The 55,648-nt window shown below is 49.9% G+C and carries 61 protein-coding genes, 3 tRNA genes and 1 pseudogene (2 of these 65 cut by a window edge); 29 read left to right on the top strand and 36 right to left on the bottom strand.

Annotation, left to right across the window (positions count from 1 at the left end; translation table 11 throughout):
- From QEN31_RS09770 to uvrY, 10 genes are all read right to left on the bottom strand, one after another.
- Positions 1-626: the 5' portion of a YecA/YgfB family protein gene (locus QEN31_RS09770; protein ID WP_000781520.1), read on the bottom strand. 40 nt of this gene lie to the left of the window's left edge; 626 of the gene's 666 nt are visible here — the first part of the coding sequence; the start codon lies at positions 624-626; its stop codon lies beyond the left edge, outside the window.
- Positions 627-863: 237 nt separating this feature from the next.
- Positions 864-1,190, bottom strand: a complete 327-nt coding sequence (locus QEN31_RS09765) for a glucose-6-phosphate dehydrogenase (RefSeq protein ID WP_000240837.1) — start codon at positions 1,188-1,190, stop codon at positions 864-866.
- A 212-nt stretch (positions 1,191-1,402) separates the two neighbouring features.
- Positions 1,403-2,842 carry an SH3 domain-containing C40 family peptidase gene (locus QEN31_RS09760; RefSeq protein ID WP_010989033.1) on the bottom strand — a complete coding sequence of 480 codons (1,440 nt, stop codon included), beginning with the start codon at positions 2,840-2,842 and terminating at the stop codon, positions 1,403-1,405.
- Positions 2,843-3,054: 212 nt separating this feature from the next.
- Positions 3,055-3,387 carry a membrane protein gene (locus QEN31_RS09755; protein ID WP_001682427.1) on the bottom strand — a complete coding sequence of 111 codons (333 nt, stop codon included), beginning with the start codon at positions 3,385-3,387 and terminating at the stop codon, positions 3,055-3,057.
- A 249-nt stretch (positions 3,388-3,636) separates the two neighbouring features.
- Positions 3,637-3,723 (bottom strand) — tRNA-Leu (locus QEN31_RS09750).
- 11 nt (positions 3,724-3,734) lie between these two features.
- Positions 3,735-3,808 (bottom strand) — tRNA-Cys (locus QEN31_RS09745).
- A 52-nt stretch (positions 3,809-3,860) separates the two neighbouring features.
- Positions 3,861-3,936, bottom strand: a tRNA-Gly gene (locus tag QEN31_RS09740).
- Between the two features lie 151 nt (positions 3,937-4,087).
- Positions 4,088-4,636, bottom strand: a complete 549-nt coding sequence (gene pgsA, locus QEN31_RS09735) for a CDP-diacylglycerol--glycerol-3-phosphate 3-phosphatidyltransferase (protein WP_001160192.1) — start codon at positions 4,634-4,636, stop codon at positions 4,088-4,090.
- Between the two features lie 56 nt (positions 4,637-4,692).
- Positions 4,693-6,525, bottom strand: coding sequence for an excinuclease ABC subunit UvrC (gene uvrC / locus QEN31_RS09730; RefSeq protein ID WP_001289464.1), 1,833 nt, complete (start codon positions 6,523-6,525; stop codon positions 4,693-4,695).
- Positions 6,522-7,178: a UvrY/SirA/GacA family response regulator transcription factor gene (gene uvrY, locus QEN31_RS09725; protein WP_000611323.1), complete on the bottom strand. Its 657-nt coding sequence runs from the start codon at positions 7,176-7,178 to the stop codon at positions 6,522-6,524. The genes uvrC and uvrY overlap by 4 nt, the downstream gene beginning before the upstream one ends.
- A gap of 311 nt (positions 7,179-7,489) precedes the next feature.
- On the opposite strand from uvrY, the gene QEN31_RS09720 reads away from it, so the two are divergent.
- Both QEN31_RS09720 and QEN31_RS09715 read left to right on the top strand, forming a co-directional pair.
- A complete protein-coding gene (locus QEN31_RS09720) occupies positions 7,490-7,645 on the top strand; it encodes a hypothetical protein (protein ID WP_000546186.1) in 156 nt (51 codons plus the stop codon).
- Entirely contained in the window at positions 7,642-7,866 is a 225-nt protein-coding gene (locus QEN31_RS09715) for a DUF2594 family protein (RefSeq protein WP_000106483.1), read from the top strand. The genes QEN31_RS09720 and QEN31_RS09715 overlap by 4 nt, the downstream gene beginning before the upstream one ends.
- 66 nt (positions 7,867-7,932) lie before the next feature.
- Here QEN31_RS09715 and sdiA read toward each other — a convergent pair whose 3' ends face one another.
- The 9 genes from sdiA to QEN31_RS09670 form a co-directional block, all read right to left on the bottom strand.
- Complete coding sequence (gene sdiA, locus QEN31_RS09710) at positions 7,933-8,655, bottom strand: transcriptional regulator SdiA (protein ID WP_001157166.1); 723 nt, start codon at positions 8,653-8,655, stop codon at positions 7,933-7,935.
- Positions 8,656-8,886: 231 nt separating this feature from the next.
- Entirely contained in the window at positions 8,887-9,639 is a 753-nt protein-coding gene (gene tcyN / locus QEN31_RS09705; protein ID WP_001273026.1) for an L-cystine ABC transporter ATP-binding protein TcyN, read from the bottom strand.
- Positions 9,636-10,304 (bottom strand): cystine ABC transporter permease, encoded by a 669-nt coding sequence (gene tcyL / locus QEN31_RS09700; protein WP_001158238.1) that lies wholly within the window; start codon positions 10,302-10,304, stop codon positions 9,636-9,638. The genes tcyN and tcyL overlap by 4 nt, the downstream gene beginning before the upstream one ends.
- Before the next feature lie 20 nt (positions 10,305-10,324).
- Complete coding sequence (gene dcyD / locus QEN31_RS09695; protein WP_001128180.1) at positions 10,325-11,311, bottom strand: D-cysteine desulfhydrase; 987 nt, start codon at positions 11,309-11,311, stop codon at positions 10,325-10,327.
- A gap of 153 nt (positions 11,312-11,464) precedes the next feature.
- Positions 11,465-12,265, bottom strand: a complete 801-nt coding sequence (tcyJ, locus tag QEN31_RS09690; protein WP_000761635.1) for a cystine ABC transporter substrate-binding protein — start codon at positions 12,263-12,265, stop codon at positions 11,465-11,467.
- Positions 12,266-12,411: 146 nt separating this feature from the next.
- A complete protein-coding gene (gene fliZ / locus QEN31_RS09685) occupies positions 12,412-12,963 on the bottom strand; it encodes a flagella biosynthesis regulatory protein FliZ (RefSeq protein WP_099949654.1) in 552 nt (183 codons plus the stop codon).
- A gap of 58 nt (positions 12,964-13,021) precedes the next feature.
- A complete protein-coding gene (locus QEN31_RS09680) occupies positions 13,022-13,741 on the bottom strand; it encodes an RNA polymerase sigma factor FliA (RefSeq protein WP_001087453.1) in 720 nt (239 codons plus the stop codon).
- Positions 13,742-13,937: 196 nt separating this feature from the next.
- Positions 13,938-15,143, bottom strand: coding sequence for a flagellin lysine-N-methylase (gene fliB, locus QEN31_RS09675; RefSeq protein WP_000659236.1), 1,206 nt, complete (start codon positions 15,141-15,143; stop codon positions 13,938-13,940).
- A 78-nt stretch (positions 15,144-15,221) separates the two neighbouring features.
- The gene (locus tag QEN31_RS09670) at positions 15,222-16,709 is read right to left on the bottom strand and encodes a FliC/FljB family flagellin (protein WP_000079805.1); all 1,488 of its coding nucleotides are present in this window, start codon (positions 16,707-16,709) and stop codon (positions 15,222-15,224) included.
- Positions 16,710-16,965: 256 nt separating this feature from the next.
- Between QEN31_RS09670 and fliD the strand changes: the two genes are divergently transcribed.
- The 4 genes from fliD (at position 16,966) to amyA (ending at position 20,715) form a co-directional block, all read left to right on the top strand.
- Positions 16,966-18,369, top strand: coding sequence for a flagellar filament capping protein FliD (gene fliD, locus QEN31_RS09665; protein ID WP_000146802.1), 1,404 nt, complete (start codon positions 16,966-16,968; stop codon positions 18,367-18,369).
- Positions 18,370-18,383: 14 nt separating this feature from the next.
- Positions 18,384-18,791 (top strand): flagellar export chaperone FliS, encoded by a 408-nt coding sequence (fliS, locus tag QEN31_RS09660; RefSeq protein ID WP_000287764.1) that lies wholly within the window; start codon positions 18,384-18,386, stop codon positions 18,789-18,791.
- Positions 18,791-19,159 (top strand): flagella biosynthesis regulatory protein FliT, encoded by a 369-nt coding sequence (fliT, locus tag QEN31_RS09655; RefSeq protein WP_000204899.1) that lies wholly within the window; start codon positions 18,791-18,793, stop codon positions 19,157-19,159. The genes fliS and fliT overlap by 1 nt, the downstream gene beginning before the upstream one ends.
- Positions 19,160-19,230: 71 nt before the next feature.
- On the top strand, positions 19,231-20,715 hold the full coding sequence (gene amyA, locus QEN31_RS09650; RefSeq protein ID WP_000795487.1) for an alpha-amylase: 1,485 nt from the start codon (positions 19,231-19,233) through the stop codon (positions 20,713-20,715).
- Between the two features lie 39 nt (positions 20,716-20,754).
- On the opposite strand, the gene yedD is transcribed toward amyA, so the two are convergent.
- The gene (yedD, locus tag QEN31_RS09645; RefSeq protein WP_000754694.1) at positions 20,755-21,168 is read right to left on the bottom strand and encodes a lipoprotein YedD; all 414 of its coding nucleotides are present in this window, start codon (positions 21,166-21,168) and stop codon (positions 20,755-20,757) included.
- A gap of 185 nt (positions 21,169-21,353) precedes the next feature.
- Between yedD and yedE the strand changes: the two genes are divergently transcribed.
- The 3 genes from yedE to QEN31_RS09630 all read left to right on the top strand — a co-directional run bounded on the left by yedE (position 21,354) and on the right by QEN31_RS09630 (position 23,440).
- A complete protein-coding gene (gene yedE, locus QEN31_RS09640) occupies positions 21,354-22,559 on the top strand; it encodes a selenium metabolism membrane protein YedE/FdhT (RefSeq protein ID WP_001535233.1) in 1,206 nt (401 codons plus the stop codon).
- Positions 22,556-22,789, top strand: a complete 234-nt coding sequence (gene yedF / locus QEN31_RS09635) for a sulfurtransferase-like selenium metabolism protein YedF (RefSeq protein WP_000790504.1) — start codon at positions 22,556-22,558, stop codon at positions 22,787-22,789. The genes yedE and yedF overlap by 4 nt, the downstream gene beginning before the upstream one ends.
- 264 nt (positions 22,790-23,053) lie before the next feature.
- Complete coding sequence (locus QEN31_RS09630) at positions 23,054-23,440, top strand: hypothetical protein (protein WP_000639596.1); 387 nt, start codon at positions 23,054-23,056, stop codon at positions 23,438-23,440.
- 119 nt (positions 23,441-23,559) lie between these two features.
- Here QEN31_RS09630 and fliE read toward each other — a convergent pair whose 3' ends face one another.
- Positions 23,560-23,874: a flagellar hook-basal body complex protein FliE gene (gene fliE / locus QEN31_RS09625; RefSeq protein ID WP_000719036.1), complete on the bottom strand. Its 315-nt coding sequence runs from the start codon at positions 23,872-23,874 to the stop codon at positions 23,560-23,562.
- 216 nt (positions 23,875-24,090) lie between these two features.
- Between fliE and fliF the strand changes: the two genes are divergently transcribed.
- From fliF to rcsA, 14 genes are all read left to right on the top strand, one after another.
- Positions 24,091-25,773 (top strand): flagellar basal-body MS-ring/collar protein FliF, encoded by a 1,683-nt coding sequence (fliF, locus tag QEN31_RS09620; protein WP_001276834.1) that lies wholly within the window; start codon positions 24,091-24,093, stop codon positions 25,771-25,773.
- Positions 25,766-26,761, top strand: a complete 996-nt coding sequence (fliG, locus tag QEN31_RS09615) for a flagellar motor switch protein FliG (protein WP_000067735.1) — start codon at positions 25,766-25,768, stop codon at positions 26,759-26,761. Before fliF ends, fliG begins: the two co-directional genes overlap by 8 nt.
- Positions 26,754-27,461: a flagellar assembly protein FliH gene (gene fliH, locus QEN31_RS09610; protein ID WP_000064163.1), complete on the top strand. Its 708-nt coding sequence runs from the start codon at positions 26,754-26,756 to the stop codon at positions 27,459-27,461. The genes fliG and fliH overlap by 8 nt, the downstream gene beginning before the upstream one ends.
- Positions 27,461-28,831, top strand: a complete 1,371-nt coding sequence (fliI, locus tag QEN31_RS09605) for a flagellar protein export ATPase FliI (RefSeq protein WP_000213257.1) — start codon at positions 27,461-27,463, stop codon at positions 28,829-28,831. Before fliH ends, fliI begins: the two co-directional genes overlap by 1 nt.
- A 21-nt stretch (positions 28,832-28,852) precedes the next feature.
- The gene (fliJ, locus tag QEN31_RS09600) at positions 28,853-29,296 is read left to right on the top strand and encodes a flagellar export protein FliJ (protein WP_000046981.1); all 444 of its coding nucleotides are present in this window, start codon (positions 28,853-28,855) and stop codon (positions 29,294-29,296) included.
- Positions 29,293-30,510 (top strand): flagellar hook length control protein FliK, encoded by a 1,218-nt coding sequence (fliK, locus tag QEN31_RS09595; protein WP_000631669.1) that lies wholly within the window; start codon positions 29,293-29,295, stop codon positions 30,508-30,510. The genes fliJ and fliK overlap by 4 nt, the downstream gene beginning before the upstream one ends.
- A gap of 104 nt (positions 30,511-30,614) precedes the next feature.
- Positions 30,615-31,082 (top strand): flagellar basal body-associated protein FliL, encoded by a 468-nt coding sequence (gene fliL / locus QEN31_RS09590; RefSeq protein WP_000132169.1) that lies wholly within the window; start codon positions 30,615-30,617, stop codon positions 31,080-31,082.
- A gap of 4 nt (positions 31,083-31,086) precedes the next feature.
- Entirely contained in the window at positions 31,087-32,091 is a 1,005-nt protein-coding gene (fliM, locus tag QEN31_RS09585) for a flagellar motor switch protein FliM (protein ID WP_000502811.1), read from the top strand.
- The gene (fliN, locus tag QEN31_RS09580) at positions 32,088-32,501 is read left to right on the top strand and encodes a flagellar motor switch protein FliN (protein ID WP_001282115.1); all 414 of its coding nucleotides are present in this window, start codon (positions 32,088-32,090) and stop codon (positions 32,499-32,501) included. Before fliM ends, fliN begins: the two co-directional genes overlap by 4 nt.
- Positions 32,501-32,878, top strand: coding sequence for a flagellar biosynthetic protein FliO (gene fliO, locus QEN31_RS09575; protein ID WP_000978276.1), 378 nt, complete (start codon positions 32,501-32,503; stop codon positions 32,876-32,878). The genes fliN and fliO overlap by 1 nt, the downstream gene beginning before the upstream one ends.
- Entirely contained in the window at positions 32,878-33,615 is a 738-nt protein-coding gene (gene fliP, locus QEN31_RS09570; protein WP_001253410.1) for a flagellar type III secretion system pore protein FliP, read from the top strand. Before fliO ends, fliP begins: the two co-directional genes overlap by 1 nt.
- A gap of 9 nt (positions 33,616-33,624) precedes the next feature.
- Complete coding sequence (fliQ, locus tag QEN31_RS09565) at positions 33,625-33,894, top strand: flagellar biosynthesis protein FliQ (RefSeq protein ID WP_000187355.1); 270 nt, start codon at positions 33,625-33,627, stop codon at positions 33,892-33,894.
- An 8-nt stretch (positions 33,895-33,902) separates the two neighbouring features.
- The gene (fliR, locus tag QEN31_RS09560) at positions 33,903-34,697 is read left to right on the top strand and encodes a flagellar biosynthetic protein FliR (RefSeq protein ID WP_000616953.1); all 795 of its coding nucleotides are present in this window, start codon (positions 33,903-33,905) and stop codon (positions 34,695-34,697) included.
- A gap of 281 nt (positions 34,698-34,978) precedes the next feature.
- A complete protein-coding gene (rcsA, locus tag QEN31_RS09555) occupies positions 34,979-35,602 on the top strand; it encodes a transcriptional regulator RcsA (RefSeq protein ID WP_000103974.1) in 624 nt (207 codons plus the stop codon).
- A gap of 38 nt (positions 35,603-35,640) precedes the next feature.
- On the opposite strand, the gene dsrB is transcribed toward rcsA, so the two are convergent.
- Entirely contained in the window at positions 35,641-35,835 is a 195-nt protein-coding gene (gene dsrB, locus QEN31_RS09550) for a protein DsrB (RefSeq protein ID WP_000867218.1), read from the bottom strand.
- 128 nt (positions 35,836-35,963) lie between these two features.
- Between dsrB and yodD the strand changes: the two genes are divergently transcribed.
- A complete protein-coding gene (gene yodD / locus QEN31_RS09545) occupies positions 35,964-36,191 on the top strand; it encodes a YodD family peroxide/acid resistance protein (RefSeq protein ID WP_000844798.1) in 228 nt (75 codons plus the stop codon).
- Between the two features lie 309 nt (positions 36,192-36,500).
- Entirely contained in the window at positions 36,501-37,316 is an 816-nt protein-coding gene (locus QEN31_RS09540) for a mannosyl-3-phosphoglycerate phosphatase-related protein (RefSeq protein WP_000948794.1), read from the top strand.
- On the opposite strand, the gene dgcQ is transcribed toward QEN31_RS09540, so the two are convergent.
- From dgcQ to QEN31_RS09525, 3 genes are all read right to left on the bottom strand, one after another.
- Positions 37,295-39,007, bottom strand: coding sequence for a cellulose biosynthesis regulator diguanylate cyclase DgcQ (gene dgcQ / locus QEN31_RS09535; RefSeq protein ID WP_001119822.1), 1,713 nt, complete (start codon positions 39,005-39,007; stop codon positions 37,295-37,297). The two genes, QEN31_RS09540 and dgcQ, sit on opposite strands and share 22 nt — an antisense overlap.
- Positions 39,008-39,171: 164 nt before the next feature.
- Positions 39,172-39,357 (bottom strand): YodC family protein, encoded by a 186-nt coding sequence (locus QEN31_RS09530; RefSeq protein WP_000232161.1) that lies wholly within the window; start codon positions 39,355-39,357, stop codon positions 39,172-39,174.
- 76 nt (positions 39,358-39,433) lie between these two features.
- Positions 39,434-40,351 (bottom strand): DUF808 domain-containing protein, encoded by a 918-nt coding sequence (locus tag QEN31_RS09525; protein WP_085983315.1) that lies wholly within the window; start codon positions 40,349-40,351, stop codon positions 39,434-39,436.
- Between the two features lie 169 nt (positions 40,352-40,520).
- Here QEN31_RS09525 and yedA point away from each other — a divergent pair, with 169 nt between their 5' ends.
- The gene (yedA, locus tag QEN31_RS09520) at positions 40,521-41,441 is read left to right on the top strand and encodes a drug/metabolite exporter YedA (protein WP_001212264.1); all 921 of its coding nucleotides are present in this window, start codon (positions 40,521-40,523) and stop codon (positions 41,439-41,441) included.
- Here yedA and QEN31_RS09515 read toward each other — a convergent pair.
- From QEN31_RS09515 to drpB, 4 genes are all read right to left on the bottom strand, one after another.
- Complete coding sequence (locus tag QEN31_RS09515; protein ID WP_099949653.1) at positions 41,430-41,900, bottom strand: very short patch repair endonuclease; 471 nt, start codon at positions 41,898-41,900, stop codon at positions 41,430-41,432. The two genes, yedA and QEN31_RS09515, sit on opposite strands and share 12 nt — an antisense overlap.
- Complete coding sequence (locus QEN31_RS09510) at positions 41,881-43,311, bottom strand: DNA cytosine methyltransferase (protein ID WP_001157322.1); 1,431 nt, start codon at positions 43,309-43,311, stop codon at positions 41,881-41,883. The genes QEN31_RS09515 and QEN31_RS09510 overlap by 20 nt, the downstream gene beginning before the upstream one ends.
- Before the next feature lie 73 nt (positions 43,312-43,384).
- Positions 43,385-44,080 (bottom strand): phosphohydrolase, encoded by a 696-nt coding sequence (locus tag QEN31_RS09505; RefSeq protein WP_000377041.1) that lies wholly within the window; start codon positions 44,078-44,080, stop codon positions 43,385-43,387.
- 91 nt (positions 44,081-44,171) lie between these two features.
- Positions 44,172-44,471, bottom strand: a complete 300-nt coding sequence (gene drpB, locus QEN31_RS09500) for a cell division protein DrpB (protein ID WP_000107430.1) — start codon at positions 44,469-44,471, stop codon at positions 44,172-44,174.
- 649 nt (positions 44,472-45,120) lie between these two features.
- On the opposite strand from drpB, the gene ompS1 reads away from it, so the two are divergent.
- Positions 45,121-46,317, top strand: a complete 1,197-nt coding sequence (ompS1, locus tag QEN31_RS09495; RefSeq protein ID WP_001080680.1) for a porin OmpS1 — start codon at positions 45,121-45,123, stop codon at positions 46,315-46,317.
- A 260-nt stretch (positions 46,318-46,577) separates the two neighbouring features.
- On the opposite strand, the gene ymcF is transcribed toward ompS1, so the two are convergent.
- The 4 genes and pseudogenes from ymcF to QEN31_RS09475 all read right to left on the bottom strand — a co-directional run bounded on the left by ymcF (position 46,578) and on the right by QEN31_RS09475 (position 50,116).
- A complete protein-coding gene (gene ymcF, locus QEN31_RS09490; RefSeq protein WP_024131109.1) occupies positions 46,578-46,766 on the bottom strand; it encodes a cold shock small protein YmcF in 189 nt (62 codons plus the stop codon).
- A gap of 10 nt (positions 46,767-46,776) precedes the next feature.
- Positions 46,777-46,989 (bottom strand): transcription antiterminator/RNA stability regulator CspE, encoded by a 213-nt coding sequence (gene cspE / locus QEN31_RS09485; protein WP_000208509.1) that lies wholly within the window; start codon positions 46,987-46,989, stop codon positions 46,777-46,779.
- 454 nt (positions 46,990-47,443) lie between these two features.
- Positions 47,444-48,628, bottom strand: a pseudogene (locus QEN31_RS09480) (Y-family DNA polymerase); the annotation flags it as partial.
- Between the two features lie 399 nt (positions 48,629-49,027).
- Positions 49,028-50,116: a hypothetical protein gene (locus QEN31_RS09475; protein WP_001459672.1), complete on the bottom strand. Its 1,089-nt coding sequence runs from the start codon at positions 50,114-50,116 to the stop codon at positions 49,028-49,030.
- Between the two features lie 435 nt (positions 50,117-50,551).
- Here QEN31_RS09475 and QEN31_RS09470 point away from each other — a divergent pair, with 435 nt between their 5' ends.
- Both QEN31_RS09470 and QEN31_RS09465 read left to right on the top strand, forming a co-directional pair.
- The gene (locus tag QEN31_RS09470; protein ID WP_031619804.1) at positions 50,552-51,652 is read left to right on the top strand and encodes a PIN domain-containing protein; all 1,101 of its coding nucleotides are present in this window, start codon (positions 50,552-50,554) and stop codon (positions 51,650-51,652) included.
- A 1-nt stretch (position 51,653) separates the two neighbouring features.
- Positions 51,654-52,613, top strand: coding sequence for a bacteriophage abortive infection AbiH family protein (locus tag QEN31_RS09465; RefSeq protein ID WP_011264071.1), 960 nt, complete (start codon positions 51,654-51,656; stop codon positions 52,611-52,613).
- A 255-nt stretch (positions 52,614-52,868) separates the two neighbouring features.
- Here QEN31_RS09465 and QEN31_RS09460 read toward each other — a convergent pair whose 3' ends face one another.
- The 3 genes in view from QEN31_RS09460 to QEN31_RS09450 are tightly spaced (at most 1 nt apart) and all read right to left on the bottom strand, a layout consistent with a single transcriptional unit that may run on beyond the window.
- Positions 52,869-53,309 carry a hypothetical protein gene (locus QEN31_RS09460; RefSeq protein WP_099949652.1) on the bottom strand — a complete coding sequence of 147 codons (441 nt, stop codon included), beginning with the start codon at positions 53,307-53,309 and terminating at the stop codon, positions 52,869-52,871.
- A 1-nt stretch (position 53,310) separates the two neighbouring features.
- Positions 53,311-55,302, bottom strand: coding sequence for a hypothetical protein (locus QEN31_RS09455; RefSeq protein WP_011264069.1), 1,992 nt, complete (start codon positions 55,300-55,302; stop codon positions 53,311-53,313).
- Positions 55,299-55,648: the 3' end of a hypothetical protein gene (locus tag QEN31_RS09450; protein WP_099949651.1), read on the bottom strand. The gene runs 1,501 nt beyond the window's last position; the window shows 350 of its 1,851 coding nt (coding positions 1,502-1,851); its start codon lies beyond the right edge, outside the window — the gene reads right to left on this strand; the stop codon is at positions 55,299-55,301. The genes QEN31_RS09455 and QEN31_RS09450 overlap by 4 nt, the downstream gene beginning before the upstream one ends.

Raw genomic sequence — 55,648 nt, 5'->3', positions numbered from 1 at the left:
CATGGACAAGGATCGTTACGCCCCACTTTCACCTCTGCTTTTATCGGCATCTGTAGCGGCGTCGTGTGCGGATGCGCCATCCACCAGGCATGCAGCTCAAGCGCCGCGATACGGATAGCGTCAACGCTTTTATCGAACGCTTCCGGGCTCATTTTATCCAACAGCGCAAAGTTTTCTTCCGTGCCGTGTAAGGCAATCGCTTCCAGCGCCGGTTTTAGCGTATCCGGCAAGTCAGACCAGTCGGACAGCGACACTCCGCGCATGTAACCAAAGCACCATTCTTCAACAATCGTTAATTCATGGCCATCAACTTCTCGCAGGCCAAACAGCGGCTCGAACTGTTCTGGATAGTCTTCAAGCCGGGCGGCTGTGTCCGCCATGTGCTGGAACACCAGATCCATAAATCGCGTCATTTCTTTTTCAGATGTCCAGCGCGGTACGTACGCGGGTCCCCCCCATATCGCGACCAGCCACTGTTCCGGGTCGATGGGACGCGGAGAACTTAGTACCGCAGTAATCAGACCGTCCAGCTCCGCGACATCCAAAATGGCCTGATCGGTATTGTATTTCGTCAGCACATCATCCAGCCATTCCAGCTCGTTCTCGTTTAATGGTTCCATTTTCATAACGCTTTTCCTCAGTGATGACTTCCGCCTGTAGGCCTCTTACATTGCAGCGGATAAAAATAATTTTTTTGCAGGCAGTTGGATGGCAACCATCAGGGGCCAGATTAACACGAAATGAGGAGGATTCCGGAAGTTAACGCACAAAAGGAGGATCAGGGCGCAGATTTTCCGCCAGGAAGCGCTCGCCCCACACAAAAGCGAGAGATGGGTTTCTCGCTATATTATACTCATGCTAACTTATACCACCGCCGCGGACAGATAAAACCGCCCTCTCAAATAGAGCTTATTTTCAGTAAAAAAGTGTTTAATGAGTTCGTCTACCGCTTCTCTGTCAGCAGAAAAGGTTATTTCCATAAACAGCGTATCGTACCCTATTTTGATATTTTTTTTCTTACAGTAAACACGGATCTCATCCTGCACACTCAGCAACGGCAGGCTAAATGTGTATAGCGGTTGCGGTTCTTTTTTCGCCGCTTTCTCAAAAACTTTAGTGACCAGATCCCCAAGATCGCGCTCTGACCGGGCACCGTTATTAAAATGCAATAAATTACGTCTTTTTACCACCCAGCCTCCAGCCAGATACCGCCAACAATAACTCTCACTTCAATGTGTGAGGCACATAATCACATCCAGAATCAGCTCCAGATAGTATTTCAAATAAACAGCCCGCACTATAGCGCATACTTTTTTCAGACACAGTTTACAGGGATACTCTCTTTATATCCACGCGCACGGTTGCCTTAATCATGTCTTCCGCGATAACACAGTTTGTCAACCTATTCTATATAACCAAGCTTAAACAGAACCTTACCAGCCAGTGATATCAGCTCAGGACTTTCAGGATAAAAACGCAGTAACGGCAAAAATACCGCCTCACCGATAATGCTCCGGCTATTAGCATGGTTTGGGCGCAATCCCCAGATATTCTGATAAGTCATCGGCACGACCTGCCCATTCATGGTTGTGTTACCGATATACAGCATAATATGCCCTGGAATATAGACCAGCGTAGTAAACGGTTTTCCGTATCTGGTGAGATAATCGATCCGCATTTGGGGACTTTTATGACTAAGATCGACCACCCGTCCAGCAGCCTCTACCTGCGCGGATGAATGTCTGGGCAGGAATATGCCAAACGGCATTAACAGGCTGCGGATTTCGGCTGAACAATCATTATAAAAGTTAAAATTTCCCCAACCGTAGGGGGCGCCGTACATTGCTTTCATTAGCACGGCGATATTTTCCGGCGTCATTTTCCACGGCATAGCCGTAAACTCGTTACCGCTTAGCCAGACCCAATGGATAAACGCGCGACCGTTGCTGCCGCGAACTGGCGCCGCAATCAGGAACTGGCCCGCCCGTTGATGTCGGAACGGTAAAATAGTGCCCGGTCGCCCGGTGAAATAATAGACGCCTGCGACATGGACAGAAACCGGCGCGTTGATAAATGCCCCCAGTTGCTTATGAGCAAGCAAAACCCACTGTGTTATAAATTTCTGATCCGTACTGGCAATATCTTCACTATGAACCCAGCCAGTTACCGCTGGTGAAACGACATATTGCCAGCGTTGGTCTTTGCTCTTCGTCAGCGTATAGACCGGCGTACCGGGACGCAGCGAAGACATTTGTAAATTATCAAACGGGTACCCCTCGCCCGCCTGACGGGGATCGTTAAAGAGCGGGTCGTCCGTTGGCAGCGCTCTGACTAAACTTTCTCTGACCATAATACCTCGCCGGGAGGCATGATAGATATTGTCAATCTGCGTATCCGTATTCCCTCTAACCTCCTCTTTCCAGCGAGAGGTATAAAGTCTGAAGTTTTCCCCCCAATAAGCACTGCCGTCGCTAAGAAACTGCTTAATACTGGCATCCCGCGCCTGTGCTGCGTTTTTTTTCAGCAATGCGGTAATATAAAAACCATTCCACGGCGAGTGCGCTTCACTGTCCATTCCGAAATAATGAGATTTTAGTGCGTTAAAGTAGCGTTGTTGGGTAGCATTATCAATAACCGGAATAGTGTAATCAGCCGAGTCCGGAGGTATCCATTTATCAACCGACTGTGAATAATCCGCTAACGGAAAGCGTGTTTTTGTCGGGTCAATATAGCTCCCTGTGAAAATTTCATCTTTGGCTGTTGATCGGTAGGTCGTCTGGTGGCAAGCGGTGAGGCACAATGGTATCAATAAAACGGCCCAGGTTTTCTTTTGCATCATCATCTCCGTAAAGCGGGGAAAGCATAATATAGAGACTGACCAAAACCGCCATTCACGAAAACCTGAAATTATCTGTAGTTGACCTGTTATTAAGACAATATTGCAAAACGTGATTAAAGCATGATGCGGATCACATTACCTTATGATGAATATTAGTTCGCTATCTACCTTTAATTAAACTGTGCAGAAAACACCCTGAACAGTTATATACTCGTTTAATTTGCATAAATACTCCACTGACCCGCCCCTGTTTTTTTCAGACAATACATACTGTAGCGCGTCAGTTCTACTTTTTTTATATACTCTGCAAAGTCGTTTTCATCGACGTAGCCAATAAAATTACGCGCATCACATGTCGAAGAGGAAAGCTCTCCTGGAAAAGAGTAGGTTACGATTGCACTCTCAGGCTCATACAAAATAAAAAAAAGTAGCAAAGCGCAACCTACAATCCCAATATTAATGAAGCTAATAAATAATTTTGCATTATCGGTATATTTCACTGGCAGACCTACTCTCTTTAATAAAGCAGGCATAAAACATATCAGCATTTTTTATAGAGATTAATGGATTTTATCGGCTGATTTACCCGACGTTTAGTAATTACCAGGCATAAGTTCTTGCGGGTCGGTAGCACATAACTGTTGTACTGGCAGAAATGCCGCTACCGATGTTTTTTACTGTGTATCGCGCTGGAAAGTTCACGCTCGCGGTCGGCATACAAATTGAAGGCACAAAAAAACCACCCGTAGGTGGTTTCACGACACTGCTTATTGCTTTGATTATTCTTGTCTTTCCCATGGTACCCGGAGCGGGACTTGAACCCGCACAGCGCGAACGCCGAGGGATTTTAAATCCCTTGTGTCTACCGATTCCACCATCCGGGCTCGGGAAAAATTGGAGGCGCGTTCCGGAGTCGAACCGGACTAGACGGATTTGCAATCCGCTACATAACCGCTTTGTTAACGCGCCAAATTTTTTTGGCTTTTCAGCCAGCATCCGCTTTACGCCAATGCTTTTAAACTGGAGCGGGAAACGAGACTCGAACTCGCGACCCCGACCTTGGCAAGGTCGTGCTCTACCAACTGAGCTATTCCCGCAGTATCAAGCAACTTTGTTAATCACTTGATTTTGTTATCGTCTGGCAATCAGTGCTGCCGTTCGATGCGTTGCATTCTACTTACCTGACGCACTGAGTCAACGATATTTTTCGTCACTCACGATCGTTTGCTGAAATTTGCGGCGAAACGATCACTGATCAAGCAAATCTCCGCGTGCAGCGCTCAAATATTGCAACATGGACCACAATGTTAGCACCGCTGCGACAAAGAAAAGCGCGATCCCGGCATACTCTACCCAGATATTCGGACGCCACAAGAGCCACGCCAGCGCCACCATCTGCGCGGTAGTTTTGACTTTACCGATCCAGGAGACCGCTACACTACTGCGTTTGCCCAGCTCCGCCATCCATTCACGCAGAGCAGAGATAATAATTTCGCGGGCTATCATCGTCGCCGCAGGTAACGTCACCCACCAGCTATGATAATGCTCGGTGACCAGCACCATGGCGATCGCCACCAGCACCTTGTCGGCGACGGGGTCGAGGAAAGCGCCGAAACGCGTACTCTGGTTCCAGCGTCGCGCCAGAAAGCCGTCAAACCAGTCGGTAATAGCGGCAATACAGAAAATCAGCGCGCTGACCATCGGCGCCCAAGCGAACGGCAAATAAAACACCACGACAAAGAATGGAATCAGGATGACGCGAAACAGCGTGAGCAACGTAGGGATATTAAATTGCATAGTGACGGGTAACTATCTGTTGTCAGTGAAATTACCCCTATGTTGCTACAGTGGCCTCAATGTTTCAACGACCAGAAGATCTTTTCTGCCAGACCTTGCGAAATACCCGGCACTTTTGCAATTTCTTCTACGCTGGCGTTACGTAGTCCTTGCAAACCGCCCATATATTTCAGCAGCATCTGGCGACGTTTAGGCCCAACGCCTTCAATAGTTTCCAGCGTACTGGTATTTTTAACCTTCGCGCGTTTTTTACGGTGCCCGCCGATCGCGTGATCGTGCGACTCATCGCGAATATGCTGAATAACATGCAGCGCCGGCGAGTCCGGCGGCAGGCTAAACCCCTCGCCTTCCGGTTCAAAAAAGAGTGTTTCCAGACCGGCCTTTCTGTCCGCGCCTTTGGCGACGCCAAGCAGCAAAGGACGATGCTTATCCCAGGGGACATCCAGCTCAGCGAAAACGGCTTTCGCCTGGGCGAGCTGCCCTTTTCCGCCGTCGATCAGAATAACATCCGGAATCTTACTTTCTTCTATGGCCTTGCCATAACGCCGACGTAACACCTGATTCATCGCCGCGTAGTCATCACCCGGCGTGATGCCCGCGATATTATAACGACGATACTCGGCGCGTAACGGCCCGTTAGCGTCAAATACCACACAGGATGCGACCGTTTGCTCCCCCATGGTATGGCTGATGTCAAAACATTCCATCCGCTTGATCGCAGGAAGTTTTAATACCGCCGCCAGCGCGGTCAAACGCTGCGTGATGGTGGACTGCTGCGAGAGTTTAGTGATTAAGGCCGTTGCCGCGTTGGTCCGCGCCAGCTTGAGATAACGGGCGCGATCGCCGCGCGGTTTTGTCTGGACATGAATACGCCGTCCGGCAAGTTCCGACAACGAATCGGCCAGCAGCGTTTTATCACTCAGATTAAAATCGAGCAGTATCTCGCCCGGTAGCGTGCGCATCTGGCTACCCTGCAGGTAAAACTGCCCGACAAAGGTTTCCACCACTTCGCCCAGTTCCGTACCACCAGGTACTTTTGGAAAATAGCTGCGGCTGCCCAGCACCTTACCCTGGCGAATAAACAGCACATGCACACAGGCCATACCCGCATCAAAAGCCACGCCGATAACGTCGAGATCGTCGCCCGCATTGGAGACAAACTGTTTTTCCGTGACCCGGCGTACCGCCTGGATCTGATCGCGAATACGCGCCGCCTCTTCAAATGCCAGATCCTGGCTGGCCTTTTCCATCCGGGCAATCAGCTGTGTTAAGACCTGGTCGTCCTTACCGGACAAAAACAACCGGACATACTCCACCTGTTGCGCATACTCCTCCTCGCTGACCAGTCCTGCAACGCAGGGGCCTAAACAGCGGCCAATCTGATATTGCAGGCAAGGACGCGAGCGGTTGCGATATACGCTGTTTTCGCACTGGCGGATAGGGAAAATTTTCTGTAACAGCGCCAGCGTTTCCCGCACGGCATAGCCATTAGGAAATGGGCCGAAGTACTCGCCTTTCGCATGTTTGGCGCCACGGTGCATCGCCAGACGCGGATGGGTATCGCCGCTCAGAAAAATAAAAGGATAGGATTTATCATCACGCAACAACACGTTGTAACGCGGTTGATACAACTTGATGTAATTATGCTCAAGCAGCAGCGCTTCCGTTTCGGTATGCGTTACCGTGACATCAATGTGTTGAATTTGCGCAACTAGCGCTTCGGTTTTACGCGAAGCCAGGTTGCTGCGAAAGTAGCTGGAAAGACGCTTTTTCAGGTCTTTTGCTTTACCGACATAAATAACCGTACCGCCGGCGTCATACATACGATAGACACCGGGTTGGCTGGTAACGGTTTTCAAAAACGCCTTTGCGTCAAATATTTCACTCACTGGCTTGTTAACGTCTCCGCATTACACAGGCCATGGCGGATTGCCAGGTGAGTCAGCTCAACATCACCATGAATGTTTAATTTACTGAACATACGATAGCGATAGCTGTTCACCGTTTTAGGACTGAGATTCAGCTGTTCTGAAATCTCATTGACCTTCTGACCCTTGGTGATCATCAGCATAATCTGCAACTCGCGTTCAGACAAACTGGCGAACGGCGTTTCCGTTTTTGCAGGCTCAATCTGACTGAGCGCCATCTGCTGAGCGATATCGGAGGCGATATAACGTTGTCCGGAATACACCGAACGAATAGCGCTCACCACCTCCTGAGGCGCAGCGCCTTTGCTGAGATAGCCAGCTGCGCCAGCCTGCATCACTTTGGCGGGCAACGGGTTCTCCGTATGGACGGTCAGCATGATCACTTTGATATCCGCTGTCGAGCGGGCAATTTTACGCGTCGCCTCAAGGCCGCCAATACCGGGCATGTTCATATCCATCAGCACGACGTCAACGGCGTTAGTACGGCACCATTTTACCGCATCCTCTCCGCAGCACGCTTCACCGACAACTTTAATGCCCTTTATATCTTCAAGAATGCGTCGTATCCCTGCGCGCACCAGTTCGTGGTCATCAACAAGAAGAACGTTGATCAAAGGAATATCTCCAGAATAGGGATAACGCTACTGATAGTTAATCGTCCTTATATTAGCTGGTTTTATCTCAACTTTGAAACGTAAAAAAACACCGGGTATTCGATTTTGCTCTCGTTTTTGGAAATTATGTTGTACGTCATGTGGCAACTGCCAACGTTGTAGCCCCTTCTGGCGGCGCTGTCCCGGGCTGATATTTCATAATGGTGACAAAAATTTCACGTTCCGCTGTCTAAACACTAATTAGAGAATCAACTTTGTAACAATAATTAACGAGTGAAATACGCGTAATAAACAAAGAATGAAGAAAATATATGCATCACGCGGCAACGTTTATTTTGTGGGTAACCCCTCCGCTTTTTGATCAAAAAACAACCACTGCTATTTTTAGCGTAGCTTATGGTATACTCCGCCGCCTTAACATCTGCTATCGCACATTTTCACTGAAACATAACGAGGAAAATAAATGAGTACGCCTGATTTTTCCACCGCTGAGAATAATCAAGAACTGGCTACTGAAGTCAACTGCCTGAAAGCCATGTTAACGCTGATGCTGCAGGCGATGGGCCAGGCCGATGCAGGGCGCGTGATTCTTAAAATGGAAAAACAGATCGCGCAGATGGATGATGAAGCACAAGCGGCGGTATTTTCCAGTACGGTTAAGCAAATTAAACAGGCTTACCGCCAGTAGTAAAAAACCGGCTGTTAGCATCGCTTTCAGCCGGTTTCGCGTCTGGCGCGAAGCATCGTCAGCACGTCATATCAGACCTGTCGCCGCAGCGTAGCAGGCAATCTGTGTTTTATTTGGCGCATTGAATTTCTTCTGCATATTTTTCTGATGGAAGTTAACGGTATTTTCAGAAATCGACAGAATAATGGCGATCTCCGATGAGGTCTTCCCTTCCGCCGTCCACTTCAGAATCTCTTTCTCACGTTTACTGAAACGCATTTCAGGCGCCATCACCATGTCGTCTTCAAATCTTGTCAGCGCCGAAAGACTCTCCCGCGCCAGCAGTTGCAACCTCAGCTCCACTTCGTCGTAGGTAAACGAGGAGCAGCGTAAACTGCTACGGGAGAAAGATAAAAAGCCCAGCGCCCGGTTCGGCAACATCACACACTGGGTTACGCCTCTGCGTAATCCGAAACGCTGGGCGGCATCCCACATCGCCTTCGCTTCATGAAATAGCACGTCATCCCAATGTAAATGACCCTGCCTGAAATTTTCCGGCTTTAATACCGGATCGATCGCGAAATAGTTTTCGGACTGGTAATGCGTTACCCACGCCGGAGGATAAGTGGTACGAAGCGATATTTTAGGCCGGGTAAAGGGGACGGGATGACGAACACACAGGGCATAATAATCAAATTCCAGCCGCTGTGTCTGATATTGCAATTCAGTATAAACATCCTCTGCTGCCGCCATCTCCTGAAAGCGTAACAACATTGCGCGTCGCCAGGTGAAGAAATCATTTTCCTGCATATTTTATGGTCACGCCTTTGATATTGATAATCATTATTATGAATGACTTAAATTAACACATAAATAGTGTTTATATATAAGAAATATCGGACGAAACGTAGAATACTTGAGCGGCATTACACTTTTTGGCTTCCGCCTGAGAGCGAGGTTAATAATCTGGCAGAATGACTTCATAATTATTCATTGCACTCGCCCAAGGCGCGGCTAATTCGGGCGAGCGTTGAAAAGGCATTATTTCACTAAAAATTTCTCAAGGAACTGGCGGGTACGCGGATGCTGAGGATCGGCGAACAAGGTTTTCGCCGGCCCCTGCTCGACGATTTGCCCCTGATCCATAAATATTGCCCGATCAGCCACGTCACGCGCAAAGCTCATTTCGTGAGTAACGATCACCATTGTGCGCTTTTCCTGCGCCAGCTGGCGAATCGTATTAAGCACCTCGCCGACTAATTCAGGATCAAGCGCCGACGTCGGCTCATCAAACAGAATCACTTCCGGGCGCATCGCCAGCGCGCGCGCAATCGCCACGCGCTGCTGTTGCCCGCCCGACAGGCGGCGCGGATAACGGGACTCTTTACCGGCCAACCCGACTTTGGCTAACAGTTCCCGCGCCAGCGCCGTCGCCTCGGCTTTCGGCTCTCCCTTTACAATCACCGGACCTTCAATGATATTTTCCAGCACGGTACGATGCGGGAACAGGTTAAAACTCTGAAAGACAAAGCCGACATGCTGGCGTAGCTGGCGAATCAACCCTTTTTGCTGGCTGAATGGGCGGGCGGTATCGATGATAATATCGCCCACTTTAATGGTGCCCGCTTCCGGTTGTTCCAGCAGGTTAATACAGCGTAATAACGTTGTCTTCCCTGAGCCGCTCGGGCCGATAATGGCGACGACTTCTCCGGGCTTCACCTCAAGGTCAATACCGTGCAGCACCGTTTGACCATGAAATTTTTTGACCAGGTTGGTAACTTCGATCGCACTCATTTTGGCTCTCTCTCCTGGCGGTTAAGCTGGTTTTCAAAATAGTTTTGCAGTGCCGATAAGACGGTCGCCATTACCCAGTAGATTAACGACGCGGCCAGATACATGGTAAACACCTCCAGCGTTCGCGAGGTAATTAACTGCGCCTGGCGGAACAACTCCGGCACCTGAATCGTCGCGGCGAGCGACGTATCTTTCACCAGGCTGATAAAGCTGTTGCTCAACGGCGGAAGCGCGACGCGAGCGGCCTGCGGCAAAATAGCGCGACGTAGCGTTTGCCACGGCGTCATGCCAATGCTCGCCGCCGCTTCCCATTGTCCCTTGTCGATAGCCGAGATCGCCGCGCGCAGCGTCTCGGACGTGTAAGCCGCGGTATTGAGCGATAAACCAATCATCGCCGCCGGGATAGGGTCCAGCTCAATACCAAATTGCGGCAGGCCGTAATAGATCATAAATAACTGGGCGATAAGCGGCGTACCGCGAAAAATCGAGATATAAAAGCGCGCCAGCCAGCGAACCGGCCATAGCGGAGACATCCGCATCAGCGCCAGCACAAATCCCAGCAGCAGACCAAAAAACATACCGCCAATACTCAGTTGCAGGGTAAAGACGGCGCCTTTAAGCAAATACGGCAGCGATTCAATAACCAGTTGGATACTTTCTTGCATTCGCGTTGATTACCTGGAGGTTATACATGAGGATGGTAGGCAAACAGCGCAGGCGCCCCACCGGTGTGAATAAAGAGAATCGGCCCGTCATCGTTAAAGCGTTTCTGGCTGATGCCGTCTATCAGACCCGCCATCGCTTTACCGGTATATACCGGATCCAGCAGCACCCCCTCCAGGCTCGCCAGCAGTTTCACCGCCTCCATCCCCGCGTCATTTGGCACGCCGTAACCCGGGGCAAAATAGTCATCCCATAAATGGATATCCGCCGTCGCCGTCAGCGCCAGCTGACCGGCAATAGCCTGCTGCAAGGCAATCACTTTGGGTTTCTGCTCGGCGACAGAACGTGAAACGGTCACGCCAATCAGTTCGACATCCGGCATCAGATGTTCCAGCCCGACAGCTAACCCGGCGTGCGTTCCGGCGCTGCCGGAGGCCACCACCACCGAAGAGAGCCCGACGACCTCTTCACACTGCTGGGCGATTTCCAGGGCGCTCTCTACGTATCCCATTGCCCCCAGCGCGCTGGAACCGCCGACCGGAATCACATAGGGCCTGAACCCTTGCGCTTCAATGCGCGTCGCCAGCGTTTGCAGCTGCGCATCCGGATCGGTTAGCGCATCGCACATCTCAATTTGCGTATTAAATAAATCCAGTAACAGGCGATTACCATTCGTCAGGTAATTTTCCGCGGTGGTACCGATTGGATTTTCTAGCAAGGCGACGCAATGCAGTCCCAATTTGGCCGCGACTGCCGCCGTCTGACGGACATGGTTCGACTGAATCGCCCCTGCGGTTATCAGCGTATCCGCCCCTTCTCGCAGCGCGTCGGCCACCAAAAACTCCAGCTTGCGCAGTTTATTGCCGCCCATTGCAATGGGCGTAACGTCATCGCGCTTAATGTAAATCTCACGGCCAAGATAATCAGACAATCGCGGCAGGTATTCGAGCGGGGTCGGCGCGCCGATAAACTCCAGGCGAGGGAAGCGCGTTAAGTGATGTAGTGGCATTGAGCCTCCGGTAACGTTGTGGTGTGTTCTTTTTATTATGCACGTTGATCTAACGGAAATAAAAAAGGCGCCGATTCACGCGCCTCCGTTTGCTGACATAGTATGAGGTTGATATTGCCCGGTGGCGCACTGCCTGCCGGGCAACGTAGAACATTATTGGGTCACGTCAGCGCCAAACCATTTTTCAGAGAGCGCTTTTAAGGTGCCATCTTTTTGCATTTCCGCAATGGCGTTATCTACCGCCTTCAGCAAGTCTTCGTTGCCTTTACGTAACGCAACGCCGGACTCCTGACGCGAAAACGCATCACCGGTGACGGCCAGCGTACCTTTGGTTTTTTTCACCAGATCCAGCGCCGCCAGACGATCGACTAAAATCGCGTCAATACGGCCTACGCGCAGATCCTGGTATTTTGTAGGATCATCGTCATAGGTACGGATATCCACGCCCTGCACATGTTGACGTAGCCACTCTTCATAGTTAGTCCCCAGCCCAACGCCGACTTTTTTGCCCTGCAGATCGGCAGCCGTTTTGATCGTGCCTTCATTGCCTTTTTTCACCAGCGCCTGAATGCCGGAGACAGTATAAGGCGTAGAGAAATCATATTTTTTCTTGCGGACGTCTGAAATCGTGACCTGGTTTATCACCACATCAATACGTTTAGCGTCCAGCGACGCCAGCATTCCGTCCCATTTGGTCGGCTTCAACGACGCTTTAACGCCCAGATGTTTTGCCAACGCCTCGGCGAAATCGACTTCAAAACCGGTTAATTTGCCGTCTTCGCCCTGAAAGCTAAACGGCGGATAGGTACCTTCCAGCCCTACCAGCAGCGTGCCGCGTTCTTTAACTTTGTTCAGCAAACCCTCATCGGCAAAGCTCTTCGCGCTCATTCCCGCCACCAGCGCTACAGCCATTACTCCCATCAGTGCCTGACGTCCCAGCAGTGCTAATTTCATAGTAACCCCGAATATTGCCGTTAATGACCATAGACTGTGTCCCGCCATGGCGCATCGTCACGTCTCGCGAACCTTTGGGGGACTCAGCCTAATGTAGAAGGTTTGCCACGTTTCACCAACACGACTCTGCTACATCTTATGCTTTTTTAATATATATCAGAACTGGCGGTAAAGGGGGATTTCTGTCTGGGCGCAATCTGCTGATGCGCTTTATATTGCTGGTATTTACGCAGTGCGATACGGTAATTATTGGTGCTGGTTTCCGGCAACCATGGCGCCAGGCTTTCATCGAGAAAACCGTCCTGCAGCAGATCGTGGGAAATGTTTTGCTCGCTGAGGTAATTGCCAAGGCGTCGTAAACGCACGACATATTCCCGCACCGTGCCATGGCTCATCTCGGTTTGTTCAAACAAATACTGCTTGAAACCGATAATATCGAAAAAATCACTCTGCTTTTTGCAGTGCAAATCGCCGCAAAAGCGACACAGCGCCACCCACTCCTTCTGCTCCCGCTGCCAGTCAGCGTCGTCAAGTAGCATATCCAGCTGTGAAATAGCGATTTTATTAACGATCTTGCCACGGCGAACCAGCGTAATGCGGTCGAGCAGTTTGTGACAATGCGCGCAATGCGTCTGGCTGTGTTTAAAGTCTTTAAGATAGCGGCTCAAAGGCCGCCTTTTAGGTTGCTGCACCGTCATGAGAACTCCTGGTAGTCTATACGTTGTGCGGCACTTTTCGGGTGCGATCATGCGCGACCTATAACTTACCCAGTTTGGTGCGTAATCGTTTGATGGCCTGACTATGCAACTGGCTGACCCGCGATTCGCCGACTTCCAGTACCGCGCCAATCTCTTTGAGATTGAGCTCTTCCTGGTAATACAGCGTTAACACCAGTTGCTCGCGTTCCGGCAGCGATTCAATCGCATCCATTACCCGCTGTCGCAGGTCGCCCTCCAGCAGTTGATGTAACGGGTTTTCCTGTTGATGTTCTTCAGTCACCAGTTCGATGCTATCGCCATGCTCTTCCCGCCACTCATCGTAAGAGAAAAGTTGGCTGTTGTTGGTATCGAGCAACATCTGACGATACTCCGCAACAGGGATGCCAAGACGTTCCGCCACTTCGGTTTCCGTCGCATTACGCCCCAGTTCCTGCTCCAGTTGTCCCATCGCCTGCGCCACTTCGCGGGCATTACGCCGGACGCTACGCGGCACCCAATCGCGGCTGCGTAATTCATCCAGCATCGCCCCACGAATACGCTGCACTGCGTAAGTGGTAAATGCCGTTCCTTGCAAAGCGTCATATCGGTCGACCGCATTTAATAACCCGATGCCGCCCGCTTGTAGCAGATCGTCCAGTTCCACGCTCGCCGGCAATCGCACCTGCAGGCGCAATGCTTCGTGACGCACCAGCGGTACATAACGCTGCCACAGCGAGTGTTTATCCATTACACCTTCAGCGGTATACAGTGAATTCACGATAAACAGCCCTGCGTTAAATGAGTTATCGGCATGATTATCCGTTTCTACAGAGGGTTCTATCGAAGGAATAAGGCTATAAAAGAAGGGTTATTTCACTTATGTAACCTGTAGCGCCTTTTTAGCGGCTAAAAGAGCAGAATAAAATCAGCCAGATAGAATAAACGGGATGCGCAAAAGCCCACCCCGAACAAAACTATGTCAGAAGATGAATCATCGACAGATCGTCGCCAGTACGCACCGTTTCTATATGGCGATGAAAATTCTTCGCCACCTCGCTGTTATGCTGGCTGCGGGAGTGAAAACTATACACAATATTGGTAACGTCATCCCACTCTATACGCCCGCGCTCATGCACGCTGGCTGCCGTTAATAGCTTAATAAAGGCATATTCCGCCACGATAATATACAGCGCGCGTAACGGGTCGACATTCGGCTGGTTGGGGAAATTATTTTCCCAAATTTTATAGAGAATTAAATTTCTGAAGGCCCAGTTCTTCTGCTGCTCATTCGCCTGTAAACAGCGCGCTAATGAGGACTCAATATCGCTAACCTTCTGCTCCATTGAAACGCCCTCTTCCGCCGTCAGCACCCGCAGAAGACACTGGATGTAGTGATCGAGGATAACACTGCCACGATTAAGCGGGAGCGAGCGGAAATAGTCCTGCATCTGCAATACCAGCGAGGTTTTTACCTTGCTATCCGGCGCGATATTCATTAACTCCTGCGCCAGCACGCCGGTCTGCAACTGTTCAAGTAACGCGGCATACACCTGTTCCAGTTCGCCCAGCGCGGCATCATCAATTTTGGCAAATTTCTGTGCATACATGACGAATTTAATCAACGCATAGAGCGCGGCTTCCGTACTGCTGTTGGCATGGTTGATCAGACTCAGGCAAAACAGATTGAGTAACTTTTGCTGCGCTGGGAATAACGGCGCAGTATTGAATGTCTGCTGAATGATTGTTTTTTCGCTGAGTGCCATTGCGTCAGGATCGTTTAAAATGCGGGACGTCACCTCCGGGCAGGCAAGACTCAGAGAGTTACGCACCTCATTTTTATAGGTATGATGCGCCCGCGGGAAAGAGGAACAGGTATGACTTAATGCCTTTGCGCCTAACGTTTTTTGTACCCGGCACAGACGGTCCTCATCCAGATAAGGGCAATTCCCCAGCGCCGAAGGCAGCTTAATTTCGCCCCAGTGGCTGTTGTTCTTTTTCAGCAGGATAATATGGTCTTGCGCGATGGTACGAATCGTCGTGTCTTTACTGGCGAGATATTTTTTAACCGTCGTCTTATCCAGCGTGATTTTCCAGCCCTTACAACAGTGGTCGCGACAGGCCGAGCCAGAACAGGAAAAGCGGGTGACAAAGGCAGGTTCAGTGACGGTGATTTCTTTCATTACACAGGCTCCGGAATTAAAAAAGGCAGCTTTCGCTGCCTTGATTGTGTACCACGTGTCGGTGAATCAATCGCCGGATTAACGCAGTAAAGAGAGGACGTTTTGCGGAACCTGGTTCGCCTGCGCCAGAACGGAGGTACCGGCCTGCTGCAGAATCTGCGCGCGAGACATGTTGGAAACTTCGGTCGCGTAGTCGGAATCTTCGATACGGCTACGGGCAGAAGTCAGGTTGTTTACGGTGTTGCCCAGGTTGGTAATAGCGGAGTTGAAACGGTTCTGTACCGCACCCAGGTCAGAACGTAACGTGTCAACCTGTGCCAAAGCAGCATCAATTTTCTGCAGCGGGTTTTCGGTGGTTGTAGCAGCCGCTTCCGCCAGATCAGGCTGTGCTTTAAAGTTGTGACCTTCGGCTTTACTTGCAGCGTAAGTTTTACCACCAATAGAAACAACTTCGGTTTTGCCGTCTGCGCCACCCAGTTTGTTTAGTGCAGTTTTGGATGTACCGTCATCTGCAGTGTATTTCGTAGTATTAATACTTATGGAACCATCTTTATTTTGAGTTGCAGAATAGTAATCATCGCCTACCTTAACTGCTAAACCACCATCAATAGTTTTACCGTTATTATCAGTATAAGACATCTTAACAACAGATGCTGTGCCGGTAACACCTGCTGCTGTCAATGCGGCTTTAGCCTCTGTCAAATCAGCATTTGCAACTTGTACATTTTTCACATCCTCAGTTGCTGTCGCAGGTAGTCCACCTGTAAGCGGGGAAGTCGCACCGCCAGCAAGAGTCACCTCACCGTTCGTCTTATCAACGGAAACTTCATAATAGCCATCTTTACCAGTTCCCCCCGTAACGGTAACTTTGGCGTAATATTTTCCAGTCGTATCATCAAATTTTAAATCGCCATCAATTTTCTGGTCAGTACCACCAAGACCAGTAGCCGAGGCTTTAAAAGTACTATTGTCTAAAGCAATCGTAGTATCGGCATATCCTGTAACAGTTGCAGCCGTATCGCTGACCTTATATTTTTGTTGCACATTCAGCGTATCCAGACCCAGGGTCTGAGAGTTGATCTGCTTCAGATCGATATCGATAGTTTCACCGTCGTTGGCACCAACCTGGATGGTCAGGGTGTTGTCCTGCGCCAGGACTTTCACGCCGTTGAACTGAGTCTGGCCGGATACACGGTCGATTTCGTTCAGGCGCTGGGTGATTTCAGCCTGGATGGAGTCGAGGTCAGACTGGGAGTTGGTGCTGTTAGCAGACTGAACCGCCAGTTCACGCACACGCTGCAGGTTGTTGTTGATTTCGTTCAGCGCGCCTTCAGTGGTCTGCGCAATGGAGATACCGTCGTTAGCGTTACGGGAAGCCTGAGTCAGACCTTTGATGTTCGCGGTAAAACGGTTAGCAATCGCCTGACCTGCCGCATCGTCTTTCGCGCTGTTGATACGCAGACCGGAAGACAGACGCTCGATAGCGGTGCCCAGAGCGGACTGGGATTTGTTCAGGTTATTCTGGGTCAACAGCGACAGGCTGTTTGTATTAATGACTTGTGCCATGATCTTTTCCTTATCAATTACAACTTGATGTTATTGGGCTGTTGCCCACGGTTTCTCACCGTAACCCTTGTATCGGCACCTGAATTTCGAACTTTAGAAAATTTTTCACTTCCCCCGATCTTTTTCTTAGGCGGCGAAATAGCCGCTTTATGCATCATTATTCCGCGCATTATTTTTGCAAAATTATCATTAAACTTTGCCTCCAGATTGCCGATAACGCGCTTAACTACTGTTTGCAATCAAAAAGGAAGAAGGCATGGCTTCAATTTCATCATTAGGTGTGGGATCAAACTTACCGTTAGACCAGTTGTTGACAGACCTGACAAAGAACGAAAAAGGACGCTTAACGCCAATTACCAAACAGCAGAGCGCGAATTCGGCAAAGCTAACCGCCTATGGCACATTGAAAAGCGCATTAGAAAAATTCCAGACGGCAAATACCGCGTTAAATAAAGCGGATTTATTTAAGTCTACCGTGGCGTCCAGCACCACTGAAGATCTCAAAGTCAGTACTACCGCTGGCGCTGCCGCAGGGACTTATAAGATTAACGTAACCCAGCTTGCCGCCGCACAGTCGCTGGCGACAAAAACCACCTTCGCGACCACCAAAGAGCAGTTGGGCGATACGTCGGTCACGTCCCGGACAATTAAAATTGAACAGCCGGGACGTAAAGAGCCGCTGGAAATTAAGCTGGATAAAGGCGACACCTCCATGGAGGCGATCCGTGACGCCATCAATGACGCCGACAGCGGTATCGCCGCCAGTATCGTTAAGGTCAAAGAGAACGAATTCCAGTTGGTGCTTACCGCCAATAGCGGTACCGACAATACGATGAAGATCACGGTGGAAGGCGATACAAAACTTAACGATCTACTCGCTTATGACAGCACCACCAATACCGGCAATATGCAAGAGCTGGTGAAAGCAGAAAACGCGAAGCTGAACGTAAACGGCATCGACATTGAGCGTCAGAGCAATACCGTAACCGACGCCCCTCAGGGAATTACGCTCACCCTGACCAAGAAAGTGACCGACGCGACCGTGACGGTAACGAAAGATGATACCAAGGCGAAAGAGGCGATTAAATCCTGGGTGGATGCCTATAACTCGCTGGTGGATACCTTTAGCTCGTTAACCAAATATACCGCCGTTGAGCCGGGCGAAGAAGCCAGCGATAAAAACGGCGCGCTGTTAGGCGATAGTGTGGTTCGTACTATCCAGACCGGGATTCGGGCACAATTTGCCAATAGCGGCAGTAATTCTGCGTTCAAAACAATGGCGGAAATTGGCATCACCCAGGATGGGACTTCCGGCAAACTGAAGATTGATGATGATAAGCTGACCAAAGTACTGAAAGATAACACAGCCGCAGCGCGTGAGCTGCTGGTAGGCGATGGTAAAGAAACGGGTATCACCACCAAAATTGCCACCGAAGTGAAAAGTTATCTGGCGGATGACGGCATTATTGATAATGCGCAGGACAACGTTAACGCCACGCTGAAAAGCCTGACAAAACAGTACCTGTCCGTTAGCAACAGCATCGATGAAACCGTTGCCCGTTACAAGGCCCAGTTTACCCAACTGGATACCATGATGAGTAAGCTGAATAACACCAGTAGTTATTTGACCCAGCAATTTACAGCTATGAACAAGTCCTGATAACAGAGGTCACCATGTACACCGCGAGCGGTATCAAAGCTTATGCGCAAGTCAGCGTGGAAAGCGCCGTGATGAGCGCCAGCCCGCATCAGTTGATTGAAATGTTGTTTGATGGCGCGAATAGCGCTCTGGTGCGCGCTCGCCTGTTTTTAGAACAAGGCGATGTTGTCGCGAAAGGTGAAGCGTTAAGCAAAGCCATCAATATTATCGATAACGGGCTGAAAGCCGGCCTCGATCAGGAAAAAGGCGGTGAGATTGCGACGAATCTTTCCGAGCTATACGACTATATGATTCGCCGTTTACTGCAGGCTAATTTGCGTAACGACGCTCAGGCCATCGAAGAAGTGGAAGGGTTACTCAGCAATATTGCAGAAGCCTGGAAGCAGATTTCACCGAAAGCATCTTTCCAGGAGTCTCGTTAATGACCTCAACCGTGGAGTTTATCAACCGTTGGCAGCGTATTGCGCTGCTCAGTCAATCGCTGCTTGAACTTGCGCAGCGAGGTGAATGGGATCTCTTACTGCAACAAGAGGTCTCCTATCTGCAAAGTATTGAAACGGTGATGGAAAAGCAAACTCCACCGGGCATTACGCGAAGTATTCAGGATATGGTCGCCGGATACATCAAACAAACGCTGGACAATGAGCAGCTCCTGAAAGGGCTGCTGCAACAGCGACTGGATGAACTGAGTAGTTTGATCGGACAATCCACCCGCCAAAAATCACTCAACAACGCGTATGGCCGTCTTTCCGGTATGTTACTCGTGCCAGATGCGCCTGGCGCCTCATAATATTTTCCCGTCTCGTATGAAAATTCTTCCATACTCCAGAGGTCGGCTAAACGACTTCTGGAGCACGGAAGATGAAAAACCCCACGTTATTGCAGTACTTCCACTGGTATTATCCCGACGGCGGTAAACTCTGGTCTGAGCTGGCGGAACGTGCTGATGGGCTGAATGATATCGGTATCAATATGGTCTGGCTACCGCCCGCCTGTAAAGGCGCCTCCGGCGGCTATTCCGTAGGCTATGATACCTACGACCTGTTTGACCTCGGCGAATTTGACCAAAAAGGAACTATCGCGACAAAGTACGGCGATAAACGCCAGTTACTGACGGCGATAGACGCGCTCAAAAAAAATAATATTGCGGTGCTGCTCGACGTCGTCGTGAACCACAAAATGGGCGCAGACGAAAAAGAACGTATTCGCGTTCAGCGCGTGAATCAGGATGACCGCACGCAAATCGATGACAACATCATTGAATGCGAAGGCTGGACGCGCTACACCTTCCCTGCCCGCGCGGGCCAGTATTCCAACTTTATTTGGGACTATCACTGTTTCAGCGGCATTGATCACATCGAGAATCCCGACGAAGACGGCATTTTTAAGATCGTCAATGACTATACCGGCGATGGCTGGAACGATCAGGTTGATGATGAGATGGGTAATTTCGACTATCTGATGGGTGAAAATATCGATTTTCGCAATCATGCGGTTACGGAAGAGATTAAATATTGGGCTCGTTGGGTCATGGAACAAACCCACTGTGACGGCTTTCGCCTGGACGCGGTAAAACATATACCCGCCTGGTTTTATAAAGAATGGATTGAGCATGTACAGGCGGTTGCGCCAAAACCGCTGTTTATTGTCGCAGAATACTGGTCGCATGAAGTGGATAAACTGCAAACGTACATCGATCAGGTCGACGGGAAAACCATGCTGTTCGACGCGCCGTTGCAGATGAAATTTCACGAGGCCTCGCGCCAGGGCGCGGAGTATGACATGCGCCACATTTTCACCGGCACGCTGGTAGAAGCCGACCCTTTTCATGCGGTGACGCTGGTCGCTAACCACGATACACAACCGTTACAGGCGCTGGAAGCGCCGGTAGAACCCTGGTTCAAACCATTGGCCTATGCGCTGATCCTGCTTCGTGAAAACGGCGTGCCGTCAGTGTTTTATCCCGATTTATACGGCGCCAGCTATGAGGATAGCGGCGAAAATGGCGAGACCTGTCGGGTCGACATGCCGGTGATTAACCAACTGGATCGGCTGATCCTCGCTCGTCAGCGTTTTGCGCACGGTATACAAACACTCTTTTTCGATCATCCTAACTGTATCGCCTTTAGTCGCAGCGGTACTGAAGAGAATCCAGGCTGTGTGGTCGTACTTTCCAATGGCGACGACGGTGAAAAAACCCTCCTGCTCGGCGACAATTACGCTAACAAGACCTGGCGTGATTTTCTGGGAAACCGGGATGAGTATGTTGTAACTAATGATCAAGGCGAAGCGACGTTCTTCTGCAACGCAGGCAGCGTCAGCGTGTGGGTCATTGAGGACGTGTGATGAGCGTTCCCGGCGGCAGAGCGCTGCCGGGAAGCGAAATTACGGCAGCGGCGTCGGCAGCGGCGTTTTTTCTAACGCGGCGGCGCACTCCGGCGTCGGACGAGCGACCCGTTGCAGCGTCATGCCATCATATTCCAGGGTATTCCCGTCGCGCTCAATCTCATAGAGCTCACGCTTAACCGTAACATTGGTTAAGTCATCGGAGAGCATGGTCAGCTTGCCCGGCAGAGCAATAACGCGCTGCCACTGGCGGCAGTCCAGCGTATCGCCTTCTTTAGTCACCACCAGGCTGGCGATAGCTTCAGGGCTCACCAGCTTACGTTGCGGGCCTTTTGACTGCCAGTACCCTTCCAGACCGGCCGGCGCGGGCGTTTTCACCACATCATTATAGTTTTCCACCTCGGCGCATCCGGCCAGAACCAGCAATGCGCCAACGATCGCTACTTTTTTCATCATTCATCCTGCATCAGAAGAAAGAAGAATTGTGGCATTAAAGCCCTGACGCCGCCAGCCTTTCCAGGCGCTGGCCGCAATTTGATCCAGTCGGTATTACCGCTTATTAGGTGTAGGCAAATTCTGTGATCGGTGTAGTATGCGCACTTCTTGTTTCACACCTTCTGAGTTCAGAGGCTAAACACATGTCATGGCAACACTTCAAGCAAACCTGGTTAATTAAATTCTGGGCGCCGGCCCCTGCGGTGATCGCAGCCGGTATTCTCTCTACCTACTATTTTGGCATCACCGGCACGTTTTGGGCCGTGACGGGCGAATTTACCCGCTGGGGCGGGCAAATTTTGCAGCTTTTTGGCGTTCATGCCGAACAGTGGGGCTACTACAAGCTGATTCATCTGGAAGGTACGCCGCTGACGCGTATCGACGGCATGATGATCCTCGGCATGTTCGGCGGCTGTTTCGCCGCGGCGCTGTGGGCCAACAACGTAAAACTGCGTATGCCGCGCAGCCGAATCCGTATCGTACAGGCGGTGGCCGGAGGCATTATCGCTGGCTTCGGCGCGCGTCTGGCGATGGGGTGTAACCTGGCCGCCTTTTTTACCGGGATCCCGCAGTTCTCCCTACACGCGTGGTTCTTTGCGCTGGCGACCGCTATCGGCTCCTGGTTCGGCGCCCGCTTTACGTTGCTGCCGATATTTCGCATACCGGTGAAAATGCAGAAGGTCTCCGCGGCTTCGCCACTGACGCAGAAACCGGATCAGGCAAGACGGCGTTTCAGGCTCGGTATGCTGGTCTTTATCGGCATGATTGGCTGGGCGTTATTAACGGCAATGCATCAGCCGAAACTGGGGCTGGCGATGCTGTTCGGCGTCGGGTTTGGGCTGCTGATCGAACGCGCGCAAATCTGCTTTACCTCGGCCTTTCGCGATCTGTGGATCTCCGGACGCGCCCATATGGCGAAAGCGATTATTTTCGGCATGGCGGTCAGCGCCATTGGTATTTTCAGCTACGTGCAGTTGGGCGTTGCACCTAAAATTATGTGGGCTGGCCCGAATGCGGTCATTGGCGGACTGCTGTTCGGTTTTGGCATCGTGCTGGCGGGCGGCTGCGAAACCGGCTGGATGTACCGCGCCGTAGAAGGCCAGGTGCATTACTGGTGGGTAGGCCTCGGCAATGTCATCGGTTCGACCATCCTGGCTTACTACTGGGATGATTTCGCGCCCGCGCTGGCGACCAGTTGGGATAAAGTTAACCTGCTGAATACCTTTGGTCCGCTGGGCGGTCTGCTGGTCACCTATCTGTTGTTATTTACCGCGCTGATGTTAATCATCGGCTGGGAAAAACGTTTTTTCCGCCGTGCGGGGCTGACGCCTGCTAAGGAATCTGTATGAAAAATATCGTCCCTGATTACCGTCTGGATATGGTTGGCGAACCTTGCCCGTACCCGGCGGTCGCCACTCTGGAAGCGATGCCGCAGCTAAAAAAAGGTGAGATCCTGGAAGTGGTGAGCGACTGTCCGCAATCCATTAATAATATTCCACTGGATGCGCGCAATCACGGCTATACGGTGCTGGATATCCAACAGGATGGCCCGACAATTCGTTATCTGATTCAAAAATAAGCGCATACTCCCGCTGTACGTTACGGCGGGAGACCTTTTACGGCATAACCGGCAAAAATCTACAACGCATAAAAGAAATCAGACAAGGTCGTCTTGTGCGCCGTGGCATAAATCTATTATATAACGTATACCGTTTTAATTTTGTCTGAGCCGATGAAAAATCCAGGGTTATTTTAATCAAAACATAAAACAATTATTATTTTCCGTCTACGCCATAAAAGACTATCAGGTATTTATATTTTTACTCACTGACATCATCAGGTGATGATTTATTTATGCACAGCAGAAGCCAAAAAAATGATAAAAATTATTTTCATCTCCATTATTGGAGTCGTCTGTCTTGCCGCTGCCCGTTATTCACCCGTCACAGTGGTCAATGCACATCCGAGCGCCATTGCCCGCTGTCTCGCTGATAATCTGTCCCCGTATGGGTATATACTGGATCTCCATGAAACAGATATTCCAGGCATTAATAAAGAATTTACCGTGTATTATCGCAACGGCGCATATATTGCAGGAACATTCTGGATTGCAAACTCAATGACAATAGCATCAGAACGAATAGTAGGAATGAATGGCGTTAGTAAACAGGCGTACCCTATTTTTAATAAATCCCTGCAACAATGTGCAACCCGCTTATCAATAAAATGAGCGCGCCTCGCAAAAATAAGCCCACATAATCACGCACTGGTTGCATGGGCGTCGCGTCCCCCGCCGCTGACGTAGGTAAGCGCCCGGGAGTTCGCTGCGGATGTGTTGTCAGCCCTGGCTTAAACCTGCATGGACATGACTTCCTGATACGCGGCGACCAGCTTGTTGCGCACCTGAATCCCCATTTGCATAGAGACGGACGCTTTTTGCATATCGGCCATCACGTCATTAAGCGCAATGCCCGGCTCACCCAGAGTGAATTTTTCCGCCTGAACGCGCGCCGCCGCTTGTCTGTCGCTAATACGATCCAGCGCAGCATGTAGCTGGCCGGCAAAACTCACCGTCGACTGCGAGTGCGTGTCTTGCCCGCGCGCGGCCATCGCCGTCGCCTGTAACTGGCTAATAACCCCTTCAATCCCCTGTATTGCTGCCATGCTATTCCCCTGGATGATTTTTTACGCAGCAGAGATTACCAGTTTGTCAATAAGATAAAGGCGTTAAATAACGATAAAAAACCTCGGTTTTTAGCGCATAGAAAAATTCGAAACCACAAATAATGAGACCGTCAATTTTTCGAGTTTGCTGACCCGGGAGTGAGTCTTGTTCCACTTTGCAAAAAACGCCGTCCACGATCAGTCACGAGGTGCGAGATGAGTGCGACTGCATCGACTGCAACCCAACCTAAACCTCTCGAGTGGCTTAATCGCCTACGCGCGAATCCCCGAATTCCGTTAATTGTGGCGGGTTCCGCTGCCGTGGCGATCGTCGTTGCGATGGTGCTGTGGGCCAAAACGCCCGATTACCGCACGCTATTTAGCAACCTTTCCGATCAGGACGGCGGCGCGATCGTCGCGCAGTTGACCCAGATGAATATCCCCTATCGCTTTGCCAATGGCAGCGGCGCGATTGAAGTGCCCGCCGACAAAGTGCATGAACTGCGTCTGCGTCTGGCGCAGCAGGGGCTGCCTAAAGGCGGCGCGGTAGGCTTTGAACTGCTTGATCAGGAAAAATTCGGTATCAGCCAGTTCAGCGAGCAGGTGAATTATCAGCGCGCGCTGGAAGGTGAACTGGCCCGGACGATCGAGACGCTGGGGCCGGTAAAAAGCGCCCGCGTTCACCTGGCGATGCCAAAGCCGTCGCTATTTGTGCGGGAACAAAAATCCCCTTCCGCCTCCGTCACCGTCACACTGGAACCGGGACGGGCGCTGGATGAAGGACAAATTAGCGCCGTGGTACATCTGGTTTCCAGCGCTGTCGCCGGTTTGCCGCCAGGAAACGTCACTCTGGTCGATCAATCCGGTCATCTGCTCACGCAATCCAATACCAGCGGTCGCGACCTTAATGACGCGCAATTAAAATTTGCTAATGATGTGGAAAGCCGTATCCAACGCCGTATCGAAGCCATTCTGTCGCCTATCGTCGGGAACGGTAATGTTCACGCTCAGGTAACCGCCCAGTTGGATTTTGCCAATAAAGAGCAGACGGAAGAGCACTACAGCCCGAACGGCGATGCGTCGAAGGCCACTCTGCGTTCACGTCAGTTGAATATTAGCGAACAGGTAGGCGCGGGCTATCCCGGCGGCGTGCCTGGCGCGCTGTCGAACCAACCAGCGCCGCCTAACGAGGCGCCGATCGCCACGCCGCCGACCAATCAACAAAACGCGCAGAATACGCCACAAACCAGCACCAGTACCAACAGTAACAGTGCTGGCCCGCGTAGTACACAGCGTAATGAAACCAGTAACTACGAAGTGGACCGCACCATTCGTCACACCAAAATGAATGTGGGCGATATTGAGCGTCTCTCCGTGGCCGTCGTGGTGAATTACAAAACGCTGGCGGATGGCAAACCGCTGCCATTGACCGCCGATCAGATGAAACAGATCGAGGATTTAACCCGTGAAGCGATGGGTTTTTCTGATAAACGCGGCGATACGCTAAATGTGGTGAATTCACCGTTTAGCGCAGTGGATAACACCGGCGGCGAACTGCCCTTCTGGCAACAGCAGTCCTTTATCGATCAGTTGCTCGCGGCAGGTCGCTGGTTGCTGGTGCTGGTGGTGGCCTGGATTCTGTGGCGCAAAGCGGTACGTCCGCAGTTGACGCGCCGCGTTGAAGAAGCGAAAGCGGCGCAGGAACAGGCGCAGGTTCGCCAGGAAACCGAAGAAGCCGTGGAAGTACGCCTTAGCAAAGACGAGCAGCTCCAGCAACGCCGGGCTAACCAGCGTCTGGGCGCTGAGGTGATGAGCCAGCGTATTCGCGAAATGTCAGACAACGATCCGCGCGTGGTGGCGCTGGTCATTCGCCAGTGGATGAGTAACGATCATGAGTAATCTTAGCGGTACCGATAAAAGCGTCATTTTGTTGATGACCATTGGCGAAGACCGGGCGGCAGAGGTGTTTAAACACCTCTCCACCCGCGAAGTACAGGCGTTAAGTACGGCGATGGCTAACGTGCGTCAGATCTCCAACAAACAACTGACGGACGTACTATCAGAGTTTGAGCAAGAAGCGGAGCAGTTCGCCGCGCTGAATATCAACGCCAACGAATACCTGCGCTCCGTACTGGTTAAAGCGCTGGGCGAAGAACGCGCCTCCAGCCTGCTGGAAGATATTCTGGAAACGCGCGATACCACCAGCGGTATCGAAACGCTCAACTTTATGGAACCGCAGAGTGCCGCCGACCTGATTCGCGACGAACACCCGCAGATTATCGCCACCATTCTGGTCCACCTCAAACGCAGTCAGGCCGCCGATATTCTGGCGCTGTTTGACGAGCGTCTGCGTCATGATGTGATGCTGCGTATCGCGACATTTGGCGGCGTACAGCCGGCGGCGCTGGCGGAGTTGACCGAAGTGCTGAATGGCCTGCTCGATGGTCAGAACCTGAAACGCAGCAAAATGGGTGGCGTAAGAACCGCGGCGGAAATTATCAACCTGATGAAAACGCAGCAGGAAGAAGCGGTTATTACCGCTGTGCGCGAATTCGACGGCGAACTGGCGCAGAAAATCATCGACGAGATGTTCCTGTTCGAAAATCTGGTGGATGTGGACGATCGCAGTATCCAGCGTCTGCTGCAGGAAGTGGATTCCGAATCGCTGCTGATCGCTCTGAAAGGCGCCGAACCGCCATTACGCGAGAAGTTCCTGCGCAATATGTCCCAGCGCGCCGCCGATATCCTGCGCGACGACCTTGCCAACCGTGGCCCGGTTCGTCTGTCTCAGGTGGAAAACGAGCAGAAAGCGATTCTGCTTATTGTGCGTCGTCTGGCGGAAACCGGCGAAATGGTGATTGGCAGCGGCGAGGATACCTATGTCTAATGAATTGCCGTGGCAAGTCTGGACCCCCGACGATCTCGCCCCGCCGCCAGAAACTTTTGTGCCGGTTGAGGCTGATAACGTGACCTTGACAGAAGATACGCCGGAGCCCGAACTCACTGCCGAACAGCAGCTGGAGCAGGAGCTGGCGCAGCTAAAAATACAGGCCCATGAACAAGGTTATAACGCCGGGCTGGCGGAGGGACGGCAAAAAGGACACGCGCAGGGATACCAGGAAGGGTTAGCGCAGGGGCTGGAGCAAGGACAAGCCCAGGCGCAGACGCAGCAGGCGCCGATTCATGCCCGTATGCAGCAGTTAGTGAGCGAGTTTCAGAACACGCTTGACGCGCTCGATAGCGTTATCGCCTCACGGCTGATGCAAATGGCCCTGGAGGCCGCACGTCAGGTCATCGGCCAAACGCCGGCGGTGGACAACTCAGCGCTGATTAAACAGATCCAACAACTGTTGCAGCAAGAGCCGCTCTTTAGCGGCAAGCCGCAGTTGCGCGTGCATCCGGACGACTTACAGCGGGTGGAAGAGATGCTGGGCGCCACGCTCAGTCTTCACGGATGGCGGTTACGCGGCGATCCAACGTTGCATCACGGCGGGTGTAAAGTCTCTGCCGATGAGGGCGATCTGGACGCCAGCGTCGCCACTCGCTGGCAAGAGTTGTGTCGCCTGGCGGCGCCGGGAGTGCTCTGATGACCACGCGCCTGACCCGCTGGCTTACCGCGCTCGACAACTTTGAAGCCAAAATGGCGTTATTGCCGGCGGTGCGTCGTTATGGACGTTTAACCCGCGCCACTGGCCTGGTACTGGAGGCCACCGGTCTCCAGCTTCCGCTGGGCGCCACCTGCATTATTGAGCGCCAGGACGGCCCTGAAACCAAAGAGGTGGAATCAGAAGTCGTCGGTTTTAACGGCCAGCGTCTGTTTCTAATGCCGCTGGAAGAGGTCGAAGGCATTCTGCCCGGTGCCCGCGTTTACGCCCGTAACGGGCATGGCGACGGTCTGCAAAGCGGCAAACAGTTACCGCTCGGCCCGGCCCTGCTTGGTCGGGTGCTGGATGGCGGCGGTAAACCGCTCGACGGACTGCCTGCGCCGGATACGCTGGAAACCGGCGCGTTAATCACGCCGCCGTTTAACCCGCTACAGCGAACGCCAATCGAACATGTGCTGGATACCGGCGTACGCGCTATCAACGCGTTGTTAACCGTAGGGCGCGGTCAGCGTATGGGACTCTTTGCCGGTTCCGGCGTTGGTAAATCGGTTCTGCTTGGCATGATGGCGCGCTACACGCGGGCGGACGTGATTGTCGTGGGACTTATCGGCGAACGTGGCCGCGAAGTTAAAGATTTTATCGAAAATATTCTCGGCCCCGACGGTCGCGCGCGTTCGGTGGTGATCGCCGCCCCGGCGGATGTCTCGCCGCTGCTGCGAATGCAGGGCGCCGCCTATGCCACCCGCATCGCCGAAGACTTTCGCGATCGCGGACAGCATGTGTTGCTGATTATGGATTCGCTGACGCGCTATGCAATGGCGCAGCGTGAGATTGCGCTGGCAATCGGCGAACCGCCAGCCACCAAAGGTTATCCGCCCTCGGTGTTCGCAAAGCTGCCGGCGCTGGTCGAGCGTGCCGGTAATGGCATCCACGGCGGTGGCTCTATCACCGCGTTTTATACCGTGTTGACCGAGGGGGACGACCAACAAGATCCCATTGCCGACTCGGCACGCGCAATCCTCGACGGGCACATTGTCTTGTCCCGCCGTCTGGCGGAGGCCGGGCACTATCCGGCCATTGATATCGAGGCGTCAATCAGCCGGGCGATGACCGCGCTCATTACCGAGCAGCACTATGCGCGGGTACGGCTATTTAAACAGTTGCTTTCCAGTTTCCAGCGTAACCGCGATCTGGTCAGCGTCGGCGCCTATGCCAAAGGCAGCGATCCGATGCTCGATAAAGCCATTACCTTATGGCCGCAACTGGAAGCGTTTTTACAGCAAGGCATTTTTGAACGGGCCGACTGGGAGGACTCTCTGCAGGCGCTCGATTTAATTTTCCCGACGGTGTGATAAAGCAGGAGGGCGACGATCATGGCACAACATGGCGCTCTGGAAACACTCAAAGATCTGGCCGAAAAAGAGGTAGATGACGCGGCGCGTTTACTGGGCGAAATGCGTCGCGGCTGCCAACAGGCGGAAGAACAGCTCAAAATGCTGATCGATTATCAGAATGAGTATCGCAGTAATTTGAACACCGATATGGGCAACGGCATCGCCAGTAATCGCTGGATCAACTATCAGCAGTTTATTCAGACACTGGAAAAGGCGATAGAGCAGCATCGCCTCCAGCTTACGCAGTGGACGCAAAAAGTCGACCTGGCGCTGAAGAGCTGGCGTGAGAAAAAGCAGCGACTTCAGGCCTGGCAAACCTTACAGGACCGACAAACCGCGGCAGCGCTGTTAGCTGAAAACCGCATGGATCAGAAAAAGATGGATGAATTTGCTCAGCGTGCAGCAATGAGGAAACCCGAATGATCACCCTGCCCCAACTGATCACCACCGATACCGACATGACCGCGGGTCTGACGTCAGGAAAAACCACCGGTTCAGCCGAGGACTTTCTGGCGCTCCTGGCGGGCGCGTTAGGCGCAGACGGCGCACAGGGCAAAGACGCCCGCATCACGCTGGCCGATTTACAGGCGGCAGGCGGCAAGTTATCGAAAGAGCTACTGACCCAACATGGCGAGCCGGGCCAGGCGGTGAAGCTTGCCGACCTGCTGGCGCAAAAAGCGAATGCGACGGATGAAACGCTTACCGATCTGACACAAGCGCAGCATCTACTGTCTACGCTAACGCCATCGTTGAAAACCAGCGCTCTGGCCGCACTGAGTAAGACGGCGCAGCATGATGAGAAAACGCCCGCGCTGAGCGATGAGGATCTTGCCAGTCTGAGCGCCTTATTCGCCATGCTGCCCGGACAACCTGTCGCGACGCCTGTCGCCGGAGAAACGCCGGCTGAAAATCACATCGCCTTGCCGTCACTGTTACGCGGCGACATGCCATCGGCGCCGCAGGAAGAGACACATACGCTCTCTTTTAGCGAGCATGAAAAAGGGAAAACCGAGGCGTCGCTTGCGCGCGCCAGCGACGATCGCGCCACGGGGCCAGCACTGACGCCGCTGGTAGTCGCTGCCGCCGCGACCAGCGCGAAAGTGGAGGTGGATAGCCCGCCCGCGCCAGTAACGCATGGCGCGGCAATGCCGACGCTCAGCAGCGCCACGGCGCAACCGCTACCTGTCGCCTCAGCCCCGGTACTCAGCGCGCCGTTAGGCAGCCATGAATGGCAGCAAACGTTCAGTCAGCAGGTCATGTTATTTACGCGTCAGGGACAGCAAAGCGCGCAGCTTCGATTGCATCCGGAAGAGTTAGGTCAGGTGCATATTTCGCTCAAGCTGGATGACAATCAGGCGCAGCTCCAGATGGTATCGCCGCACAGCCATGTCCGCGCCGCGCTGGAAGCCGCCCTGCCCATGTTGCGCACCCAGTTGGCGGAAAGCGGCATTCAGTTGGGACAAAGCAGTATCAGTAGCGAAAGCTTTGCCGGACAGCAGCAGTCTTCGTCGCAACAACAGTCTTCCCGCGCCCAACACACGGACGCGTTTGGCGCTGAAGATGACATAGCGTTAGCGGCGCCGGCCTCGCTTCAGGCCGCCGCGCGCGGCAATGGCGCAGTGGATATCTTCGCCTAACGCCAGAGGTAGCATGATTATCCGCGTCTTTTCCACGCTTTGTCGTGGACAGGACACGGGATAATCAGCCAATAAGCAGTACCGAAACAGGAAGCCCGTATCAGATGACTGACTCCGCGATTAACAAAAAGAGCAAACGCTCGATTTGGATACCTTTGCTGGTGTTGATTACCCTCGCCGCCTGCGCGACCGCCGGTTATAGCTACTGGCGTATGCAGCAGCAACCGACCACGAACGCTAAAGCGGAACCGGCTCCGCCGCCCGCGCCGGTATTTTTTGCGCTGGATACGTTTACCGTCAATCTGGGCGATGCGGATCGCGTGTTGTATATCGGCGTGACCCTGCGTCTGAAAGACGAAGCGACGCGCGCGCGATTAAATGAATATCTGCCGGAAGTGCGCAGCCGTCTGCTGTTGTTGTTTTCCCGTCAGAATGCCGCCGAGCTCTCAACAGAAGCTGGCAAACAAAAACTGATTGCCGCCATTAAAGAGACACTGGCCGCGCCGCTCGTTGCCGGACAACCAAAACAGGTCGTCACTGACGTGCTTTATACAGCTTTTATTCTGCGGTAACGATATGGGCGATAGTATTCTTTCTCAGGCTGAAATCGATGCGCTGTTGAACGGCGACAGCGACACCAAAGACGAACCCACTCCCGGTATCGCAAGCGATAGCGATATTCGCCCTTACGATCCCAATACCCAGCGTCGCGTCGTGCGTGAACGCTTGCAGGCGCTGGAGATTATTAACGAGCGTTTCGCACGCCAGTTCCGGATGGGATTATTTAACCTGCTGCGCCGCAGCCCGGATATTACCGTGGGTGCCATACGTATTCAGCCGTATCACGAATTTGCGCGTAACCTGCCGGTACCGACCAACCTGAACCTGATCCACCTGAAGCCGCTACGCGGCACCGGGCTGGTGGTGTTCTCGCCGAGTCTGGTGTTTATTGCCGTCGATAACCTGTTCGGCGGCGACGGCCGTTTTCCGACCAAAGTCGAGGGCCGCGAGTTTACCCATACGGAACAGCGTGTCATCAACCGTATGCTGAAACTGGCGCTGGAAGGCTATAGCGACGCATGGAAAGCCATTAATCCGCTGGAAGTGGAGTATGTGCGTTCCGAAATGCAGGTGAAATTTACCAATATCACCACCTCGCCGAACGATATCGTCGTCAATACGCCGTTTCATGTGGAGATCGGCAATCTGACCGGTGAATTTAACATCTGTCTGCCATTTAGCATGATCGAGCCGCTGCGTGAGCTGCTGGTGAATCCGCCGCTGGAAAACTCGCGCCATGAAGATCAGAACTGGCGTGATAACCTGGTGCGCCAGGTTCAGCACTCTGAACTGGAGCTGGTGGCCAATTTTGCCGATATTCCGTTACGTCTTTCCCAGATTTTGAAGCTGAAACCCGGCGATGTACTGCCGATTGAAAAACCCGACCGCATTATTGCTCATGTGGACGGCGTTCCGGTACTCACCAGCCAATATGGCACCGTAAACGGACAGTATGCGCTACGCGTAGAACATTTGATCAACCCAATTTTGAATTCGCTGAATGAGGAACAGCCCAAATGAGTGACATGAATAATCCGTCCGATGAGAATACTGGCGCATTGGATGATCTGTGGGCTGACGCGTTAAACGAGCAAAAAGCGACCACCACTAAAAGCGCCGCCGACGCGGTTTTCCAACAGCTTGGCGGCGGCGATGTCAGCGGTGCTATGCAGGATATCGATCTGATTATGGATATCCCGGTCAAACTGACCGTAGAGCTGGGCCGCACGCGAATGACCATTAAAGAACTGCTGCGTCTGACGCAGGGGTCGGTCGTCGCGCTGGACGGGCTGGCGGGCGAGCCGCTGGATATCCTGATTAATGGCTACCTGATTGCCCAGGGTGAAGTGGTCGTCGTGGCGGATAAATACGGCGTACGTATCACTGATATTATTACGCCATCCGAGCGTATGCGTCGTTTGAGTCGTTAATGATGAAGACAGAAGCCACGGTTTCTCAGCCCACCGCGCCAGCCGGATCGCCGCTCATGCAGGTGAGCGGCGCATTAATTGGCATTATTGCGCTCATTCTGGCGGCGGCCTGGGTGATTAAGCGTATGGGATTCGCGCCAAAAGGAAATAGCGTCCGGGGACTGAAGGTGTCAGCCAGCGCCTCGCTTGGCCCGCGCGAACGCGTGGTGATTGTCGAGGTCGAAAATGCGCGCCTGGTACTGGGCGTGACCGCCTCGCAGATCAACCTGCTGCACACCCTGCCGCCCGCGGAGAATGACACGGAAGCACCCGTTGCCCCACCGGCGGATTTCCAGAACATGATGAAGAGCTTACTCAAGCGTTCCGGGAGATCCTGATGCGCCGTTTGTTATTCCTTTCTCTGGCGGGTCTGTGGCTTTTTAGTCCCGCCGCCGCTGCGCAACTGCCGGGGCTTATCAGCCAACCATTAGCGGGCGGAGGCCAAAGCTGGTCATTATCCGTCCAGACGCTGGTTTTCATCACCTCGCTGACGTTTCTGCCGGCGATTTTACTGATGATGACGAGCTTCACGCGTATCATCATTGTTTTTGGCCTGTTGCGTAACGCGCTGGGCACGCCCTCGGCACCGCCAAATCAGGTGTTACTCGGGCTGGCGTTGTTTTTGACCTTTTTTATTATGTCGCCCGTCATTGACAAGATTTACGTGGATGCTTACCAGCCGTTTAGCGAGCAGAAAATTTCTATGCAGGAAGCGCTGGATAAAGGCGCGCAACCGTTACGCGCGTTCATGCTGCGCCAAACCCGCGAAGCCGATCTGGCGCTGTTTGCCCGTCTGGCCAATAGCGGTCCGTTACAGGGACCGGAAGCAGTACCGATGCGTATCCTCCTGCCCGCTTATGTCACCAGCGAATTAAAGACGGCGTTTCAGATCGGTTTTACGATTTTCATCCCTTTTTTGATTATCGACCTGGTGATCGCCAGCGTATTGATGGCGTTGGGGATGATGATGGTGCCGCCAGCGACAATCGCCCTACCGTTTAAGCTGATGCTGTTTGTGCTGGTCGATGGTTGGCAATTGCTTATGGGGTCGCTGGCCCAAAGCTTTTACAGTTAGAGGCGCAAAATGACTCCTGAATCCGTCATGATGATGGGCACCGAGGCGATGAAAGTCGCTCTCGCCCTGGCTGCGCCGCTGTTACTCGTCGCGCTGATTACCGGCCTCATTATCAGCATCTTGCAGGCCGCGACTCAGATTAATGAAATGACGCTGTCGTTTATCCCTAAAATCGTCGCGGTATTCATCGCAATTATCGTTGCCGGCCCGTGGATGCTCAACCTGCTGCTGGATTACGTGCGCACTCTGTTCAGCAATTTACCTTATATCATCGGATAAACAGAACGATGATCCAGGTTACAAGCGAGCAATGGCTATACTGGCTGCATCTCTATTTCTGGCCTTTGCTGCGCGTACTGGCGCTGATTTCAACGGCGCCCATTCTCAGCGAGCGCGCTATTCCCAAGCGGGTAAAACTGGGGTTGGGAATAATGATTACCCTTGTTATCGCGCCGTCGCTACCGGCAAACGATACGCCGCTTTTTTCTATTGCCGCCTTATGGCTGGCGATGCAACAAATTCTGATCGGTATTGCGCTGGGATTTACCATGCAATTCGCCTTTGCGGCGGTGCGTACCGCAGGTGAGTTTATCGGTCTGCAAATGGGGCTTTCCTTTGCCACCTTCGTCGACCCGGGCAGCCACCTGAATATGCCGGTTCTGGCGCGTATTATGGATATGCTCGCCATGCTACTGTTTCTCACCTTTAATGGCCATTTGTGGCTTATTTCGCTGCTGGTCGATACCTTCCACACCCTGCCCATCGGTAGTAACCCGGTGAACAGTAATGCATTTATGGCGCTCGCCAGGGCCGGAGGGCTCATTTTCTTAAACGGACTGATGCTGGCATTGCCGGTCATTACCCTCCTGCTTACGCTCAACCTGGCGCTGGGGCTATTAAACCGCATGGCGCCGCAGCTCTCGATATTTGTTATCGGTTTCCCGCTTACCCTCACCGTCGGCATTATGCTGATGGCCGCGCTAATGCCATTAATTGCGCCGTTTTGCGAACATTTATTCAGCGAAATTTTCAATTTGCTTGCTGATATTGTTAGCGAGATGCCGATAAATAATAACCCATAATTTTTATCCTGTTTTACTAAGGTTTATCCGAAAATAAATTTTAAAAAACATTCACCAGGATATATCCACTGCCCCTTATTTGTTTTTACTTCACTCACATAACGCAACATTCACTTTACTTTAAGATGATTCCTGGCAAATTATATGTAACTTTACGGGATAGTAAGTTCGCCTGAAAAACCGCGTAAGCGTTGTCTAAGGTGACTATTCGTGTTCCGTCTGATTATGGTGAGTTATTCAGGTAAGGGGAATTATCGTTACGCATTGAGTGAGGGTATGCCATGTCAACGATTATTATGGATTTGTGCAGTTACACCCGGCTAGGGTTAAGCGGGTATCTGGTCAGCAGAGGGGTGAAAAAAAGGGAAATCAACGACATCGAAACCGTTGACGAACTCGCTATCGCTTGTGGCGCGCATCAGCCTTCGGTGGTGTTTATTAATGAGGACTGTTTCATTCATACGCCTTCAGACAGTCAACAAATAAAGCAAATCATTAATCAACATCCTGACACGTTATTTATTGTTTTTATGGCAATTGCTAATGTGCATTTTGATGAATATTTATTAGTAAGAAAAAACTTATTGATTAGCTCGAAATCGATTAAACCTGACTCGCTGGATACCCTTCTTGGCGATATTCTGAAAAAAGAGTCGGGTATTTCAGGAACCATAAATTTACCAACATTATCGTTAAGTCGAACTGAATCCAGCATGTTGCGAATGTGGATGGAAGGTCAGGGAACCATTCAGATTTCTGACAGAATGAATATTAAAGCAAAAACAGTATCCTCCCATAAGGGGAATATAAAAAGAAAGATAAAAACGCATAATAAACAAGTGATCTATCACGTAGTACGGCTGACAGATAACGTCACTAACGGCATTTTTGTTAACATGCGCTGAGACATCCGGACTGGCAATGTACCTCCAGTCCGGCTCAATTAGTCCTGCTCCGCCTTCTCGACAAAAATACCATCCTGGTGACCTGACTCATTGAAGAACCAGATGCCGAGCGGGTAATCCTCCAGCGAAACCAGGTACATTGTGCCTTCACTAAATTCTTCCACTGCCAGTACCACGCCCGGTCGGCGGGGACCGCCGTCCGTTTTAACGGTTACCCGATCATTCACCTTCATCATTTTCCTCCTGTCGCTTTGTGCCAGTGTAGAACAATTTTCTGCGTCTGACAGCGCCTTGCCGGCGTGTTTGCTGGTTTTCTCAACGGTCTATACTTAGGCTGTCAGGAACCCGTGAGGTGGTGAAGATGAAAACGGCAAAAGAGTACAGTGATACGGCCAAGCGCGAAGTGAGCGTCGATGTAGATGCGCTACTGGCGGCCATCAATGAAATCAGCGAAAGCGAGGTTCACCGTAGCCAGGAAGATCCTGAGCGGGTGAGCGTAGACGGACGGGAATATCATACATGGCATGAATTAGCTGAAGCATTCGAGCTGGATATTCATGATTTTAGTGTAACAGAAGTAAACCGTTAAAAATGGCCGAAAAAAATCCCGGCCCTACGGGTCGGGATCAAACTTGCTTATGCAAGAAGCACTTGAAAATTCGTTACACCAGGAAATCTGATGTGAGATTTACCTTATCTGCAATTTTTTTGCATGACAAGTAAATATTTTTTACATGAATGATTAAGCACGCTAATAGTTCGGTAGCAAAAGTGTGACAACGCATGTGCTGCCTGGAAGCGACGGGATCGGTTCCAGTTAGCGTTCGACTTCTTTCGGGTGTGCTTTAGGACTTTTCCTGGAAATAAGCCCGCCGTTGCAACGGAAAATGAGGAAAAAATGCTCTCAATCCATGACCCCTTGCTGATTTTTACCGATCTGGACGGCACATTGCTGAACAGCCACACTTTTGAGTGGCAGCCCGCGGCCCCCTGGCTTACACGCCTGCATGAAAGCGGCGTGCCCGTGATCCTCTGTAGCAGTAAAACCGCGGCTGAAATGCTCCAGCTCCAGACGACGTTAAATCTACAGGGACTGCCGCTGATTGCGGAAAACGGCGCAGTGATCCAACTGGACGTTCATTGGGAAGACCATCCCAACTATCCCCGTCTGATAGCCGGTATTTCTCACAACGAAATCCGCCTCGTCCTGCATAAGTTGCGTGAAAAGGAACAGTTTAAGTTCACCACGTTTGATGACGTTGACGATCAGGTGATAAGCGAATGGACGGGCCTAAACCGGGCACAGTCTGCCCTAACCCGTCTGCATGAAGCGTCGGTGTCGCTGATCTGGCGCGATAGCGATGAACGCATGGCGCAGTTTGTCGCCCGTTTAAATGACCTGGGACTGCAATTTGTCCATGGCGCCCGTTTCTGGCATGTGCTGGACGCCTCCGCCGGTAAAGATCAGGCTGCCAATTGGCTGATTGAAGCATATCGTCGGCAGTGGCGCGCGCGTCCTCTGACGTTGGGGCTAGGAGACGGCCCCAATGATGCGCCCTTACTGGATGTGATGGATTATGCGGTTGTCGTTAAAGGGCTAAACCGGGAGGGCGTACATTTGCGTAACGACGATCCTCAGCGCGTCTACCGTAGCCAGAACGAAGGGCCGGATGGCTGGCGCGAAGGAATGGACTATTTCTTTTCCCGCTCCTGAGTCGCGTCGCTGGCGCAAATACGGTTACGTCCGGACTGTTTGGCGTAATAAAGCCGTTTGTCGGCCAGCGACTGCAACTGCTCAAAATCATAGTCGCCGTATTCCTCCGCGCTACTGATCCCCATTGACGCGCTGATACGAAGCGTCGTGCTTTTCGTCACCAGAATCTCTTTGTCATTAATGCGCTGGCGTATGCGTTCGGCAATCTGCAGCGCCTGCGCTTTCGTCGCGCCGGGCAGCACGATACAAAACTCTTCGCCCCCTACCCGTCCGGCGATGTCGTGCGCTCGAATGGTGCTGCCAATGAGCCCAGCGGCATGGGACAACACGCGATCGCCTGCCTGATGACCAAAGCGATCGTTAACGCTTTTAAAATAATCTAAATCCAGCTGTATCACAGAAAATGGCTGGCGGGCTTCCCGGTAGCGCTTTGCCAGCCTGGACGCTTTTTCAAACAGCGCGCCACGGTTATATAGCCGGGTCAGCGGATCGTGCCATGCCTGCCATTGCAGCGAATTTTGCAGAACAAACATGTTTTTGACCATATGTCGAATAACGCCCCAGGAGATCAACAGCATCGCCGTAAAAAGCACCCATAACAGCGTCAGCGCGATACTAATGCTGCCAAAATTCCCTTGTATGCCTTCACGTAATGTATGCACGCGCAGCAGGATGCCATCAAAATGATCCAGCCGCTCCCAGCTTACATAATGCGTTCCTAAACGCAGCCCGCCCAGGGTATCTTTTTCTATTTCACGCGCCAGTAAGGCGCGCTCACGGTCATTTAACGTATTCGCGGTTTGTTGTTCCGGCGCGGAGTCCGTCAACAAACGGAGATGGTTATCGTATAGCTGATATTCCCCTTCAATATCCTTTTCGGCCGCATCGCGCAGGAACCGCTGTAATGACGCGACGGGAATATCCATTGCCAGTACGCCATACCAGTAATTATCGTGATCCAGCGGTAGACTGGCTGTCACTTTTTTCTGCTCGTCAGTAACATAGGGCTGTGCGGAGGTAAACCACCGCACGCCGCGCTGTGAGTTACGCCGTTGGCTTTGCTCGATAAACCATGGCTGAGTCACGTACTGATAGTAACGGGAGACAATATCGCTACCGTACGCCGTAGGGAGAGTTGAGAGGTAAAACCCTGAGCGAGAAACATACATCGTCTCCAGCGCCAGCATGGCTGATGAGCGCGCCAGACGCGCCAGATACCCTAACTCCAGCGTGGCGGTTAATTCATTTGCCAGGTCACGACTCTCCCGCGAAAGAAGCGTCGTCCGGGCGACAAATTGATCGGAAACGCCATATAACGGCAATGTCCGCCGCTTATCCAACTCCAATTGCCAGAAATGTCTGACGCGTCGTTGCTCAAACTGCGTCACCGCGCTTTGCAATGCGGAAAAAGCCAGCGGCGCCACCAGCGCTTCATGCATACCGTTGCGTAAAAAGATCAACCTGTCCATGTTGAATTGCAGTTGGCGGTCAAGGACATTCGCGACGCTCCCCAGATGATTGCGCTGACTGGCGACATACGCGTCTTTCAGTATCATCACTTCCCGCCAGGTAAGTAGCGTCGAGAACAGCATCACGATCAGAAAACAGGTGTTGACGACATGACCGGGACCAAAACGCCGCGCCAGCTTTTTAAACCAGCCTTGATTGTCTAACAGTGTTTCGTGCGGCACCCTGGTAACTCCTGGTTATTGATACAACTCCCCCTGATGGCTTACGGTAGCCAGACCTCATCAAGGGATACCACTCAATCCTGGCATAACCAGGTAGCAGCATGTCGCAGCGCGACGACTCTTTTTCTCCACAGCAAAACGCCCGGCATTAACCGGGCGTTTTGTCATCGGGCTTCGTCCCGCACGCGCCTTTCCTTGCCTGGCACGAGCTCATTCTCATGGAATGCCTCCCGCTTTACGCCAAAACCATCATACCAGCGACACTCTACCATTCCGCTGGAATAACCGGTGACGATCATCCGGGGCCCACCCTCTTTCACGGTAACTTCCTCACTGACAGAAAAGACCATACCTGCCTCCTGTATCAGATGAAACGCTTTCACCTTAGACGAGGATGGACAATTTTGCATAATTCATTGTAGAAAATCAGTGCGAAACACCGCGAATTTTCGCCACACCTTTCACCAGCGCCACCACAATGGCGCCGATAATAAAGCCGAGCACCAGATTCAGCCCCGCAGGGATCGTATGCGCCATGAAAGCCCCCTGCTGCTGCGCAAAATGTTCAATGGCATGGTGTAGCGGCGCAATACCGTGTACGACAATTCCGCCGCCAACCAGAAACATCGCCAGCGTACCGACAATGGATAATGCTTTCATTAACCAGGGCGCGATAATCAGTAATCCTTTACCGACGCCCTGCGCCAGCACGCTACGCTTTTCCGCCAGCCAGTACCCCATATCATCCAGTTTGACAATAATACCCACCAGGCCATACACGCCAATGGTCACAACCAACGCAATCCCCGCCAGTACCAACACCTGATTAAGCAGCGGCGCCTGCGCGACAATCCCCAGGGTAATGGCCACAATTTCAGCGGACAGAATGAAATCGGTACGGACCGCCCCTTTTACTTTATCTTTTTCAAAGGCCAAAGGGTTTTGCGCAGCCAGCGCCTCAAGACGTTTTTGCCGCTCCGCCGGGTCTTCTTTGTGTTTTCGCGCCTCAAAGGTATGCAGGACTTTTTCTACCCCTTCAAAGCAGAGAAACGCGCCGCCTAACATTAATAAAGGCGTAATGGCCCACGGGATAAATGCGCTTATCAACAGCGCCAACGGCACCAGAATAACCTTGTTGATTAATGATCCTTTCGCCACGCTCCATACCACCGGCAGCTCGCGATTAGCGCGAACGCCGGTCACCTGCTGCGCATTGAGCGACAGGTCATCCCCCAGTACGCCCGCGGTTTTTTTCGCGGCCAATTTGCCCATTACCGAAATATCGTCCAGCAGCGTGGCGATATCGTCGAGTAATGTCAGTAAGCTACTTCCTGCCAAAATGATTTCCTCGGTCTTTTCTTCTAAGACGTTAAGTATGTAGCAAAACGCGCAATGCCGAAACCGGCGGCGCGGGTCAACGCCTTTTTATTCCAAAAGGACAATTATAATGCTCGCCAGCATAATAATTTTGACGTTTACTATATTCACCCTTTTTATTTCACCGTGAGTGATTATGCGTTTCCGGCAGTTATTACCTCTTTTTGGCGCGCTTTTTGCCTTGTACATCATTTGGGGGTCTACCTATTTTGTTATCCGCATAGGCGTTGAAAGCTGGCCGCCGCTGATGATGGCAGGCGTACGTTTTCTCTCGGCGGGGATGTTGCTCATGGCGTTTTTGCTGTTGCGCGGCGAAAAACTTCCGCCGCTGCGCCAGACCATCAACGCCGCGCTGATTGGTCTACTGCTGCTGGCGGTGGGTAACGGTCTGGTGACGGTGGCGGAGCATCAAAACGTGCCATCGGGCATTGCTGCCGTCGTGGTCGCCACTGTCCCGCTATTTACGCTGTGCTTTAGCTACTTTTTTGGTATTAAAACGCGCAAATTAGAATGGGTGGGGATTGCCATTGGACTTGCCGGGATTATTCTGCTGAACAGCGGCGGCAACTTAAGCGGCAATCCGTGGGGCGCGATTTTGATCCTGATAGGTTCGATGAGCTGGGCATTTGGTTCCGTTTACGGCTCGCGCATCGCCCTGCCTGTGGGCATGATGGCGGGTGCGATTGAAATGCTGGCGGCGGGCGTGGTATTGCTTTGCGCGGCGTTTCTTTCCGGCGAGAAGCTCGCCACGCTGCCTGGTTTATCGGGGTTTATGGCCGTCGGCTACCTGGCGTTGTTCGGTTCTATTATCGCCATTAATGCCTATATGTACCTGATTCGCAACGTCAGTCCGGCGCTGGCGACCAGCTACGCCTATGTGAATCCGGTTGTCGCCGTGTTACTTGGCACTGGCCTGGGCGGTGAGAGGTTATCGCCCGTTGAATGGGCCGCGCTGGGTGTGATTGTGTTTGCCGTAGTGCTGGTGACTCTGGGTAAGTACCTGTTTCCTGTCAAGGCGGTGGTCACGCCGTGTAAAACGGAAGATTCACGCCAGTAGATGAATCCCCTGGGTGTCGATCTGCGCGCTGGCGCCGCCGCCGCAGATCCACTCTTCCAGGCGCTCCGCCAACGCCGCGTCGCTCAATTTCGCTCGCCCGCGCAAGGCGCACTCCCAGACGATCAGTACCCGCCAGCCAAGCGCCTGTAAACGCTGAATATCGCGCTCATCGCGCTCAACGTTCTTACCGATTTTTTCCAGCCAGAAAGCCGTTCGCGTGGCCGGCACTTTGAACAGATAACAGTGGTGATGATGCCAAAAGCAGCCGTGAGTAAAAATCACACAATCATAATTATTCACCACAAAGTCCGGCTTGCCCGGTAATGTCGCGTCCTGAGTATGAAACGTAATCCCCTGTGCGCTTAACAGGCCAGCAAGACGTTTTTCAATAGCCGTATCGCGGGTCGCTATCGCGCGCATATTTTTACTGCGCGTGGCTTTATCGTGAACGTCCGCCATCTACCGTCTCTCTCTGACGCAACGTCACCGCCTGGTGAATTTTGGGTTCCAACAGCTTTGCTACCGCAGCAAATACCGGCACCACCACGGAGTTGCCAAACTGGCGATAGGCCTGCGTATCCGAGACAGGTATCCTGAACTGGTACGTTTGCGGCGCCTCAAATCCCATTAAACGCGCGCACTCTCTCGGCGTGAGTCGGCGGGGACGATGTTGTTGGTTGCCAGCATCGTCGAAATTCACTTCGCCTTTCGCCATATCCCAACCACGATCGATCAGAATTTCGGCACCATCTTTGTAGTAGCGAGCAGATAACGTGCGCGCCACACTTTCCGGATTGTCAGGATAAACCATGCCATAGCCAAAACCGTTTCCCCGCGCCTGGTGCTTTTTCGCGTAGCGATATAAATATTTCCACAGCACCGGCGTCAGGATATATTTGGCTTCGACGACGGGCTCCAGCAGTTCTGCCAGCGTCGGACGGCGCGGTGGATAACAACGGGCGATATTGCGTAACGTAAAATCGGTTTTCAGGTTTAAATCGCGACGGAATCCCACCAACACAATACGTTCCCGATGCTGAGGAAGAAAGTGCTGCCCGTCGATAATTTTCGGATCGTCCGGGCCATTGTCAGCGGCATCCGCCACGTCATATCCCAGTTCATCAAGCGTTTGCATAATAATGCGGAAGGTGTTGCCCTGGTCGTGACTTTTAAGGTTTTTCACGTTTTCCAGCACAAACAGCGCGGGGCGGCGGGCGTCGATAATTCTTACGACATCAAAAAATAACGTCCCCTGAGTCTCGCAGGCAAAGCCGTGGGCGCGGCCCAGCGCATTTTTCTTGGAAACGCCCGCCAGAGAAAATGGCTGACAGGGAAAGCCCGCCAGCAGGACATCATGTTGCGGAATATGCTGGCGAATGTGTTCCGCCGCCTCATCATCGCTGACCCCTTCCCGGTGGCTCAATGTGATATCGCGGATATCTTCATTAAAGCGATGTTGCAGCGGATCGCAAAAATAGTTCGCTTTATATGTCCGTACCGCGTGCTTATTCCATTCGCTGGTAAACACGCACTGTCCGCCTATCGCTTCAAATCCGCGGCGAATACCGCCGATGCCCGCGAAGAGATCGATAAAACGAAAGGCGTAATGTGGATGATGCGCTGGCGGCGTCGGCAACTCTGTTTTAAGACAGGTGAGTTCATTGTCGCTCAAGCGATGCCATGCCGCGTTCATCATTACGCGCTTGAAGATGGCCGGGCTCCAGTGCTGTTCGCCCAGGCCGTTAAGGTGCGCCACCAGCGTTTTAACATCGTAGATTTCCAGCAATTGACTCAGCATCGCCTGGAGCTCGCTTCCGGCGTCGTCGGCGATGAGGTTCCGGGCGTGTGTTACTGAAATATTTTCCTGCATACATTTAACCGGCCAAAAATAATTGCCGACAGACTAACATAAAATGACGCGGTTTACGTTTCAGCGACAGGGGTTACTGATGCGTAGCAAACATCTGGATGACCGCATCATCCCGTGTTTCATAGTCGCCTTTCAGCTCAGCGCTCAGTTTCGCCATGTACGACACCAGAAAATCCGCATTACGCTGCGCCAGGTACTTGCCCCGTTCGGTCTGCATCGTCAGCGGCAGTTTCAGCAGTTTGGTTTGAAAATGGTCGAGCGCGAATTGCTTATCGTTAAGAGGCCGTCTGTCGGCAAAGGGATCGTCGGCATCAAATAACGCGACGCCCAGCGCGCCGGAGACCGCGAAGACCCGCGCCAGACCAATGGCGCCCAACGCCTCCAGCCTGTCTGCATCCTGCACGATTTTTGCCTCTGGCGTGGTAGGCGCAATTTTTGCGCTGAAGCTATGCGCTTCGATAGCATGACAAATGCCCGCCAGTTTTTCTGCCGGAAAGTCAGGAAAATCCCGCAGAAAAATACGCCGGGTTTCTGCCGCCGCCAGAATGGAAGAACGATGCCGCTGCGGATGATTTTTCGCCAGGCTGACGATGTCATGGAAATAACATGCCGATAGCACCACCAGCCAGTCGACAGGACTGTTTTCCCCCAGCGTTTGCGCGGTTGCCCAAACACGACGAAAATGGAAGATGTCATGGGCGGCATCCTGTTCCTGATGGTGGTGACGTAGCCAGTCTTCAAACTGCGATTGCCAGTATCCTGAGTCCATACGCCCTCTCTTTATAGCAGACCATTTTTATTACATGCCTGAGCACAGGGTTCGCTATCCTGACATATCCGCCACCACTTTACATCCCTGCTTACTTGCGCGTTTCTGGCTTAGTGTCGGCGGGATAAGCCCTGTTTTTGCGAGGCCGGGTATACCAGGCAATACTCCCCAGAATAAGCCAGACGACGCCCAGCGAAAGCGCGTTAAGCCATTTTTCCGTTGCGCTGCCAGGAGTGCTGATTGGGCCGAGAACCGGCTCGGTTTGTATGGCGGACATCAGCCACACGCAACGCGCCATCGCCCAGATGAAGTAGCCGCAAAAGGTATAAAAAACCCATAACGCTAATTTGCCGCCCATGCTACGGGTGGCGTTGTCCTCCCTGGTACTCAAACTTTACTCCGCTTTTGTGATGTAAGTCATATGACATTAATTACATTATAATGTGATATTAATCACATTTCGACTATGGAATACCTCATCCACCTGTTCTGGCTATTCATTCCACAAATAGTTTATTCTCAGTTAATGTTACGTCTGGCGCTGAACCTGCTGTTAAATAAGGGAATGGTGATTGAATCGCACTCTGATGCAGAATAACCTATAACCAGAACAACTTATTTTTACGCACCGCGATAGCGTTTTATTTTATCAGCATTAAGTGTCAGAATGATTCGGTTATTAGCCTTTTATCATTTATTTTATCATTACCCACATTACCGGCATTTATGCCGGTTTTTTTTATGTTTTTTCATAATCAAAGCATCAAATACATATAAAAAACAAATTATATTCACACCAACAACCATCAAATCAAAAAACATAACCCATTGATAAAAAATGATAATTATAGAATATATATTCTTAGTTACTTATATAGTCTGTATTATAAAAAACCAAACAGAAACAAATTGAAATATTTTAAATACCTTTGTTACATGTTATTTTTTAAATTCCATGAACTTCATAGAATAGTATCAATTTGTAGTTTTGTTGAAGTGGCTACATATTCATATAAATTATTATCATAAGGGAATACATAATGAACAGAAAAGTTCTGGCACTGCTTGTCCCGGCGTTATTAGTGGCAGGCGCAGCAAATGCGGCTGAAGTTTATAATAAAAATGGCAACAAACTCGACCTGTACGGCAAAGTTGATGGTCTGCGTTACTTCTCTGACAATGCAGGCGACGACGGCGACCAGTCCTACGCCCGTTTTGGCTTTAAAGGCGAAACGCAGATTAACGATATGCTGACCGGCTATGGTCAGTGGGAATACAACATTAAGGTAAACACCACCGAAGGCGAAGGTGCAAACTCCTGGACTCGTCTGGGCTTTGCCGGTCTGAAATTCGGCGAGTACGGCTCTTTCGATTATGGCCGTAACTATGGTGTTATCTACGACATTGAAGCCTGGACCGATGCGCTGCCGGAATTCGGCGGTGACACTTATACCCAGACCGATGTCTATATGCTGGGCAGAACCAACGGCGTTGCTACCTACCGTAATACCGACTTCTTCGGTCTGGTGGAAGGCCTGAACTTCGCGTTGCAGTACCAGGGTAATAATGAAGATCCTGGCGCAGGCGAAGGAACAGCCAACGGCAGCGATGCAGATAGTGGTACTCGCAAACTGGCCCGTGAAAACGGCGACGGTTTCGGTATGTCTACCTCCTACGACTTTGACTTCGGGTTAAGCCTGGGTGCGGCCTACTCTTCCTCTGACCGTACGGACAATCAGGTTGCTAGTGGGCGTGGTGATGGCCATCATTACTATGGCAATAGCTATGCCGGCGGTGAAACTGCCGAAGCCTGGACCGTAGGTGTCAAATATGACGCCTATAACGTATACCTGGCGGCCATGTACGCTGAAACCCGCAACATGACCTATTATGGCGGCGGCGATGGCGGTGATGGCGGTATCGCTAACAAAACCCAGAACTTTGAAGTGGTTGCACAGTATCAGTTCGATTTCGGTCTGCGTCCGTCCATCGCCTACTTGCAGTCTAAGGGCAAAGATTTAGGCGGCCAGGATATGGATAGCCGTGGTAACTATCGTTACACCGACAAAGATCTGGTTAAATATGTTGACGTTGGTATGACTTACTACTTCAACAAAAATATGTCCACCTACGTTGATTATAAAATCAACCTGCTGGACGAAGATGATGACTTCTACGCAAACAACGGTATTGCAACCGATGATATCGTAGGTGTTGGTCTGGTCTACCAGTTCTAAGACGCTTTATGTTATTCAAGCCCGTGCTTAGCGCGGGCTTGTTATTATAGGGTAAGAATTAAATAACGGATAACGGCGCAAAGACAGGTTGACCTGGTTTCATCGGATAGATGAAGACAACATCGCTTTTTTCAGGCGCTGTCTGCAAGAGAAATAACACTTTTGGGGAAAGGAAAATGCCACTATAGATGATGGATGTCAGCGTCTATAGATGATAATCATCCGGGCATAAAAAAGCTCCTGTACGGAGCTAATATGAATTATTTTCTAAAATCTGGCGGAACCTGCCCTGAGCGAATGTATAATCCAACATTATCAAAAGTGATCATGGTTGACTTACAAAAAATACATTTCGCGCCAAACGGGTTTTGCTCAGTAACATCGAATGTCGATGTTCTGTATTGTGAACCATGGCAACATGGACACCGGAAGTGAATTTTATTAGTAATATCAGTTGCCTTAAAGCGCCACAACGTTGACCGCTGATGGACCTTTTGGTCCCTGCTCTACTGAAAACTCCACTTCCTGATTTTCATTCAGAGTGCGGAATTCATTACTTTGAATGGCTGAAAAATGCACAAACACATCTTTGCTGCCATCTTTAGGCGTAATGAAACCAAAGCCCTTTTCAGGGTTAAACCATTTTACTAAACCAGTGATTTTCGTCGTCATAATATTGTTACCTTTCGAATGAGCCCTTGGGCAAAATGGCCTGAAGAAAATTATCAGAGAGAAAAAAACCTAAAGGAGATCTCAAGAGGAACAAATGATGAGAAATATTACAATCACTACTTCAGATAAGTTTGTATCAAACCGCACAACCATTAACGCATGGTTAACTGAACATAGCAAGCTTTAGTTTTGTTAAAAAAATATTAATTGTTTTTTAGCATTATCACGCTGATTGCCATACTCTTTTTATTCATGCCTGTCGCTACGGCTGAAACCTGGCGTAAATAAGTGACGTCTCACAACGCCTGCCGGGCAATAAACGCGCCACATTTTCTGATGTCGTAAACCAGGATACATGCGCCTCATCGTGAGAGGTTCCTGTGATCTTGTGCGACCAAAACCGGTTAGAGAACGGGGATGATTTGGCAACCATCTCAGGCATTGATCGCACAAGTTACTTAACACGCAGTAGATCAGAGTATCTTGTGGTGTACCGAGGCGAAAGCATTTCTCGCTTCATAGCCCACTGTTGCGACATCCCCTGCCCGGCGAAGTACAGCGTCCCCTTCCCGTCTTTTGCGTTAAGATGGTCCAGTACTTCCATCAACTTCGCACTACCGGCGCGCGGCGCGTTATCGTCGAAAAGGTTGAGTTGCGCTACGCCCTGACTGAAGAAGTCACCCAGCATCACCCCCGCTTTCTGGTAGCGATGGCCGTCGCGCCATATTTTATCCAGGCATTTCACAGCCGCATTGATAATGTCACGTGAATCCTGCGTGGGGGTGAGAAGCGTCACCGCGGCGCTGTTACCGTAGTAGGGCTCGTTCAGGGCAAAGGGTGATGTTTTGACGAATGTTGAAATGAAACGGCAGTACTGGTGCTCGCCGCGGAGTTTTTCTGCCGCGCGCGCAGCGTAGCTGTAAACAGCCTGGCGCATTTCCTCATAGTCTGTGACCCGCTCGCCGAAAGAGCGACTACAAACGATTTCCTGCTTTGCCGGCGCAAACTCTTCGAGCTCCAGACATGGCTCTCCGCGAAGCTCTCTCACGGTACGCTCCAGCACGACATTGAAGTGTTTCCTGATGATCCAGGTACTTTGTTCAGAGAGATCGAGAGCAGTCTTGATGCCCAGGGCATTGAGCTTCTTACTGATGCGCCTGCCGACACCCCAGACATCCTCCACGGGTATCAGGGCCAGCAGCCGACGCTGGCGATCGATGTTCGACAAGTCAACCACCCCGTCGGTCTGGCGCTGCCACTTTTTCGCAGCATGGTTAGCCAGCTTGGCAAGGGTTTTCGTCTGGGCAATGCCTACACCGACAGTCAGGTGCGTGCGCTTCAGGACCGTCGCTCTTATCTCGCGCCCGAAATCTGTCAGATCCCGGCAGTTTCGTACCCCCGTCAGATCACAAAAGGCCTCATCAATGCTGTAAATTTCTACCCGCGGCACCATCTCCTCGAGTGTGGTCATTACCCGGTTCGACATATCAGCGTAAAGCTCGTAATTACTGCTGAAGCAAACAACACCGGATCGCCGGAAGCGTTCTTTCTGTTTGAAGTATGGCTCACCTGGTGCGATACCGAGCTGTTTCGCCTCGGCGCTACACGCGATAACGCAGCCATCGTTATTCACCGTTACACGTTTTACACCCTAAAATGTTATGAAAAACCTTTCTGAACAAAGCCTGTAGCCTGATTTGTGTAATTCTCACCGATATGAAGCAATAAGTTGAGAATTTTTTAATATGGGGCTCATTAATTCTCAACAATTAAGTGTGGCATAACATTAATGTCTAAAACTTCTCAGTCTCGCATGCCAGATTGGTTCGTAGTCGTCGAGTGGTGATTGTGACAATAAAGATCGAAACTTATGCTTTATCAACATGGCTATCTTAGATAAGTGTGCCAACAAAGTTTGAAACACACTTTTGCCCCATTATGAGTTACAACCCAAAGTTCAAACAGTGATGTTGAGGTAACTTTGATATACAAAAAGTAATGAACAGCAAAAGATAAAAGCTGAGCCAATTTGTTCACACTATTCAGTTAGCATGAGCTTTGCTTTAAGAAACGTAAGTTTGATGTCATCAGTTTTGGTGAACTTGAACTTACCGTCAGTAGAAGCGTTAAACCTTTCAAAATAGTATTCAAGTAGCGGATCGTACCTGCCACCGTGAACCCAAGTGTAGAACTTACCAAGTTCATAACGTAACTCTTTATCAAGTTCAGATCTTATTCTCAGCTCACTATCGTTTGCTAGGTCAACGATGTTCATTTCTTGAAGGTTCGTCTTAATCTCTTCAATCAGAGGTAGGAGGGATTCTTTATACTTATCAGCCAATGGTACAAGGTCAGCGTCAGTTACTTCCGCTTCAAAAATCATAATCAGGTCGTCAATCTCCCCGTTATAGTAATCGTTATCTAATCGTTTTTCTGACTCAGTACGAAGAACATAGAGTTGTTCTAAAGGATCTAATTTAGTCTCAATTTTTTCTTTTGAAAGTTTGTGTTGATACTCAACAAACAGCGTTTCAATCCTATCAGCAATAACATCAAGATACTCATATCGAATTCTGAGAAATTCCAACAGCTCATTGATATTGAGGTTTAACGTTAGGTCTTCTTTACCCACATCTCGACTGTACAAATGAACACTCAAATCGCCAGTGTTGAAATGACTTTGAAATGGCCAACTTGCGAAACGCTTTGAGTTTTCTTGATTCAGATTTACGGGGTGAGCACCGAAACACGCCCTGATAGTTTTAAAATAATTATTATCATCTTCATTAGCGAAGAGGCGATCTTTGAAACATTTCTTTTCACCATAAAACGGATCTTTCTTATCAGTTATAAACACTCGATGGAGTTGTTTTATTGACTCGAAAATAAGGTCTATTGAAGAGATCAGAGAGTAGACCTGCATACATCTACTATCTATGTTCTTGTCAAACTCAGGCGCATTTTCTAAGTGGCGAACAGAGACAGAGATCCAATCCATAGCAGAGCAAACGAGGTTAAAAAGATTCTTACCACCTTTATCTTTGTATATTTGATACACAAAGCTAGAGTTTGAGTTAACTAAGTCTCGAAAATCACTGATTTTATCGTCACTAACAACGTTTCTCATTCTCTAATCGCCTTCTAACCAATTGAAAATATTATGAAGAATGGCAAAAATGATAGTGATAGTTCTTCAATTCTTCAACTTCTTTTTTGATTTGAAGTGAAGTGATACGCTGGGTTTTGTCACTTAGTTAGATTTGAACGATGAGGATCTCTAGCCAGTTGTATTGCTAGGCATTATCCGAAGACAAATAGAAGAACTGAACCTCGAAGTAACTTTTATCCTAGGACGTGCTGAAGCTGGTCTCCGCAAACTTGTGATCTAGGCCAACACGCCTTTGCCCCCAAAACATTTAAAGCTATCCCTCATCACACCTTGCTAACTCGTTACTTGCCCGAATTTTTGTAATGAGCCAATATGCTATTAGTTGGTTATCCACTTAATTGTTTTATCAATTTATTTGATGACAATTTACACCATGTGTTCAAGGTATTGATTATGGAATTACAGACAAGGCTAGTTTTTATCGATACAAGCGCTTTTGAAAAGAAAAACTATCAATTTGGGCAACACGCTCTTGGTCGTCTTCAAGAACTAATTGAGGATGAGAAAATCCACTTGCTCATTACTGATGTGACAAGGAAAGAGATCGACTCCCATCTCAAACACAAATCTGAAGAAGCAGCTTCTATGATAAAGAAGATGCAAAGAGATGCGATGTTCCTAAGAAACACCCCCGACCTTGATTGTCATGGCATCTTCACCAAGATTAAAGGTGATGATATTTATGCTGTTATCAGTGAAAAATTTGATGATTTCGTCGAAAACGGCTACGTCGAAACAATTGATGTAAGCACTGTTAACCCTCAAGTTGTATTTGATGCTTACTTTAACAACCTTCCTCCTTTTGGCAAAGAATCAAAAAAGCACGAGTTTCCTGATGCATTTGCGCTAGAAGCTATTAAACAGGTGAGCTTGGCTAGAGGATATTCAGCCTATATCGTTAGTGACGACGGCGATATGAAATCATTCTGTGAGAAAGAAGATAACTTCATTCATCTTGAAAATGTCGATGACCTAATTGACTTGATTGTTCGAAGCGACAAAGCGTACGAAGAACCAGCCAAATTTGCTGATGAAATATTCGAACAACTCCTAGAACAAATCAAAGCGGATGCCCTGCAAGCTCTCGAAGATGGCGAGTTCAACTATGAAAACGCAGATCCTTTCGATGAGACTATCAATTCTATAGAAATCAACTCGGTGAATGTTGGGAAGAAAAACTTACAGAATGTCGATGCCGAGTGGGCTGAATACGAAGTAGAATTTGAGGTGGTTGTTACGGCAGATTATCGATTCTCAGATTATGACCGTTCACCTTGGGACCCTGAAGACAAGCAATATGTATTCGTCTTGAGTAATGAGTCAACAGTAAAACACAAAGAAACATACACTGCCCACATAACACTTGCCTATACCGATGGATTAAAAGCTAACGCATACATTGAAGAGTTTTACTTCCAAGATACATATTTTGAGCTGACTGATAATGACTCCGAAGTCATTAGCTTCAAAGAACTAGATATCAACGGTGAATGACATGAAGCTATATGTAATAGGTAATGGCTTTGATGTTCATCATGGCCTTGACACTAGGTATACATCTTTTGGGCTTTATCTCAAAAATAACTACTGGGAAACTTATGAGCTATTGCTCGACTATTACGGGTTTGCTGACTTAGACCCAGATTTTCCAACAACAATGTCAGACCCTTTATGGTCTGAATTTGAAACGAGTATGTCACTGCTTGATAAAGATTCAGTTTTGGAAGCAAACATGGATGCAATGCCAAACTATTCTTCAGATGACTTTCGAGACAGAGACCGATACACGCTTGAAATTGAGATGGAGCGAATACTTGGCCTTCTAACCACTGAACTGTATAAAGCATTCAAAGAGTTCATTTTGGCTGTACAGTTTCCTCAGTTTGATCACAGCCGATCAGTAAACATTGATAGAGACGCTGTTTACCTCACATTCAACTACACAGATACGCTTTCTCAATACTACGCAATCCCCGATAAGAACGTGCTATTCATTCACGGGAAAGCCGATGAACATATTGATGAGTTAATTCTCGGTCATGGTGTTGATCCTGAAAATTTCAAAGAGAAACCTGCCGAACCACCATCAGGATTGAGTGATGAAGATTTAGAACGTTGGATGGAATATCAATCTGATCAATATGACTACTCATTCGAGCGTGGTAAGGATGCGGTCAATCAGTATTTCTCAGCAACTTTCAAGGGAACAGACCAGATCATAAAAAACAATGAAGACTTCTTTGCAAAGCTCGGCAATATTGATGAAGTATATGTTCTCGGTCACTCATTAGCTGACGTAGATTTACCCTACTTCAAGAAGTTGGAGCAATCAGTCAGACCTGATGCTAAATGGGTTGTAACTTTTTATGACCCTGATGATGAGAAAGTACACGGTGAAACTCTAACAGGACTTGGAATAGCCAACGTTGCAGTTGTCAGAATGGAACAGATCTAAGCAAAAGCCTGAAATATCATTAGCGATTGTGGTGGATTCTAACATTGTTTTTTCTAAATTTTGCTTATGCGAAGAATTCAATTTTGAACATCAGCTCTAACTCGAAATTGTCCAGAAACGTGTTTTATAAAATGGCAGTCCAAACACAAAAGAACCAGCCAAATGAACCCCGAAAAGTTTTAATCTTTAATGTAAAAGTTTCAGACATTGGTGTCAGAGTCACGATCTTATTGTCCACCGACATTAAGGCAATAGTTATTGAGAGATCTTCACAACATTTTGTACATTAAGTTGTTCTTGTAATTCATACAGCCTGAACATCAAAGAACTAATTTGTGTTTCTAATTCTTTGTTTATAGTTTTTAGATCATCTCGCTCTTGGCGGTATTGCTCTTTAAGTTTGACTTCTTTCTTCATTCTGGCTTTATGCTTTTCTTTCTCAGTTAGATTCTGCTTGTTTTGTGATAGTTTCGCTTTGACGGGATCGTAATTAGCGTTAAACGACTCAATGGCTGGGTTTGCTTCATTTTCAATAAAATCTTTAAATTTGTGTATGTAACTGTTACCAAGTCCAGCTTCGTTATTTATTTTATTAAGGGTTAATTTACCTGAAGGTGAAACATTTTGTGGCTTGCCCGAAATTAGGCGTTCTAAAGCTGCTCGCAATCTCGCTAATGCTTTTCCTGATTTTCTCATATTAACCTCTACTGGTTGCGATTATGCCTTTGATATTATCCTCAAAGGCTGTGACTTTAATTCCATGGTTGATAATCAATGACTCATTTATTTTTATCTTTTGCTTAACTCCGATAAGTATACTTTTCATCATAGGGTCGCCATTATTCAAATCTCGAAATGTATTTATTAGCCGCTTATTTTGACGTTGAGTTCTTTTGGCCTCCTTGTCTGTGATTATCTGATGTTCGCATGGTTTAATTTCAGCGGAGAACTCGCCAATACCACACACTCTACTGCAAGACGAATTAGTGCAGTATCCGCCTGTAGGTAGCTTGACAATAGAAAGCGTGCCATTGCGAACTAGGGACTCAATTTCAGTCCGCGTCATATATACCTTGTCTCCAGAGCGTAGTTTTTCAAACTTATCCTTGGCTATTCGTTCTCCACCTAGCCCACTTAGCGTTTCTGAATCGTTGTATATTTCATCAAACATATCGACTGCAATGTTAACCCCTTCTTCATGCAATAGTTGGATTAAGTCAGAGTCTAATAAGACATCTTCGAAGTACTGAAGTTGGGCGTTTTTGCCGTAATATTCGGACATGTTTATATTTCTGTGTTTATATTGAAACTTGATTGTTGACGTTGTTCCAAATCCATAACGCTTAAAGAATACTGCGAATGTTCGTCTAAAGTCATGAGCACTGATCTTAGGTAAGAATTGACCTTCTTTGAGTTCTCCGTGCCATGAAGGGTTAAGGGTATTGAATGAATCAACATCTTCTTTTGTTGCTTTAATATTTAGTTGTTCCAAATAAGACTTGAGGTTTTTTGAGCGTGCAGCCGTTGAGCTGTAGTTGGTCTTTTTAGAGCCTCCTAGTGTTACTGGCAGAAATACAGACTCTAGCACCCGTAAGGTTTTTTTGTACTCATCTAAATTGATCTTTTGTTCAGTGTATTGCTTGTTCACATCATCTATGTAGGTTGTGCGAAGATATGCTGTGCAGTCATAGGCTAACTCAAGTGCATCTTTAGATATGCGGTGTGTTTGCCATACTTCTTTTTTAGGAATACCATTGACTGTTTTAGTAGTTTCACCTTTCAAAAAGCATATGTTATCGCCGTGTTCTCCTTCCCTTTCTTCGTAACTATCTTTAGTAAAGCTATTTAACTCTCCAACTCTTACACCGCTAAATGCCAGTAAAACTATCGCACAGGGAGTCAGAATATTAGAAATGTTTGTGCCGTCACGAGTAAGCTTAAAATCAGGAATGTTATGACCTATCTTCCGAATTCTATTACGAGTCCTGTCGTTTATCTGGCCTAGAGAAGACGATCTGTCTTTTCGATTTTTTTCTTCGTCGTATATAGTCTGAATTCGGTTCATAAGAGCCGATATTTCATGACGATGGGGGTGCAGTGACTCTACTGTTGAGATAGCATCATTAAGTATTTGTTGGTAGATATTCGTTGGAATTGCAATGTATTGCTTGGTTGGCTTTATACTTTGTATGTTTAAGCTTTTTATCGTTACAATCCTATGGCACAGGTTCAGGCTATTTAGCAGACCAAAAGTGGTTACTACATTGTTGATTAGTGTTTGAGAAAGGCTCCTTTTAATTGCTAGCTCACTGAAAGATTTCTTGAATTGCTTGAATATTCTGTCGTCTGATAGAAGGTTCCAGTTACACTCGCCAAGGCTTTGAACAATATATTTCAGCCCATTCTTCCAGTGTTGAAGTTGTCCGATAGTTGGATGCGTTTTGTTCTTTTGTTTATATTCATCCATGATGTATGCGAGTGTGGACTGAATGTACTTGCGGTATTTCATGTCAATCCGTGAAAAAGAGATATCTGTTAGACCACCAACGCCTACTTGAATAGCGCCGCTAAACTTCCACTTTTTATCAAAAATGTAGCTTTCAACACTGCCATCACTGTAACTACTTACTGGTATGTTTTCGTCATAATCTGGTACTGAAGCTAAATTATGTTTTAATACTGAGATCATGAAAACACCTCATGCAGATCATTTAGACTGTAGATATTCGAATACAAGGGGTGTGATGTTTGTTTTTGTAGCTCATAGGCTTGCTTATAATTTTCTGGAGATTTATCTCTAAATCCTCCTAGAATAGTTTCAATGGTGTTTAATAGTGTATTCATTTTCTTAGGTGGCATTGAGTTAATTGCAGGTGTTACTTCAAGCTCTTGTAATGTTTCCTTGAATGACATCATTAGCCATATATCTGTTACATCAGAGACCAATGAATGGTGCTCACACTCAAAGCAATCAAGAAAGCTGGTGCAAGCTTCTTCATCAGAATTCATTTCAACTCCGATACGCTCTAGCATTT

Origin of the sequence: Salmonella sp. SA15303 (genome assembly GCF_029962125.1) — a bacterium.
GTDB classification, from domain to species: Bacteria; Pseudomonadota; Gammaproteobacteria; order Enterobacterales; family Enterobacteriaceae; genus Salmonella; species Salmonella enterica.
The sequence above is the reverse complement of the archived record's forward strand: the minus strand, read 5'-3'. Positions and strand labels throughout refer to the sequence as shown.

Excerpts from the sequence above, each read along its gene's own strand:
- fliB (WP_000659236.1), bottom strand. The coding sequence starts at position 15,143 with ATGAAAGAAATCACCGTCACTGAACCTGCCTTTGTCACCCGCTTTTCC.
- fliM (WP_000502811.1), top strand. The coding sequence starts at position 31,087 with ATGGGCGATAGTATTCTTTCTCAGGCTGAAATCGATGCGCTGTTGAAC.
- tcyL (WP_001158238.1), bottom strand. The coding sequence starts at position 10,304 with ATGCAAGAAAGTATCCAACTGGTTATTGAATCGCTGCCGTATTTGCTT.
- tcyJ (WP_000761635.1), bottom strand. The coding sequence starts at position 12,265 with ATGAAATTAGCACTGCTGGGACGTCAGGCACTGATGGGAGTAATGGCT.
- amyA (WP_000795487.1), top strand. The coding sequence starts at position 19,231 with ATGAAAAACCCCACGTTATTGCAGTACTTCCACTGGTATTATCCCGAC.
- fliH (WP_000064163.1), top strand. The coding sequence starts at position 26,754 with ATGTCTAATGAATTGCCGTGGCAAGTCTGGACCCCCGACGATCTCGCC.
- fliF (WP_001276834.1), top strand. The coding sequence starts at position 24,091 with ATGAGTGCGACTGCATCGACTGCAACCCAACCTAAACCTCTCGAGTGG.
- fliZ (WP_099949654.1), bottom strand. The coding sequence starts at position 12,963 with ATGACGGTGCAGCAACCTAAAAGGCGGCCTTTGAGCCGCTATCTTAAA.
- cspE (WP_000208509.1), bottom strand. The coding sequence starts at position 46,989 with ATGACGACGAAAATCACTGGTTTAGTAAAATGGTTTAACCCTGAAAAG.
- pgsA (WP_001160192.1), bottom strand. The coding sequence starts at position 4,636 with ATGCAATTTAATATCCCTACGTTGCTCACGCTGTTTCGCGTCATCCTG.
- QEN31_RS09455 (WP_011264069.1), bottom strand. The coding sequence starts at position 55,302 with ATGATCTCAGTATTAAAACATAATTTAGCTTCAGTACCAGATTATGAC.
- dsrB (WP_000867218.1), bottom strand. The coding sequence starts at position 35,835 with ATGAAGGTGAATGATCGGGTAACCGTTAAAACGGACGGCGGTCCCCGC.
- fliO (WP_000978276.1), top strand. The coding sequence starts at position 32,501 with ATGATGAAGACAGAAGCCACGGTTTCTCAGCCCACCGCGCCAGCCGGA.
- dcyD (WP_001128180.1), bottom strand. The coding sequence starts at position 11,311 with ATGCCACTACATCACTTAACGCGCTTCCCTCGCCTGGAGTTTATCGGC.
- fliI (WP_000213257.1), top strand. The coding sequence starts at position 27,461 with ATGACCACGCGCCTGACCCGCTGGCTTACCGCGCTCGACAACTTTGAA.
- QEN31_RS09720 (WP_000546186.1), top strand. The coding sequence starts at position 7,490 with ATGCATCACGCGGCAACGTTTATTTTGTGGGTAACCCCTCCGCTTTTT.
- tcyN (WP_001273026.1), bottom strand. The coding sequence starts at position 9,639 with ATGAGTGCGATCGAAGTTACCAACCTGGTCAAAAAATTTCATGGTCAA.
- fliT (WP_000204899.1), top strand. The coding sequence starts at position 18,791 with ATGACCTCAACCGTGGAGTTTATCAACCGTTGGCAGCGTATTGCGCTG.
- yodD (WP_000844798.1), top strand. The coding sequence starts at position 35,964 with ATGAAAACGGCAAAAGAGTACAGTGATACGGCCAAGCGCGAAGTGAGC.
- fliQ (WP_000187355.1), top strand. The coding sequence starts at position 33,625 with ATGACTCCTGAATCCGTCATGATGATGGGCACCGAGGCGATGAAAGTC.
- QEN31_RS09715 (WP_000106483.1), top strand. The coding sequence starts at position 7,642 with ATGAGTACGCCTGATTTTTCCACCGCTGAGAATAATCAAGAACTGGCT.
- ompS1 (WP_001080680.1), top strand. The coding sequence starts at position 45,121 with ATGAACAGAAAAGTTCTGGCACTGCTTGTCCCGGCGTTATTAGTGGCA.
- fliJ (WP_000046981.1), top strand. The coding sequence starts at position 28,853 with ATGGCACAACATGGCGCTCTGGAAACACTCAAAGATCTGGCCGAAAAA.
- fliP (WP_001253410.1), top strand. The coding sequence starts at position 32,878 with ATGCGCCGTTTGTTATTCCTTTCTCTGGCGGGTCTGTGGCTTTTTAGT.
- fliE (WP_000719036.1), bottom strand. The coding sequence starts at position 23,874 with ATGGCAGCAATACAGGGGATTGAAGGGGTTATTAGCCAGTTACAGGCG.
- sdiA (WP_001157166.1), bottom strand. The coding sequence starts at position 8,655 with ATGCAGGAAAATGATTTCTTCACCTGGCGACGCGCAATGTTGTTACGC.
- QEN31_RS09530 (WP_000232161.1), bottom strand. The coding sequence starts at position 39,357 with ATGGTCTTTTCTGTCAGTGAGGAAGTTACCGTGAAAGAGGGTGGGCCC.
- yedF (WP_000790504.1), top strand. The coding sequence starts at position 22,556 with ATGAAAAATATCGTCCCTGATTACCGTCTGGATATGGTTGGCGAACCT.
- QEN31_RS09465 (WP_011264071.1), top strand. The coding sequence starts at position 51,654 with ATGAAGCTATATGTAATAGGTAATGGCTTTGATGTTCATCATGGCCTT.
- fliG (WP_000067735.1), top strand. The coding sequence starts at position 25,766 with ATGAGTAATCTTAGCGGTACCGATAAAAGCGTCATTTTGTTGATGACC.
- QEN31_RS09755 (WP_001682427.1), bottom strand. The coding sequence starts at position 3,387 with ATGCTGATATGTTTTATGCCTGCTTTATTAAAGAGAGTAGGTCTGCCA.
- QEN31_RS09515 (WP_099949653.1), bottom strand. The coding sequence starts at position 41,900 with ATGGCGGACGTTCACGATAAAGCCACGCGCAGTAAAAATATGCGCGCG.
- QEN31_RS09760 (WP_010989033.1), bottom strand. The coding sequence starts at position 2,842 with ATGATGATGCAAAAGAAAACCTGGGCCGTTTTATTGATACCATTGTGC.
- fliK (WP_000631669.1), top strand. The coding sequence starts at position 29,293 with ATGATCACCCTGCCCCAACTGATCACCACCGATACCGACATGACCGCG.
- QEN31_RS09505 (WP_000377041.1), bottom strand. The coding sequence starts at position 44,080 with ATGGACTCAGGATACTGGCAATCGCAGTTTGAAGACTGGCTACGTCAC.
- fliD (WP_000146802.1), top strand. The coding sequence starts at position 16,966 with ATGGCTTCAATTTCATCATTAGGTGTGGGATCAAACTTACCGTTAGAC.
- QEN31_RS09475 (WP_001459672.1), bottom strand. The coding sequence starts at position 50,116 with ATGAGAAACGTTGTTAGTGACGATAAAATCAGTGATTTTCGAGACTTA.
- yedA (WP_001212264.1), top strand. The coding sequence starts at position 40,521 with ATGCGTTTCCGGCAGTTATTACCTCTTTTTGGCGCGCTTTTTGCCTTG.
- QEN31_RS09670 (WP_000079805.1), bottom strand. The coding sequence starts at position 16,709 with ATGGCACAAGTCATTAATACAAACAGCCTGTCGCTGTTGACCCAGAAT.
- rcsA (WP_000103974.1), top strand. The coding sequence starts at position 34,979 with ATGTCAACGATTATTATGGATTTGTGCAGTTACACCCGGCTAGGGTTA.
- QEN31_RS09510 (WP_001157322.1), bottom strand. The coding sequence starts at position 43,311 with ATGCAGGAAAATATTTCAGTAACACACGCCCGGAACCTCATCGCCGAC.
- fliL (WP_000132169.1), top strand. The coding sequence starts at position 30,615 with ATGACTGACTCCGCGATTAACAAAAAGAGCAAACGCTCGATTTGGATA.
- QEN31_RS09540 (WP_000948794.1), top strand. The coding sequence starts at position 36,501 with ATGCTCTCAATCCATGACCCCTTGCTGATTTTTACCGATCTGGACGGC.
- fliN (WP_001282115.1), top strand. The coding sequence starts at position 32,088 with ATGAGTGACATGAATAATCCGTCCGATGAGAATACTGGCGCATTGGAT.
- QEN31_RS09630 (WP_000639596.1), top strand. The coding sequence starts at position 23,054 with ATGATTTATTTATGCACAGCAGAAGCCAAAAAAATGATAAAAATTATT.
- yedD (WP_000754694.1), bottom strand. The coding sequence starts at position 21,168 with ATGAAAAAAGTAGCGATCGTTGGCGCATTGCTGGTTCTGGCCGGATGC.
- fliS (WP_000287764.1), top strand. The coding sequence starts at position 18,384 with ATGTACACCGCGAGCGGTATCAAAGCTTATGCGCAAGTCAGCGTGGAA.
- QEN31_RS09460 (WP_099949652.1), bottom strand. The coding sequence starts at position 53,309 with ATGAGAAAATCAGGAAAAGCATTAGCGAGATTGCGAGCAGCTTTAGAA.
- QEN31_RS09470 (WP_031619804.1), top strand. The coding sequence starts at position 50,552 with ATGGAATTACAGACAAGGCTAGTTTTTATCGATACAAGCGCTTTTGAA.
- yedE (WP_001535233.1), top strand. The coding sequence starts at position 21,354 with ATGTCATGGCAACACTTCAAGCAAACCTGGTTAATTAAATTCTGGGCG.
- fliR (WP_000616953.1), top strand. The coding sequence starts at position 33,903 with ATGATCCAGGTTACAAGCGAGCAATGGCTATACTGGCTGCATCTCTAT.